At 70.7% G+C, this 55,638-nt stretch carries 55 protein-coding genes (1 of these 55 only partly in view); 21 read left to right on the top strand and 34 right to left on the bottom strand.

Annotated features, from left to right (window positions below; translation table 11 throughout):
* Together FJ108_03940 and FJ108_03935 are read right to left on the bottom strand one after the other, a co-directional pair.
* Window positions 1-900 carry the 5' portion of a hypothetical protein gene (locus FJ108_03940; protein MBM4335050.1) on the bottom strand. 66 nt of this gene lie to the left of the window's left edge, so the window shows 900 of its 966 coding nt (coding positions 1-900); it begins with the start codon at window positions 898-900; its stop codon lies beyond the left edge, outside the window.
* The gene (locus FJ108_03935) at window positions 890-1,783 is read right to left on the bottom strand and encodes a hypothetical protein (GenBank protein MBM4335049.1); all 894 of its coding nucleotides are present in this window, start codon (window positions 1,781-1,783) and stop codon (window positions 890-892) included. The genes FJ108_03940 and FJ108_03935 overlap by 11 nt, the downstream gene beginning before the upstream one ends.
* Between FJ108_03935 and FJ108_03930 the strand changes: the two genes are divergently transcribed.
* Window positions 1,782-2,984, top strand: coding sequence for a formylglycine-generating enzyme family protein (locus FJ108_03930; GenBank protein ID MBM4335048.1), 1,203 nt, complete (start codon window positions 1,782-1,784; stop codon window positions 2,982-2,984). The two genes, FJ108_03935 and FJ108_03930, sit on opposite strands and share 2 nt — an antisense overlap.
* 18 nt (window positions 2,985-3,002) lie before the next feature.
* Here FJ108_03930 and FJ108_03925 read toward each other — a convergent pair whose 3' ends face one another.
* Genes FJ108_03925 through FJ108_03915 form a run of 3 tightly spaced genes read right to left on the bottom strand, consistent with a single transcriptional unit; the run spans window position 3,003 to window position 5,769 of the window.
* A complete protein-coding gene (locus tag FJ108_03925; protein ID MBM4335047.1) occupies window positions 3,003-3,842 on the bottom strand; it encodes a hypothetical protein in 840 nt (279 codons plus the stop codon).
* Window positions 3,839-4,669 (bottom strand): hypothetical protein, encoded by an 831-nt coding sequence (locus FJ108_03920; protein ID MBM4335046.1) that lies wholly within the window; start codon window positions 4,667-4,669, stop codon window positions 3,839-3,841. The genes FJ108_03925 and FJ108_03920 overlap by 4 nt, the downstream gene beginning before the upstream one ends.
* 47 nt (window positions 4,670-4,716) lie before the next feature.
* Entirely contained in the window at window positions 4,717-5,769 is a 1,053-nt protein-coding gene (locus FJ108_03915; GenBank protein MBM4335045.1) for a hypothetical protein, read from the bottom strand.
* Window positions 5,770-5,904: 135 nt separating this feature from the next.
* On the opposite strand from FJ108_03915, the gene FJ108_03910 reads away from it, so the two are divergent.
* Window positions 5,905-6,225: a hypothetical protein gene (locus tag FJ108_03910; protein ID MBM4335044.1), complete on the top strand. Its 321-nt coding sequence runs from the start codon at window positions 5,905-5,907 to the stop codon at window positions 6,223-6,225.
* 83 nt (window positions 6,226-6,308) lie between these two features.
* Here the strand turns inward: FJ108_03910 and FJ108_03905 are convergent, their stop codons facing one another.
* Window positions 6,309-7,181 (bottom strand): PKD domain-containing protein, encoded by an 873-nt coding sequence (locus FJ108_03905; GenBank protein MBM4335043.1) that lies wholly within the window; start codon window positions 7,179-7,181, stop codon window positions 6,309-6,311.
* Between the two features lie 260 nt (window positions 7,182-7,441).
* On the opposite strand from FJ108_03905, the gene FJ108_03900 reads away from it, so the two are divergent.
* The 5 genes from FJ108_03900 to FJ108_03880 all read left to right on the top strand — a co-directional run bounded on the left by FJ108_03900 (window position 7,442) and on the right by FJ108_03880 (window position 12,484).
* The gene (locus FJ108_03900) at window positions 7,442-7,852 is read left to right on the top strand and encodes a hypothetical protein (GenBank protein ID MBM4335042.1); all 411 of its coding nucleotides are present in this window, start codon (window positions 7,442-7,444) and stop codon (window positions 7,850-7,852) included.
* Window positions 7,853-7,999: 147 nt separating this feature from the next.
* Window positions 8,000-9,046 carry a zinc-binding dehydrogenase gene (locus FJ108_03895; protein MBM4335041.1) on the top strand — a complete coding sequence of 349 codons (1,047 nt, stop codon included), beginning with the start codon at window positions 8,000-8,002 and terminating at the stop codon, window positions 9,044-9,046.
* A gap of 15 nt (window positions 9,047-9,061) precedes the next feature.
* On the top strand, window positions 9,062-10,609 hold the full coding sequence (locus tag FJ108_03890; protein ID MBM4335040.1) for a carboxylesterase/lipase family protein: 1,548 nt from the start codon (window positions 9,062-9,064) through the stop codon (window positions 10,607-10,609).
* A 7-nt stretch (window positions 10,610-10,616) separates the two neighbouring features.
* Window positions 10,617-11,423 carry a hydratase gene (locus FJ108_03885; GenBank protein ID MBM4335039.1) on the top strand — a complete coding sequence of 269 codons (807 nt, stop codon included), beginning with the start codon at window positions 10,617-10,619 and terminating at the stop codon, window positions 11,421-11,423.
* Window positions 11,420-12,484 (top strand): phosphotransferase family protein, encoded by a 1,065-nt coding sequence (locus FJ108_03880; protein ID MBM4335038.1) that lies wholly within the window; start codon window positions 11,420-11,422, stop codon window positions 12,482-12,484. The genes FJ108_03885 and FJ108_03880 overlap by 4 nt, the downstream gene beginning before the upstream one ends.
* A gap of 36 nt (window positions 12,485-12,520) precedes the next feature.
* On the opposite strand, the gene FJ108_03875 is transcribed toward FJ108_03880, so the two are convergent.
* From FJ108_03875 to FJ108_03865, 3 genes are read right to left on the bottom strand one after another with little or no spacing between them, the layout of a single operon-like run.
* Window positions 12,521-13,072 carry a protein phosphatase gene (locus FJ108_03875; GenBank protein MBM4335037.1) on the bottom strand — a complete coding sequence of 184 codons (552 nt, stop codon included), beginning with the start codon at window positions 13,070-13,072 and terminating at the stop codon, window positions 12,521-12,523.
* On the bottom strand, window positions 13,044-13,964 hold the full coding sequence (locus FJ108_03870) for an ADP-ribosylglycohydrolase family protein (GenBank protein MBM4335036.1): 921 nt from the start codon (window positions 13,962-13,964) through the stop codon (window positions 13,044-13,046). Before FJ108_03870 ends, FJ108_03875 begins: the two co-directional genes overlap by 29 nt.
* Window positions 13,961-14,686: a DUF3293 domain-containing protein gene (locus tag FJ108_03865; protein ID MBM4335035.1), complete on the bottom strand. Its 726-nt coding sequence runs from the start codon at window positions 14,684-14,686 to the stop codon at window positions 13,961-13,963. Before FJ108_03865 ends, FJ108_03870 begins: the two co-directional genes overlap by 4 nt.
* A gap of 210 nt (window positions 14,687-14,896) precedes the next feature.
* Between FJ108_03865 and FJ108_03860 the strand changes: the two genes are divergently transcribed.
* Both FJ108_03860 and FJ108_03855 read left to right on the top strand, forming a co-directional pair.
* On the top strand, window positions 14,897-15,442 hold the full coding sequence (locus FJ108_03860; protein ID MBM4335034.1) for a cupin domain-containing protein: 546 nt from the start codon (window positions 14,897-14,899) through the stop codon (window positions 15,440-15,442).
* An 11-nt stretch (window positions 15,443-15,453) separates the two neighbouring features.
* A complete protein-coding gene (locus tag FJ108_03855) occupies window positions 15,454-16,356 on the top strand; it encodes a TIGR03560 family F420-dependent LLM class oxidoreductase (GenBank protein MBM4335033.1) in 903 nt (300 codons plus the stop codon).
* Here the strand turns inward: FJ108_03855 and FJ108_03850 are convergent.
* The 4 genes from FJ108_03850 to FJ108_03835 all read right to left on the bottom strand — a co-directional run bounded on the left by FJ108_03850 (window position 16,325) and on the right by FJ108_03835 (window position 19,237).
* Window positions 16,325-16,642 (bottom strand): hypothetical protein, encoded by a 318-nt coding sequence (locus FJ108_03850; protein MBM4335032.1) that lies wholly within the window; start codon window positions 16,640-16,642, stop codon window positions 16,325-16,327. The two genes, FJ108_03855 and FJ108_03850, sit on opposite strands and share 32 nt — an antisense overlap.
* A gap of 83 nt (window positions 16,643-16,725) precedes the next feature.
* Window positions 16,726-17,547 carry an alpha/beta hydrolase gene (locus FJ108_03845; GenBank protein MBM4335031.1) on the bottom strand — a complete coding sequence of 274 codons (822 nt, stop codon included), beginning with the start codon at window positions 17,545-17,547 and terminating at the stop codon, window positions 16,726-16,728.
* A gap of 55 nt (window positions 17,548-17,602) precedes the next feature.
* Window positions 17,603-18,580, bottom strand: coding sequence for a hypothetical protein (locus tag FJ108_03840; protein ID MBM4335030.1), 978 nt, complete (start codon window positions 18,578-18,580; stop codon window positions 17,603-17,605).
* A 192-nt stretch (window positions 18,581-18,772) separates the two neighbouring features.
* A complete protein-coding gene (locus FJ108_03835) occupies window positions 18,773-19,237 on the bottom strand; it encodes a MerR family transcriptional regulator (protein MBM4335029.1) in 465 nt (154 codons plus the stop codon).
* A 28-nt stretch (window positions 19,238-19,265) separates the two neighbouring features.
* On the opposite strand from FJ108_03835, the gene FJ108_03830 reads away from it, so the two are divergent.
* On the top strand, window positions 19,266-20,069 hold the full coding sequence (locus FJ108_03830) for a class I SAM-dependent methyltransferase (protein MBM4335028.1): 804 nt from the start codon (window positions 19,266-19,268) through the stop codon (window positions 20,067-20,069).
* Here the strand turns inward: FJ108_03830 and FJ108_03825 are convergent.
* From FJ108_03825 to truD, 5 genes are all read right to left on the bottom strand, one after another.
* On the bottom strand, window positions 20,054-21,211 hold the full coding sequence (locus FJ108_03825; protein MBM4335027.1) for a beta-lactamase family protein: 1,158 nt from the start codon (window positions 21,209-21,211) through the stop codon (window positions 20,054-20,056). The two genes, FJ108_03830 and FJ108_03825, sit on opposite strands and share 16 nt — an antisense overlap.
* Window positions 21,212-21,259: 48 nt before the next feature.
* Window positions 21,260-22,933 (bottom strand): acyl--CoA ligase, encoded by a 1,674-nt coding sequence (locus tag FJ108_03820; GenBank protein MBM4335026.1) that lies wholly within the window; start codon window positions 22,931-22,933, stop codon window positions 21,260-21,262.
* The gene (locus FJ108_03815; GenBank protein ID MBM4335025.1) at window positions 22,933-24,408 is read right to left on the bottom strand and encodes an LLM class F420-dependent oxidoreductase; all 1,476 of its coding nucleotides are present in this window, start codon (window positions 24,406-24,408) and stop codon (window positions 22,933-22,935) included. Before FJ108_03815 ends, FJ108_03820 begins: the two co-directional genes overlap by 1 nt.
* 165 nt (window positions 24,409-24,573) lie before the next feature.
* Window positions 24,574-25,401 (bottom strand): GNAT family N-acetyltransferase, encoded by an 828-nt coding sequence (locus FJ108_03810; protein MBM4335024.1) that lies wholly within the window; start codon window positions 25,399-25,401, stop codon window positions 24,574-24,576.
* A gap of 106 nt (window positions 25,402-25,507) precedes the next feature.
* Complete coding sequence (gene truD / locus FJ108_03805; protein ID MBM4335023.1) at window positions 25,508-26,821, bottom strand: tRNA pseudouridine(13) synthase TruD; 1,314 nt, start codon at window positions 26,819-26,821, stop codon at window positions 25,508-25,510.
* On the opposite strand from truD, the gene ppk1 reads away from it, so the two are divergent.
* Genes ppk1 through FJ108_03785 form a run of 4 tightly spaced genes read left to right on the top strand, consistent with a single transcriptional unit; the run spans window position 26,815 to window position 32,821 of the window.
* The gene (gene ppk1, locus FJ108_03800; protein MBM4335022.1) at window positions 26,815-28,956 is read left to right on the top strand and encodes a polyphosphate kinase 1; all 2,142 of its coding nucleotides are present in this window, start codon (window positions 26,815-26,817) and stop codon (window positions 28,954-28,956) included. The two genes, truD and ppk1, sit on opposite strands and share 7 nt — an antisense overlap.
* Before the next feature lie 47 nt (window positions 28,957-29,003).
* The gene (locus FJ108_03795) at window positions 29,004-30,467 is read left to right on the top strand and encodes a hypothetical protein (GenBank protein ID MBM4335021.1); all 1,464 of its coding nucleotides are present in this window, start codon (window positions 29,004-29,006) and stop codon (window positions 30,465-30,467) included.
* A gap of 52 nt (window positions 30,468-30,519) precedes the next feature.
* Window positions 30,520-31,698: an acyl-CoA dehydrogenase gene (locus FJ108_03790; protein MBM4335020.1), complete on the top strand. Its 1,179-nt coding sequence runs from the start codon at window positions 30,520-30,522 to the stop codon at window positions 31,696-31,698.
* A 7-nt stretch (window positions 31,699-31,705) separates the two neighbouring features.
* Window positions 31,706-32,821, top strand: a complete 1,116-nt coding sequence (locus FJ108_03785) for an acyl-CoA dehydrogenase (GenBank protein ID MBM4335019.1) — start codon at window positions 31,706-31,708, stop codon at window positions 32,819-32,821.
* A gap of 162 nt (window positions 32,822-32,983) precedes the next feature.
* Here the strand turns inward: FJ108_03785 and FJ108_03780 are convergent, their stop codons facing one another.
* Complete coding sequence (locus tag FJ108_03780) at window positions 32,984-33,781, bottom strand: crotonase/enoyl-CoA hydratase family protein (protein ID MBM4335018.1); 798 nt, start codon at window positions 33,779-33,781, stop codon at window positions 32,984-32,986.
* 75 nt (window positions 33,782-33,856) lie between these two features.
* On the opposite strand from FJ108_03780, the gene FJ108_03775 reads away from it, so the two are divergent.
* Window positions 33,857-35,068 (top strand): cytochrome P450, encoded by a 1,212-nt coding sequence (locus FJ108_03775; GenBank protein MBM4335017.1) that lies wholly within the window; start codon window positions 33,857-33,859, stop codon window positions 35,066-35,068.
* A 10-nt stretch (window positions 35,069-35,078) separates the two neighbouring features.
* On the opposite strand, the gene FJ108_03770 is transcribed toward FJ108_03775, so the two are convergent.
* The 7 genes from FJ108_03770 to FJ108_03740 form a co-directional block, all read right to left on the bottom strand.
* Complete coding sequence (locus tag FJ108_03770; protein MBM4335016.1) at window positions 35,079-35,714, bottom strand: leucyl/phenylalanyl-tRNA--protein transferase; 636 nt, start codon at window positions 35,712-35,714, stop codon at window positions 35,079-35,081.
* Window positions 35,711-36,649 (bottom strand): metal ABC transporter permease, encoded by a 939-nt coding sequence (locus tag FJ108_03765; protein MBM4335015.1) that lies wholly within the window; start codon window positions 36,647-36,649, stop codon window positions 35,711-35,713. The genes FJ108_03770 and FJ108_03765 overlap by 4 nt, the downstream gene beginning before the upstream one ends.
* A complete protein-coding gene (locus FJ108_03760) occupies window positions 36,553-37,206 on the bottom strand; it encodes a metal ABC transporter ATP-binding protein (protein MBM4335014.1) in 654 nt (217 codons plus the stop codon). Before FJ108_03760 ends, FJ108_03765 begins: the two co-directional genes overlap by 97 nt.
* Window positions 37,207-37,223: 17 nt before the next feature.
* A complete protein-coding gene (locus FJ108_03755; GenBank protein ID MBM4335013.1) occupies window positions 37,224-38,294 on the bottom strand; it encodes a zinc ABC transporter substrate-binding protein in 1,071 nt (356 codons plus the stop codon).
* A 1,145-nt stretch (window positions 38,295-39,439) separates the two neighbouring features.
* Window positions 39,440-39,763, bottom strand: coding sequence for a hypothetical protein (locus FJ108_03750; GenBank protein MBM4335012.1), 324 nt, complete (start codon window positions 39,761-39,763; stop codon window positions 39,440-39,442).
* 88 nt (window positions 39,764-39,851) lie between these two features.
* Window positions 39,852-41,210 carry a glutathione-disulfide reductase gene (gene gor, locus FJ108_03745; protein ID MBM4335011.1) on the bottom strand — a complete coding sequence of 453 codons (1,359 nt, stop codon included), beginning with the start codon at window positions 41,208-41,210 and terminating at the stop codon, window positions 39,852-39,854.
* Window positions 41,211-41,220: 10 nt separating this feature from the next.
* On the bottom strand, window positions 41,221-41,796 hold the full coding sequence (locus tag FJ108_03740; GenBank protein ID MBM4335010.1) for a dihydroneopterin aldolase: 576 nt from the start codon (window positions 41,794-41,796) through the stop codon (window positions 41,221-41,223).
* Here FJ108_03740 and FJ108_03735 point away from each other — a divergent pair.
* Together FJ108_03735 and FJ108_03730 are read left to right on the top strand one after the other, a co-directional pair.
* A complete protein-coding gene (locus FJ108_03735; protein MBM4335009.1) occupies window positions 41,656-42,588 on the top strand; it encodes a LysR family transcriptional regulator in 933 nt (310 codons plus the stop codon). The two genes, FJ108_03740 and FJ108_03735, sit on opposite strands and share 141 nt — an antisense overlap.
* A complete protein-coding gene (locus FJ108_03730; protein MBM4335008.1) occupies window positions 42,498-43,382 on the top strand; it encodes a hypothetical protein in 885 nt (294 codons plus the stop codon). Before FJ108_03735 ends, FJ108_03730 begins: the two co-directional genes overlap by 91 nt.
* A gap of 18 nt (window positions 43,383-43,400) precedes the next feature.
* Here FJ108_03730 and FJ108_03725 read toward each other — a convergent pair whose 3' ends face one another.
* Genes FJ108_03725 through FJ108_03715 form a run of 3 tightly spaced genes read right to left on the bottom strand, consistent with a single transcriptional unit; the run spans window position 43,401 to window position 45,272 of the window.
* Window positions 43,401-43,679: a hypothetical protein gene (locus FJ108_03725; GenBank protein MBM4335007.1), complete on the bottom strand. Its 279-nt coding sequence runs from the start codon at window positions 43,677-43,679 to the stop codon at window positions 43,401-43,403.
* Window positions 43,676-44,527, bottom strand: coding sequence for an alpha/beta hydrolase (locus FJ108_03720; protein MBM4335006.1), 852 nt, complete (start codon window positions 44,525-44,527; stop codon window positions 43,676-43,678). Before FJ108_03720 ends, FJ108_03725 begins: the two co-directional genes overlap by 4 nt.
* Before the next feature lie 49 nt (window positions 44,528-44,576).
* On the bottom strand, window positions 44,577-45,272 hold the full coding sequence (locus tag FJ108_03715) for a PEP-CTERM sorting domain-containing protein (GenBank protein ID MBM4335005.1): 696 nt from the start codon (window positions 45,270-45,272) through the stop codon (window positions 44,577-44,579).
* A gap of 322 nt (window positions 45,273-45,594) precedes the next feature.
* Between FJ108_03715 and FJ108_03710 the strand changes: the two genes are divergently transcribed.
* The 3 genes from FJ108_03710 (at window position 45,595) to FJ108_03700 (ending at window position 48,810) form a co-directional block, all read left to right on the top strand.
* Entirely contained in the window at window positions 45,595-47,094 is a 1,500-nt protein-coding gene (locus FJ108_03710; GenBank protein ID MBM4335004.1) for a PilT/PilU family type 4a pilus ATPase, read from the top strand.
* A 15-nt stretch (window positions 47,095-47,109) separates the two neighbouring features.
* Window positions 47,110-48,174, top strand: a complete 1,065-nt coding sequence (locus tag FJ108_03705; GenBank protein ID MBM4335003.1) for a type IV pilus twitching motility protein PilT — start codon at window positions 47,110-47,112, stop codon at window positions 48,172-48,174.
* 93 nt (window positions 48,175-48,267) lie between these two features.
* A complete protein-coding gene (locus FJ108_03700) occupies window positions 48,268-48,810 on the top strand; it encodes a hypothetical protein (protein MBM4335002.1) in 543 nt (180 codons plus the stop codon).
* Here the strand turns inward: FJ108_03700 and mgtE are convergent.
* From mgtE to FJ108_03685, 3 genes are read right to left on the bottom strand one after another with little or no spacing between them, the layout of a single operon-like run.
* Window positions 48,805-50,133 carry a magnesium transporter gene (gene mgtE, locus FJ108_03695; GenBank protein MBM4335001.1) on the bottom strand — a complete coding sequence of 443 codons (1,329 nt, stop codon included), beginning with the start codon at window positions 50,131-50,133 and terminating at the stop codon, window positions 48,805-48,807. The genes FJ108_03700 and mgtE overlap by 6 nt on opposite strands.
* A 23-nt stretch (window positions 50,134-50,156) precedes the next feature.
* Complete coding sequence (locus FJ108_03690) at window positions 50,157-50,597, bottom strand: hypothetical protein (GenBank protein MBM4335000.1); 441 nt, start codon at window positions 50,595-50,597, stop codon at window positions 50,157-50,159.
* 7 nt (window positions 50,598-50,604) lie between these two features.
* Window positions 50,605-51,279, bottom strand: a complete 675-nt coding sequence (locus FJ108_03685; GenBank protein ID MBM4334999.1) for a TetR/AcrR family transcriptional regulator — start codon at window positions 51,277-51,279, stop codon at window positions 50,605-50,607.
* Between the two features lie 147 nt (window positions 51,280-51,426).
* Between FJ108_03685 and FJ108_03680 the strand changes: the two genes are divergently transcribed.
* Window positions 51,427-53,787, top strand: a complete 2,361-nt coding sequence (locus FJ108_03680; GenBank protein ID MBM4334998.1) for a DEAD/DEAH box helicase — start codon at window positions 51,427-51,429, stop codon at window positions 53,785-53,787.
* A gap of 5 nt (window positions 53,788-53,792) precedes the next feature.
* On the opposite strand, the gene FJ108_03675 is transcribed toward FJ108_03680, so the two are convergent.
* Together FJ108_03675 and FJ108_03670 are read right to left on the bottom strand one after the other, a co-directional pair.
* Entirely contained in the window at window positions 53,793-54,524 is a 732-nt protein-coding gene (locus tag FJ108_03675) for a hypothetical protein (GenBank protein ID MBM4334997.1), read from the bottom strand.
* Window positions 54,525-54,536: 12 nt separating this feature from the next.
* Window positions 54,537-54,998, bottom strand: coding sequence for a hypothetical protein (locus FJ108_03670; GenBank protein ID MBM4334996.1), 462 nt, complete (start codon window positions 54,996-54,998; stop codon window positions 54,537-54,539).
* Window positions 54,999-55,638 lie beyond the last annotated feature (640 nt).

Raw genomic sequence — 55,638 nt, 5'->3', positions numbered from 1 at the left:
CTCCAGCACGACCTCGCTCTCGGGGCCCGCCCGGAGCTCGAAGCGACGCTCCGCTCCCGCGGGAATCGCCTGGTCCAGCGCCGCGCGGAGCCGGATCACATCGTCGCCGGCGCTAAGCCGCACCTCGCGCGGACCGAAATTGCCGGTCGGAAGCGCGTGCGGCAGGCCGTTTCTCACGTCGACGATCCAGCGCTCGCCCTCGCGGCGCGCGACGAGCTCGATGTCCTCCCAGGGCTCGAGCGGAACGCCGAAGCGATGGCGGCGTCCGTCGATCGGGCTGCCCAGCGCGACGAGCACGCGCGAGTACGGCCGGGACGCGTCGTAGCTCTCGATCGTGCGGTGCACCGACGGCATGTGGCAGCCCTGACAGGTCTCCTTCTCCGAGCCGTCGCGCCTGGCCGGCGACTCGCGGTACTGCTCGAGCGCCGCCTCGTGGCAGGTGCCGCAGAGCTCGGGCTTGGCGAAGAGCTCGTCGACCGCGATCGGGTGCACCTCGACCGGAGAGGTTCGCGCGTGCGGGCCGCGCATGGTGAGCGGGGCCGCGTCCGGCATCAGGTGACAGCTCACGCAGGTCACTCCCTCCTCGCGGTGATCCGCGCGAAGCGCGATCTCACCCTTGGGCCCGAGCGGAGCGGGCGCGTGACAGCCGACGCACGCCTCGGCCGAGTGATCCGCCGTGAGCGCGGCGAACTGCTTCGAGGTCCAGGCGACCGCGTGCGGCGAGTCGGACCACTCCTCGACCACCTCGGAGTGACAGCGGCGGCAGTCCTCGGCGACGGGGAGCTGCTGCTTGTCCAGGCTGAACAGCAGGTCGTCCGCGAACGGAACCGAGAGGCTGCAGCCGGCGACGAGCGCAAGCGGCGCGACGAGCCAGCGGCGGCTTCGCGACTCACGCGCCACGCGGCACCTCGAGCGCGTTCCTTCCCCAGACCGCGAATCCGATCGGCAGCCGCAGCAGCACCAGAGTCAGTCCGTAGACGAGCGAGTACGCAAGCCAGCTCGACGCGGGGCCGAAGCCAGCGAAGAGCGCGAGCATGGCGGCCTGGGCGGTGCCGATCCCGGCGGGCGAGATCGGCAGCGCCGCGACGCTCTGCACCAGCGGCATTCGCGCGAGCACGTCGAGGAACGGCACCTCGAGCGCGAAGCACGGAAGCGTGAGCCAGACGAAGAGCGCGAAGCTCGCGTAGAACAGACCGCGAAGCGCGACCACTCGCAGCAGGTCCCGAGCGCGGAACCCGGCCACCGCTGCGGCGAGCTTGCCTCGGCCGAAGCGCGCGACGCCGAGTCGCGCCGCGATCAGGACCCCGGACGCGACGGCCGCGATCCCGAGCAGGATCGGCCGCAGCAGGATCGCGACGGTCCCGCCTGCGGAGAGCGAGCCGAGCGACGCGACCGTCGCCAGCGCGACCAGATCGCAGGCGTAGTGCGCGAGCATGGCCGCGGAGAGGCTCGACACCGCTGCGCCGGTGCTGCGCCGCAGACCCGCCACGAGCGCGACGTTCGCCAGATCGAACGAGACGACCATCCACGGGTACGTCGCGGCGCGCGCCAGCGCCATCTCCCGGAACGAGAGCGAAGCGCCCACCCGCGCGAACACCCCGCGCAGCACGAACGCGTCGAGCGCGAGCCAGACGGCGGTGAACAGGATCGCGACCGGCGCATAGGCGCCGAGCTTCGCGGCCCCGAGCGCGGCGAGCGTCGCCTCGCGATCGACGCGCGCGAACAGGATCGCGAGGATCGCTGCGGCGGCCAGCCAGGGAAGCGCGGCCCGCGTCCGCTTCATGACGCGAGGAATCCCACGCCGTGCACGTCGAGACAGGCGCCGTTCACGCGCACGCCCGCCTCGCTGGCCAGGTAGACGGCGGCCATCGCGACGTCCCACGGCAGCGCGCGCTGCGGAGCCGGAGCGCCGCGCGGCGCAGCGCCGTCGATCCCGAACCTGCTTCGTGCACGTTCCCCCCTTCGCTCTGCGATGCCATCGCGCCGGGCGCCCGTCAAGGCGAGCGCGCTTGCGCGGCACATGGCGATGGCGGACTTTGCGCGGCGTGGACGCGATCGACCCGGGCCTGCTCTCGAACCGGCTGCCGCAGATCGAAGCCGTGCTCGCGCGCCTCGCGCCGAGTGCCCGCGAGCGGCTGCTCGAGCCGCTGCTCGCGTTCGTCGCAGATGTTTCAGAGCCCCTGCTGGCGCGAATCTCCGCGGGAACCGCGCTCGGCCTGATCGGCGATCCGCGGATCGATCCGCTCCGGCCGCGGATGTGCCGAGTGCCTGCGGGCCGCTTCTGGATGGGCACCGACCTTGCCGAGGTGGCCGAGCTCGCGCGGAGGTGGAACGTTCCGGAGGCGTGGTTCGAGAAGTCGACGCCGCGCCGCCAGGTGGAGCTCGACGCGTTCGAGATCGCCGTCCATCCCGTGACCGAAGCGGAGTGGGCGCGTTTCCTGGCGGAGACGGGCGTCGACGAGATCCCCGCGCACTGGCCGAGCGGCGTGCCCGCGCGCGGCCGCGCGAACCACCCGGTGTTCGGCGTGTCGTGGCAAGCGATCCTGCTCTACGTGGAATGGCTCTCGGAGCAAACCGGAACCACCTTCCGGGTGCCGACCGAGCCCGAGTGGGAGCGGGCCGCGCGGGGCACCGACGCGCGCGCACACCCGTGGGGCGAGGCGTTCTCGGCTTCGCGCTGCAACACGCGCGAGGGCGGGATCGGGGGCACGACACCCGTTGGTGTCTATCCCGACGGCGCCTCGCCCTGCGGCGCGCTCGACATGGCGGGGAACGTCGAGGAGATCGTCGCCGATCTGTACCGACCCTACCCGGGCTCGAAGTTCGCGGACCCGGATTACGGGAGCTACCGGGTGACGCGCGGCGGGGTCTACACGCTCGACGGAGACCTGGCGCGCTGCGACCGACGCCACGGAGCCGCCTTCGCCGGGCCGACCGGCGTCAGACTCGCGCGCAGCGCCGCGCACGGGTGGCAGGGCCGCTGAGGTCTGCGCCTCCGGGCGCTAGCCCGCGAGCGCTCTCGAGAGCGCGCCGACGCTCGAGCGGATCCTGCGGGGACCGCGCGAGCGCAGTGCGGGAACCAGCGAGGTGAGCGCGTCGACCGCCGGAAAGCGCCCGACCAGCGCGGAGTGTCTGACGCGCGCCAGGCGATCGCGGTCCGGGTAGGCCGCGACGAGCACACCGAGCAGGGCCCCTGCCCGCGCGCCGGCCGCGCGCTGAAGCGACGCCACGAAGCCCGCGATCTCGACCGCGATCAGCGTCTCGACCCGCCGTGGGTCGGTGTAGGCGTACTCGAAGTCGAAGCTCACCCACTCGCCGGCGCGATCGATCAGATGTTCGAAGCCGGGATGCGCCTGGATCAAGCCCGGCTCGCGCAGCCTCTCGGCGAGCGCGTGTCGGCGGCACCACTCGGCGCCGAAGCGGGAAAGCCCCGCTTCGAGTCGCTCGATCGAAAAGCGGGCATCGCGAAGCTCCGAGCGAACCGTCTCGCCGTCGATCCGCTCCAGGACGAGATAGGGCCGATCGTCCGATTCGGGAAGCGGAAGATCGAGGATCTCGGGAACGGCGAAACCATGCCACCGCCAGAGTCCGAGAATCCTGGCGTCGGTGTCGCGCCGCGTGCGCGCGGCCAGGCCCGTCTTCGCGACCAGAAAGCGGTGGCCGAACGCGCGCGCCAGCGTCGGGAATCGCGTCCGCTTGCGCCCGTACAACTTGACGATCACGGGTCTGCCTTGAATCTGTGTCGAAACCACCTGGTGTCGGCCGTCGCCTCTTCTGGAGATCGCGAGCAGGGTTCCGTCGAGACCGGCGACGCGGATCGGCATGCCGACGCCCGAAGTCATCCGCGGCCCAGCATGGTGTCCAGGCGCGCGGCGATGCGGTACTTCGACGAGCTCTTCTGGGCGCGTTCGCGGAAGGCCAGGTCGAGCTTGCGGCCGAAGCGCACCAGCGGATTCGGATCGGCGAAGGCGAACTCGCGCGTGTAGGTGAGCAGATCGCGGCCCGGATAGTGCGCGACGGTCTCCTCGAGAAACGTGTCGAACTCGTCGTGGACGGTTCGCGCCATCGACTTCAGGTAGCAGAGGATCTCGCGCGCGACGATCTCCTTCACGCGATCGCGCGAGCGGAAGCAGGTCTCGAAGTCGAAGAACAGGAACTCGTCGCCGACGATCATCACGTGCTTCAGATCGCCGTTCTCGTGCACGAAGCGCGGCTCGCGGCGCTCCACGGCGAATCGATGGCGCCGGTGCCAGACCGGCAGGAAGCGACGCCACGTTTCGAGCCGGGTCGCGATCGGGATGGTCCGGTCGGCGAAGTAGTTGACGAAGCGCGGCGCGTCGACCCATTCGAAGAGCGCGTAGCCGTCCGGCGGCAGGCCCTCTACGCGGTCGTAGTAGACGTTGAAGACGCGAAATCCAGCCTCGCGCCAGAGCCGGATGCAGTCGAGCTCGGTCTTGCGCCTCGACCAGGGCATGACCGCGGTCTGGTTGGCGACCAGCAGGTTCCCCGCGCTCTTCCAGCGGTAGCGCCACATCGGCAGGCTTCCGTAGTAGACCTTCAGCACCGCGAAGCCGCCCTGGTAGGGCACCTTGTAGAGGAAATTCCCGTTCTTCAGCAGCAGGTACTGCTCGAGGTTCTCGAAGCGAAGCACGGGCGACGACTCCATCATTCGCGGAGTTAAGCAAAACCCGACCGGATCCGCCGCAGTGGCTGTGCTCAGCCAAGACGGCTCGTCGCGATCCAGAGCCGGTCGCCGAGCCAGGCCTCGACATGACACCGGCTCGTGTCCTCGCTGGCTCGGAGCTCCACTTCGAGCCCGACGGCCTCGCTCTCGACGGCTCCGGCGCAGACGAGCAATAGCCGCGCTTCGCGAGGCGCCCGGACTCGGACGGAGCTGCCCTCGCGGGAGACCTCGAAGGAGTCCACCGGCGCGATCCCCTCGAAGGCGACGTAGCTCCGGCCCTCGCGCAGCGCCTCCAGGATCGCGGACGCGCTTCGCTCGCGAACGCGCACGTGGGTGGTGAGCAGGCGGAACGTGTCGCGGTAGCGGTCGATCGTTCCGCCAAGCGGCCCGAGCGCGCGGAACTTCGCGTGCGCGTCGACGCCACCGACGATGCTTCGGGCGCCGGGCAGCTCGGACCAGCGCGCGAGATTCGCGCGCGGAGCGCCGAGCAGCGGGCGCAGCGCCAGCTGCGCGGGGAGCAGCAGGTGTCCGAGTGCGAGCCGGGTCGGCACCTCTGCGGCGCGCGCGTGCAGATTCGCGATCTCGATCCCGTCCGGCTCGGCCGCGGCGAATCGCGCCGGCTCCATCAGCGCCGAGCGCTCGATGTGCCCGACGAACGCCGCGCCGCCGCGCGCGTGGATCTCTTCGACCAGCGCGCGCGGCGCGCGAGGCAGGCGCGCCGCGTCGCTCACGCCGAGCGCGAGCATCGAGCCGCCCAGAACCGAGACTTCCCAGCCGGGGATCAGGATCACGCCGTCGATCACGCCGCTCGCCGGGACGCCCCGGGCGTTTCGCGTGTGCTCCGAGAAGGCGACCCAGGCGACCCCGGCTCCGTTCGCCGCATCGACGACTGCTGCGATGGATCCGTGACTGTCGTGTGACACACGGGTGTGCACGTGCACGACTCCGCGAAGATCGATCCAGCCGTCGCCGGCGGCAGCGCCGGTCTGGCGAGCCGAGCCGCTCGGCCACGGCAGCGAGGCGCACGCGCTGAGCAGCAGCGCCGCGATCACCAGCCCGAGTCGTTCGATCGAGTGCCGGATCACCACCCGGCTCCTATCGGACCGTGTCGGGGATCGTTACAGGACCGACCGGATCAAAGTGTGATCTGCGCACTGACGGTGCAGATTGGCCCGCTGTAGCCTCTGGCCACCCGAAGGATCGGGGGACGAGGAGGGTTCATGCTTCGAGGAGCTCTGATCGCGATCGCGGTTTTCGGACTCGCGGCCTGCGGGCAGCAGGGAGACCGCGGCACGCCCGAGGTGGGCGCCGCCAGAGGGGCGCCGGCCAACGAGTACGCGGCGACGTGTCTCGAGACGGCGGCCGCGCAGAACTGGGCCGAGGCCGCGCGACTCTGCTCGCTGGCTCTCGGAGCCGATCCGAACGACGAATCCCTCGCGCAGGCGCTCGCGGCCGCGAAGGCCGCACTCGCCGGGGATGCCGCCGCAGAGGGTGTGGCCGAGCCGGCCGACGACGCGGCGGAGCAGGCGCTCCCGAACTGAGCTTCCTGCTCCGCGAGAGGCCGGAAGCTCCCTGGGACGCCGCCATGCCCGAGAGCCGGGCGGCATCCCAGGGAATTCTCCGGTTACTGGATGTTGAGCTCGACGCGCCGGTTCTGGGTGCGGCCGTCGTCGGTCGCGTTGTCCGCGACCGGGTTGGTCTCGCCGAAGCCGACCGCGCTGAGCCGCGATCCGTCGATCCCGTGAGTGGACAGGTACTCGAGCACCGCATTCGCGCGCCGCTCCGACAGACCCTGGTTGTAGGCGTCGGTGCCCACGCTGTCGGTGTAGCCGGCCACCTGCACGCGCACGTCCGCGTTCTCCTTCAGAGCTTCCACGCCCGCGTCGAGCACGCCCTCGAACTCCGGCTTGATCGTCGCGCGGTCGAAGTCGAAGTTGATGCCGCGGAGCACGATCGTCTTGCGGGTCGCGGCCGCGACGGAGACCGCCGAGCTGCCCGAGCCCACGGCGTCGTAGCTGTCGGTCGCGCTGCACTTCGCGTTGTAGTTACCCGCTGCGGTGTAGGTGTGCTTCGCGTTCTGCTCGGTCGACTTCCCGCCGTCGCCGAAGTCCCACGCGTAGCCCTTGATCGTGCCGGTCTCGGAGGTCGCGACGCAGCGGCACTCGACGGCGAGCGGAGGCGCGCCCGAGGCCGGCGTGCAGGTGGAGCGAACCGTCGGCGGGTTGCGCACGTCGTCCGGGGCACCCAGGGCGCAGAGCAGCGCGCCCGTCACCGCACCGGCGCCAGCGCCGATCGCGTAGCCGGCCTTCTGGTCGTTCCGGTGATCTTCGTTGTTGCGCCAGTCGGAGGCGATCGCGCCGATGCCTGCACCCGCCACGCCACCGAGTACCCCGCAGACGACGGGAGCCGCGTCTCCGAACGTGTCGTGCATGGTCGCGCAGCCACTCGTTCCGAGCAGCAGAACGCAGGTCAGGGCGAGGGAAATGACTCGATTCATGATTCAGGATCCTCCCGATGGGCTGATGGGGAAGCAGTGACGCCCGCATCCTGCCGCACAGGTGCTCACAGGCGCAAGAGGCACGCAGGTCGCCGCGGCCGACGCGCATGATGATGGGAATTGCGGGATTTGCAAGTACGGGTCCAGAATCACGCAGAAATCGTCCCCGATCCGTCGGGCTTCACTCCGCAGCGCTCGTTTCCGATCGAACGCATTGGCCTCGGAGGGCGGCCCCGAACCCGGGAGGCGATGGAAGACATATGCATCGAGCGACATCGAACAGCTTGCGGGCGCTTCGCGCGCTCGGCGTCGCGGGCGTGATCGCCCTGGCCATGCCCGCGGTAGCGGCGGCGGAGAGCTTCGACAGCTTCTGCGCGCAGTGGATGGGCAAGCTCGCGGCCCGCGAGCAGCAGAACCTGCAGAAGATCCAGTACGTGCCGAACGGCGGTCAGGTCGTCGGCGCCTACACCGGCTACGAGAAGGTGCCGATCCGCTGCCAGACGCGGGCCAAGCCAGGGGCACCGGGAGTCGGCACGCTCGTCTACAACGAGGTCCGCTACCAGAAGGCCGGCCCGACGGTGGAGGGCGCGAAGTCGAGCTCGCCGCAGGTCGTCGAGAAGGTCGAGATCATGGAGATCTTCCGCTTCGACGGCGCGAAGTGGAAATACTGACCGGACGACGAAGCGTTGCAGACCAAGGGGCGGCAGGCGCGACGGCGCAGGCCGCCCCTTTTTCGTCTCACGCGTCCGAGACGCGTTGACGTACTCCGAGGCGGGCGACCACAATCGCGCGAGCCACTCGAATCTCGGGGGTGAGGGATGAATCGCGCGCTGGTCTTCCACGGCAAGGCGGACGTCCGGCTCGAGTCTCTCCCCGACCCGACGCCGCCGGATTCACGCGGCGCGATCGTGCGCGTCGAGCGGACCGCGATCTGCGGCTCGGACCTGCACCTGTATCACGGCACGCTTCCGATTCCGCCCGGATTCACGCTCGGTCACGAGTTCGTGGGTGAGATCGTGGAGACGGGCCGCGACGTGCGTCGCTTCCGCAGCGGCGATCGGGTCATCGTCTCGGGCGTGATCGGCTGCGGTGAGTGCGGCGCCTGCGCCGGCGGACATCCGATCCGCTGTGAGCGCCATCTGACGCGCGTGTTCGGGAACTCGCGCGAGCTTCCCGGCGGACAGGCCGAGGCCGCAGCGGTCCCCGGCGCGGACGCCGCGCTGCTCCGCGTGCCGGACGGAGTCAGCGTGCAGCAGGCGGTGCTGCTCGCCGACATCCTGCCGACCGGCTACTACGGCGCGAGGAACGCGGAGATCCGCCCCGGGCAGACGGTCGCGCTGATCGGGCTCGGCCCGGTGGGCCAGTGCGCGCTCCAGTGCGCGCAGCTCTTCGGCGCGGCGCGGATCTTCGCGATCGACCGCGTGCCCGAGCGTCTCGCGGCGGCGCGCGCGGCGGGCGCGATCCCGATCGACGCGGCGCAGGATCCGCTCGCAGCGATCCTCGACGCGACCGGGGGCCAGGGTCCCGACGCGGTGATCGAGGCGGTGGGCGCCGACGAGACGATCCGGCTCGCGATCCAGCTCGTGCGCGTGGCGGGCGTGGTGTCGGTGATCGGCGTGAACGCGAACATGGCGTTTCCGTTCCCGATGCTGCTGGCGCTGATGAAGGACCTGACCTTCCGCATCGGCATCTGCCCGGTGCCCGAGCTCTGGAGCGATCTCGTGCCGCTGCTGCAATCCGGGCGGCTGCGCCCGGAGTCGGTCTTCAGCCACGAGCTGCCGCTCTCGAAGGGCTCGGAGGCCTACGCGCTCTTCGACGCGCGACGCGACGGCGTGATGAAGGTGATGCTCGATCCGAGCGCGTGATAGGCTCGCGCGCGCGTGAATCCGGTGATCGAGACGACGAGTGGCAAGCTCGCGGGCCGCACCAAGAACGGTGTCACGCGCTTCCTCGGCATTCCGTACGCGCGCGCTCCGGTCGGGGTGCGCCGCTTCCGACCGCCCGAGCCGCCCGAGAGCTGGGTCGGAGTCCGAGACGCCGACGCGTTCGGCGGCTCCGCGCCGCAGACCGCCTTCGGCGCCGGCGCGCTGCCGGGAACCAGCGTCGGAGCGCAGAGCGAGGACTGCCTGTACCTGAACGCCTGGACTCCGTCCCCTGATGGCGCACGCCGCCCGGTTCTGGTCTGGATCCACGGCGGAGGCTTCACGGTCGGGTCGGGCTCGCAGGAGAGCTACGATCCGACCGGGCTCGTCTCGCGCGGCGGAGTCGTCGTGGTGACGATCAACTACCGGCTCGGCGCGCTCGGGTTCCTGTATCTCGGCGCGCGCGGTGCCGCGGGGCTCGGCGCGCAGGCGAATCTCGGACTGCTCGACCAGATCGAGGCGCTCGCGTGGGTGCGCGACAACGCAGCCGCGCTCGGCGGCGATCCCGAGAACGTGACGATCTTCGGGGAGTCGTCGGGCGGGCGCAGCGTGGCCGCCCTGCTCGGCACCCCGGCGGCGCGCGGCCTGTTCCAGCGAGCGATCGCGCAGAGCGGAGCGGCCAGTCACCTGCACGACGAGGCGAGCGCGAGCGCGATCGCGATCGCGGACGAGCTCTTGCGCGAGCTCGGGATCGCGAGGGACGCGACGCGGGCGCTCCGCGACGTGCCCGTGGCAGTGCTGCTCGAGGCGCAGTCCAGAATCGTCGCGCGGCGCGTCGGCACGCCGGGCTGGCTTCCGTTCCAGCCGGTCGTCGACGGGATCGTGCTCCAGGAGCCGCCGCTCGACGCGATCCGGACCGGGCTCTCGCGCGACGTTCCCCTTCTGGTAGGGAGCAATCGCGACGAGTGGAAGCTCTTCGCGGCGATGGATCTGCGGCTGCAGAAGCTGGACGAGGCGGGCCTTCGCGCGCGGGTCGAGCAGCGCGTTCCCGGACGCGACCCGGAGCGCGCACGCGCGCTGATCGAGGGCTACCGCCGCTCGGGCGAGGCGCGCGTGGGAACTACGCCCGTCGACCTGTTCTGCGCGCTCGAGACCGATCGCGTCTACCGGATCCCGACGCTCGATCTGGCCGACGCGCAGCTCGCCGCCGGCGCGAGCGTGCACGCCTACCTGTTCACGCGGCCCGCGGCGCTTCTAGGAGGGGCGCTCGGCGCCTGCCACGCCGCCGAGATTCCGTTCGTGTTCGGCAACGTGCGAAGCGCGGCGGGACGGGCGTTCGCGGGTAGCGGCCCGGACGTCGAGCGACTCGAGGCGCAGCTCGTCGACGCGTGGTCCGGGTTCGCGCGAAGCGGCGCGCCGGGCGCGAGCTCCCTGCCCGATTGGCCTGCCTACACCGTGGAGCGTCGCGAGACGATGACGCTCGACGCGACCTGCGCGCTCGAGCTCGATCCCGGCTCCGCGACCCGGCGCCTCTGGGCGGGATTTCCGGGCAGGGCCACGTCGTGACGGCCCGATGACCCAGGCGGCGCAGCGGATCGAGCTCGCGGCAGTCGCGCTTCGGGACGCGGATTCGTTGCGCCGACCGCTCGCGGCATGGCCCGACGGCGCCGGGCCGCGCGACCTCGCCGAGGCCTACACCGTTCAGGATCGATTCGCCTCTCACCTCGGCCGCACGATCGGCTACAAGATCGCCTACATCAATCCAGCGGTGCAGCGGCAGCTCGGCATTCCGTCGCCGCTCTTCGGCCGGCTGATCGAGGGTCGCGTGGCGAGGAGTCCGGCGCGGCTCGATCCGGCGCGCTTCTCGAACCTGCTGGTCGAGACCGAGTTCTCGTTCCGCATCGCGCGCGCGCTCCCGGGGCGCTCCGCCCCGTTCGAGCTCGACGCCGTCGTCGACGCCGTCGGCGCCGCGATCCCGTCGATCGAGCTGGCCGACACTCGCTTCGCCGACTGGCGCAGCGTCCCGGCGCTGGACGCCGCGGCGGACAACGCGCTCGGATCGCACTGGGTCGGCGGCGAAGAGATCGAGGCGTTTCGCGCGCTCGACCTCGCGCAGCTCGAGGTGACCACGTTCGTGAACGGGCGCGAGGCCTCGCGCGGGCGCGGCGCGAACGTGATCGGATCGCCGCTCCTGGCTCTGCGCTGGCTCGCGAACGAGCTGCCGCGCTGGGGACGCGGACTCCGTCCGGGCGAGATCGTCACCACCGGCTGCTGCATGGACATCCTCGAGCTCGCCCCGGGCGACGCAGCCGAGGCGGACTTCGGCCCGCTCGGGCGCGTCCGCGTCGAGTTCCCGGTATCGGGTACGATGCGGCGATGAGCGAGACCGCGACAGGCACGGGGGACGTCCGGGGCATCCACGAGGCACGCGTCGGCGACTGGCTCGCGAAGCACGTCGAAGGCGCGCGCGCGCCGTTCCGATTCGAGCTGATCGCGGGCGGCCACTCGAACCTGACCTACAAGGTCACGGCCGCCGACGGCGAGCTCTTCGTGCTGCGTCGGCCGCCGCTCGGCGCGGTGCTCGCGACCGCGCACGACATGGGACGCGAGCACAAGATCGTCGCGGCGATCGGCGCGAGGACGGACGTGCCGGTCGCTCCCGCGCTCGGCCTCTGCACCGACGTCGCCGTGAACGACGCGCCGTTCTACGTGATGAAATTCGTGGCGGGCCACGTGATCACCGACGCGACGACCGTCGCCAGGCTGTTCTCGCCCGCGCAGCGGCACGAGATCGGCGAGTCCCTGGTGGGCGTGCTCGCGCGCCTGCACCTGGTCGATCCCGACGCGATCGGCCTCGGCGACCTCGGCCGCAAGGAGGCCTACCTGCCGCGACAGCTCAACCGCTGGCGCACGCAGTGGGAGAAATCGAAGACCCGCGAGCTGCCCGCCATGGACGAGGTGCACGAGGCGCTGGTCGCGCTGATGCCCGAGCAGAAGTACACCGGCATCGTCCACGGCGACTACCGGCTCGGCAACTGCATCACCGGCGCGAACGCGCGCATCGCCGCGGTGCTCGACTGGGAGCTCTGCACGCTCGGAGATGCGCTGGCCGACCTGGGCTACCTGATGAACAACTGGGCCGAGCCCGGCGAGGCCGGCGGCAGCGCCGCAGCAGCCGCCTCGCCGTCGGCCGCGGGCGGCTTCCAGACCCGCGCCGAAGTTCTCGCGCTGTACTCGAGGCTGACGGGCCGCCCGATCACCAACGTCGACTACTACCGCGCGTTCCAGTACTGGCGCCTCGCCGCGATCGTCGAGGGCGTGATGGCCCGCTACCTGAAAGGCGTGATGGGCGCCAACGCCGACACCAACGCGTTTCGCGCCCAGATCGACGGCCTGGCCAGCTCGGCGCTCACGCTCGTGCGCACGCTCGGCGGCGGCTGAGTACCGACCGAAACGCGATCGGATCGCGTCCTGCGTTCAGGCGTCGTCGAACGGATAGCGGCGCACGAAGCCGCGCTGGAGCTCGTTCTCGGGCGCGGAGCCGCGCATCGCGTCCGCGCCGCGAAGCTCGCGGATCGTGGCCTCGAAGCTCTCGCGAGTCGCGCGGCCGATCCGGATCAAGTGGATTCCCGCGACGGTCCCCGTGCGGCCGCGCCCGCCCCAGCAGTGCACGAAGCAGGGGCGGTCGAGCGCGAGCCTCGCGTCGATGAAGGCGAGGATCGCGCGCATCCCGGCGACGCTCGGAATCCGCTGGTCGACGATCGGAAAGCGCGCGCACTCGATCTGGAGCTCTCGCTCGCGCGCGAGCTCCGCTGCGATCGGCGCGTAGGGCGCGAACGCGGCCCCGTCGCGGTTGCTCTCTCGCTCCTCCATCAGGTTCACGAACGCGCGAATCCCCACGTCCAGGAGCGCGGCGACCTTGTCGCGCGCGATCCTCGGATCGAGGTCGCCCGGGTAGGCGCCGCCCATCAGGCGGCCCGGCTCGATCCACCAGGTTCGTTCAGGCAGGGCGCGCGGCGCGGAGCGCATCGGCGGTCTCCTCGATCAGCGCCCGCATCGCGAGCTTCTCGCGCCAGGCCGCGGGGATCGCGGACTCGCCGTAGAACGCGCCCGCGAGCTGACCGCAGATCGCGGCCGTCGTGTCGGCGTCCTCGCCCAGGTTCGCCGCGCGCAAGGTGGCGTCGCGATAGCTCGTCGTCTTGGCGAAGCAGAACAGCGCGGCCTCGAGCGACGCGACGACGTATCCGCTGCCGCGGATCTCGCGCTCGGACTTCGCCGTGTAGTCTCCTCGCGCAATCGCCGCGATCTTCGGCGCGAGCGGCGCGGCATCCCCGGGCAGATCCCTTCCAGCCGCGAGCACGGTCTCGCGATCTGCGCCGGCCAGCGCGCGCGCGAGCATCGCGCCGAAGAGCCGGCAGGCGTCGATGGCCTCGTCACATCCGTGTGTCGTTCGCGAGCTCTGGCCGCTCCAGTGGATCGCGGCGACCGAGTCGGGCGCATAGAACATCGGCACCGGCGCGAGCCGCATCAGCGAGCCGTTGCCGGCGCTGCGGGGATCGGTCGAGCCGCTCCACGGATCGCCACTCTCTCGGAAGCGCGCGAGCGCGTCGGCAACGGTCGTGCCGATGTCGAAGCAGCGACCGTTGCTCGACAGGTACCCGTCTCGCTGCCAGCGCGCGTAGCGCTCGATCTGATCGCGCGCGTCGAAGCCTCCGGTCTCGACCAGGCTGCGCGCGAGGCAGAGCGCCATGGAGGTGTCGTCGGTCCACTCGCCCGGACGAAGACGGAAAGCGCCGCCGCCGATCATGTCGTCGAGCGGGGCGAAGCTTCCGCGCGGCCTGAATTCGACCGACGTGCCCACCGCGTCGCCGCAGGCCAGGCCGAGAAGCGCGCCGCGGAAGCGCTCGCGTTCGCCGGTCAACACGCGCCCGCACAGAAGCGGAGACGCGCGGGCTGGCCCCGCTCTCCCACGACGATCGCCTCCTGCTCGCAGCGCTCTCCCAGCGCGAGCGCCTGCGGCTCGGAGATTCCCAGGATCAGGACGCTCCGCTCGGGCGTCCACTCGGCGCTCTCGCCGACGCCCTCTCCCTCGAAGAAGCGGAAGCCCTCGTGCTCGAGGCGCCGGACCAGCGCGTCGTGCCGCAGCGCGTTCTCGCCCGGGGGAAGCGCTTGCGCGCGCGGATTCCAGGCCGTGACGTACGCCCAGCTCGAGACGCCGCGGGAATCGAGCAGCTCGTCGAGCAGCGCATCGGTCGCGCCGATCCGGATCGCGACGCGACCGCCTCCGATCTCGGCTCGGAACTCGGTGCGTGCGAATGCGTCGTACAGCGCGCCCCGCTCGCTTGCCGCATAGCGCGAGGCCGCGCGCAGGATCGGCCGCCACAGAGGGGCGTCGCGCCGTAGTTCGATCTCGAGCCAGCGCAAGCGCGGATCCACCCCCAGGTACGCGGCCGGCACGCGGCCGCTCGCGACGGCGGCCCTCGCGCGCGCCGAGACTCCGGCCCCGCGGCAGAGCTCGGCGATCTCGCAGCGCAGCGACGTCGGATCGTGAAACGCCTCGTAGCCGAGGCTCGCTTCGGTCGGCGACCCGCTTCGCGGCGAGCCCAGGTCGAGGATCAGCGCGCGGCCGAAGCTGCGCAGCATCTCGGCGACGCGAGGCTCCGCATCGCTCGGATCGCTCGCGAGGCTTGCAGCTGCAAGCGCGGCCGCTGCGACGGGCAGCTCGCGCGCGTCAGCGCTCCGCGCGAGAACGAGAAGCGGGATCGCGGTCGAGTCGGCAGGCGTTGCGGAGTTCGTCAGTTCGGCGCCCCTCTCCTGCGGATCGCGCCATACTACCCGCACAGGAGGTGGAAGATGAAGATCCGCCGCGTCGTCACCGGTCACGATCGCTCGGGCAAAGCCGTGATTGCCTCGGACTCACAGGTCGAGGGAATCACACCGGGGCTTTTGCCCGGCTCGGAGTTCCACCGGCTCTGGGGCGCGAACCGCGCGCCGTCCTTTCCCGACGACGGCTCGCCGCCGGAGCAGAATCCCTACTTCCCGCCCGTCGGCGGCTTCCGCTTCGGAATGTTCACGATCCCGCCCGATTCGCACACACGGCCCGCGGTGGCCGACCTGCCCGCCGCGGTGAAGGAGCTCGAGGCCGCGCTGCCGGGGCTTGCGAGCCACATGGAGGCGGATGCGCCGGGGATGCACACCACCGCGACGATCGACTTCGAAGTGGTCCTCGAGGGCGAGGTCTGGCTCGAGCTCGACGACGGCGTGGTCGCACATCTGCGCGCCGGTGACTGCGTGGTGCAGAACGGCACCCGCCACGCCTGGCACAACCGCGGCCACGTGCCCGCGCGGCTCGCGGTGTTCCTGGTCGGGGCGCACCACGCGAAGTTTCCGGGAACCTGAGGGAGGATCCATTGCGCTTCAGCGTCTGGCCCGCGCCGATGCAGAGCTTCGCCGACGTGCTCGAGATCGCGCGGCATGCGGAGTCGACCGGCTGGGACGGGATCTACTGCGCCGACCACTTCATGCCCGATGGTGCGAACACGCGGGTTCCCTGGCCGGAGTGCTGGACGACGCTGGCCGCGCTCGCCGTCTCGGTGCCGCGGCTCCGACTCGGCCCGCTCGTGACCGGAAACACCTACCGCCATCCGGCCGTGCTCGCGAAGATGGCCGCGACGCTGGATCAGATCTGCGGCGGGCGCTTCGTGCTCGGCCTGGGTGCAGGCTGGCAGGAGAACGAGCACCGCCAGTACGGAATTCCGTTCTACACCGTGAAGCAGCGGCTCGAGCGACTGGCGGAGGCGTGCGAGCTGATCAAGTCGCTCTTCGCCAACGAGACGACGACGTTTCGCGGCGCGCACTACGCGCTGTCGAACGCGGTTCTGGAGCCGAAGCCGGTGCAGAGACCGCTGCCGCTCTTGATCGGAGGCGGCGGCGAGAAGGTCACGCTGCGGATCGCGGCGCGCTTCGCCGACGAGTGGAACGTCTGGGGCGACGTGGCGAGACTGCGCCACAAGATGGCGATCCTGGACGGCTACTGCGCCGAGCTCGGCCGGCCGACGCGCGCGATCCAGCGCTCCGCGGTGGCTCTGCTGTTCCTGACCGACGACCGCGATCTCGCCGAGAAGCTGCGCAGCCGGCCGATCGACCGGCCCTCGATCATCGGCAACGTCGACGAGGTGCGAGACATCGTCCGCGAGTATCGCGAGGCCGGCGTGGACGAGCTGATCGTGCCCGACTTCACGCTCGGCCCTCGCGATCGGAAGCTCGCGACGCTGGACCGGTTCATTCGGGAGGTTGCGGCGCCCCTTCGCTAGCCGGCCCCGTTCCGTGCCGCTCGTGGAAGCGCTCGCGGCGCTTCTTCTTCTTCTTCTTCTGCTCGCACCAGGCGGGATCGGCTTCGCACTTCGCCCTGAACTCGTCCCGGCGCTGCTTCATCCGCGCGCGCTGCTCCTCGCACTTCTGCGGATTCTGCTTGCAGAACTCCTGGCGCTGCGCGCGATCCCGCTTCGGGGAAGGGACGTCGTCTGCGAGCGCGGGTCCTGCGATCAGCAGAACTCCGACGATCGCCACGAACGCCAACGGACTTCGGTCGAGCCTCATGGCCTTGCTCCTCGTCGTCATCGGAACGGGCTCGATCCCGTCCCGATGGTGCAACCGCGGGCCACGCGCCCGGTTGCGAGGGCTCAGGCGTACTTGCGCAGGAACTCCTGCAGCGCCTCGTTCACCGCCTTCGCGTGGGTGAGGTTCGCGGCATGTTCCGCACCGCGCACGACGACGAGTCCCTTGCAGTCCGGAAGGCCGTCTCGCATCGCCTTGGCCGCGTCGAGAGCGAAGGCCGCGTCCTTGCTGCCGTGGACGAGCAACGACGGGCAGCGGACGTCCGCGAGGAAGGGAGTGAAGTCGTCGCGCGCGAGCATCGCCTCCCAGGGATGGGCGAACTCGCAGGGCAGCTTCGCCTGCCACTTGCCGATCCAGGGCTCCGCCTTGTACTTGGGCCCGAAGATCATCGTCGCCATCCGGGTGGCGATCTCGCCCACCGGGCCCTGCGCGAGCCAGCTGTCGGCGATCTCGCGCTGCGCATCCTGGACCTCGTCGTCCGGCAGCGCGGCGACCGTGCCGATCAGCACGAGCGACTTCACGCGCGGCGCGAACTTCGAGGCCGCCCGCAGCGACAGGAATCCCCCCTGCGACATCCCCACGAAGGCCGCCTTCTCGATTCCGAGGTGGTCGAGGATCCCGATCGCGTCGGCCGCGGAGTCGTAGTAGTCGAAGGGCCCGAGGCAGTCGCTCATGCCGTGGCCGCGCTGATCCCAGGTGATGCAGCGGAGCTGGCCCGAGAAGGCCTCGACCTGCGCGCCCCACATCGAGTGATCGAGCAGGAACCCGTGGCTGAAGATCACGGCAGGCCGGTTTCCCCCGGAGTCCTCGAAATAGAGGTCGTGGCGGTTCACGCTCGCGAAGGGCATCGGCAAGGCTCCAGCAGGATGAATCCCGAGGATAGCCATTCGAGACTCCCGCCGCCGTGACACCCCGAAGTGTCGGGTGTCCGCAGTCGGGGAATCAGAGGGACGGGGGCTGACTGTACGTGCCCGTCACGGTCCTCACGACGAGGTCGTCCCAATAGGTGATGCCCGAGCCGGCCTGGTACAGCGCGAACGCTCCGGTGTCGCTCGCCGCCGGCACGTCCGTCCAGCAGTCGGCCTGCCACCGACTCGGCTCGATCTCGGCCGGACGCCAGATCTTCGCGCGAAGCCGCGCGACACCGCCCGGCGCCGTGTGGCGTAGCCGAAAGCGATACCAACGGCCGCGCGAGATCCGCACCCCCGTCGACGGAGAGCCCGCGCAGGTGAGTTCGGGCTTTCCGAGCTGGTCCAGCGCGAACTCGCCAGCGCCGTCTCCACCGAGCAGGAACCCCGCGTTCAGGTAGGCGCTCGCGCGCAAGGCGACGCCCGAGGCCGTCGATCCGAGGAGCACCATGATCCGCCCCTCGAGCTCGTACGGCGCCCAGCCCGAGCTCTGGGCCCCGACGAAGCGAGAGACGCTCAGGCCATCGTTTGCGGGAACCGGCGAGCCGACCACGAGGTTCCCGTCCGAGAGTCCGCGAATCGCGAAGGCGCCGCGGTAATCGAGAAACCCCGGGTAGCGGCTCTCGTCGGCAGAGTCCTCGAAGTCCGCGGACCAGCCCGGCTCCGAGACCGTCTCGCGATCGCCCGTGAGAAGCACCCGATTGGAGCGCGCGGATTCGCGCCCGAGCGAGTCGTAGGACGTCATCTCGATCGAGAGCAACGGCGCGGTGCGATCCACGCCGCGCAGGCGCACGCTCACGACGCCGTCGGAGCCGGCCGCCGGGCGCCCCAAGTCGATGGCCGCGGCCACCAGCGGCCCCGGCCCCGAGCGAGCGATGTACGCCTTGTAGCCGGCGACCGCGCTGCCCGCCGCGGGGTACCAACGAAGCGTCACGTCTTGCGCGGCAGCCGAGCCGGCGAGCGCCATGAAGACGAGTAGATGGATCAGAGGGCGCAGAACCGAGAACGACACGATGAATCCCCCAAGCGATGCAGACCTGATCGCGACGAGCCGCTGATCTCAGGGGCGTGCCGCCCTACGGGGGCGACGTTTGCATCGGGTCGGATCCGGAGCCGTACCCTGGATCACAATCGTGGTTTTTTTCCACCGGGAATTTCCCGCGAACAGGAATCGAAAACGGGCGCTCGCGGCTGTGTGCCGTCGTCAGGGTTTTCCGGGCGGACCGAAGAGCCCCAGGAAGGCGCGCTCCAGCGGCTCCGCGGGTCGGTCGTCCTCGGCCGGCGCGGCGGTGCCCTCGTCGAGCGCGGGCTGATCGGCGTCGAGCTCCTGCAGCGCGCCGTGCAGCCACTCGTCGAGTCGCGCGAGCTGCTGCTCGAGTTCGCCGAGCCGCGAGGCGACGCGCACTCGGTGCGCGCGAAGCGCCTCGAGTGCGGCCGGGCCGTCCGGATCGCGCATCACCGCCACGACGTCGGGCAGCGGCATCTCGAGCGCGCGCAGCAGCCGCACGCGCAGCGCGTCGGGAAGCTGCTCGGGCCGATAGAAGCGGTAGCCGCTGCCGGGATCGACGCGCGCGGGCACGAGCAGCCCGAGGCTCTCGTAGTGGCGAAGCGCTCGGATCGTGAAGCCCGAGACCTGGGCGAAGCGACCGATCGGGATCCACTGGCTCATCCGGTCCCATGGTACAAGAGCGCGCGCGATGAACCGCTTGCATCTGTTCGAGCTCGAGGACCAACCGTGGTTCCCGAACGTGCTTCGCGACGCCGGCACGGCGTACCTCGCGTTCGCCTCGCGCGTCGCCGGACACGGGGCGGCGCTCGCGCCGAAGCTCGAAGCGACGCTCGCGGCGGCCGGCGAGACGCGGATCGTCGATCTCTGCTCCGGCGGCGCGGGCCCGATCGCGGAGATCGTGGCCTCGCTCGCGGACCGGAGCGTCGACGTGAGTGCGCTGCTCACCGACGCCTACCCGAACGAGGGCGCGCTCTCGCGCGTCTGCGCGCGCTCGTCCGGGCGGATCGACTGGCATCGCGAGCCCGTCGACGCGACGCGCGTTCCCCGCGAGCTCGCGGGCGTCCGGACGCTGTTCAACGCCCTGCACCACTTCCGGCCCGAGACCGCGCGCCGGATCCTCGCCGACGCCGCCGCTTCGGGCCGCGCGATCGCGAGCTTCGAGGTGATCGGGCGCGAGCCGCTCGCGCTGCTCGGACTCCTGCTCGCGCCGCTCTCGGTCGCGCTCTCACTCCCCTTCCTGCGCCCGTTCCGCTGCTCGTGGCTGCCGCTCACGTATCTCGTGCCGATCGTGCCGCTCTTCGTGCTCTGGGACGGGATCGTCTCGTGGCTGCGGATCTACTCGGAGCGCGAGCTGCAGGCGCTGGTCGACGCGCTCGAGCCGCGACACCGAGATGCGTACACCTGGGAGATCGGACGGATCCGCCTCGCGGGGCCGCCGATCCACGCGAGCTACCTGATTGGAGTGCCGCGAGCGGGTCAGAGCCCTTCGTAGAGCGCGTCGAGCAGGGCGCGCGGCCGCGGGTCCGCGAGCCAGGCGCCGGTGTGCATCAGGTTCATCACGTAGCCGAAGCCGACCTTCGTCTCCGGATCCGCGAGGCCGAGCGATCCGCCCGCCCCGCCGTGCCCGAACGTGCGCGGGTTGGGACCGAGCGGCTCGTTTTCCGGCGGAAGCATGAAGCCGAGACCGAAGCGGGAGACGAGCGCGAGCACGCGGTCCGGGCCGTACGACTCCTCTTCGCGAGCGCGCTCGATCGTGTCGCGCCGAAGAATGCGCACGCCGTCGAGCTCGCCTCCGCTGGCGAGCGCGGCGTAGATGCGCGCGAGCGCCGGAGCGGTCGTGTGTCCGTTCGCGGCGGGCAGCTCCGCCGCACGCCAGGCTCGGGTGTTCGGGCTCATCAGCAGGAGCGGCGGATTGCCGAAGGCCTTCGCGAGCACGCCGTTCGGCTCGGCCGCCATCCGCTGCATCAGGTTCGGCCCGTCGGTCGAGATCGGACCCTGGTGCAGCTCCGCGGTGCGCGCGTCGAGCTCTTCGGGAAGCCCGATCCAGAACTCCGCGCCGAGCGGCGCGGCGACGTGCTCGCGCACGTAGCGCCCGACGCTCATGCCGCTCACGCGCCGGATCAGCTCGCCGACGAGCCAGCCGTAGGTGAGCGCGTGATAGCCGTGGTCGGCTCCCGGCTTCCACCACGGCTCCTGCTCTTCGAGCGCGCGCGTCATGGTCGCCCAGTCGAAGAGATCCGCGGGCGCGAGCGGCCGGGTCACGGCCGCGAGTCCGGCCCGATGGTTCAAGAGCATGCGCACCGGAATCGAGGCCTTGCCCTTCTGCGCGAACTCGGGCCAGTAGCGCGCGACCGGCGCGTCGAGCTCCAGCTCGCCGCGCTCGACGAGCTGGTGCGCCGCGATCGCGGTGATGCCCTTCGTCGTCGAGTACACGTTCGCGAGCGTGTCCCGTCGCCAGGGACGCGTTCGCTCCCGGTCCGCGAATCCGCCCCAGAGGTCGATCAGCTCGCGCCCGTCGACGACGACGTTCAGACCGGCGCCGAGCTCGGCGCCGCTCTCGAACCCCGCCTCGAAGAGCTCGCGCACGCGCTTGAAGCGCGGGTCACAACGGCCCTGGATCTCGAGCTTCGCCATCTCGTCGTCCTCCCGGTGTCTCGCTTCGGCCAGACGACCTCGAGTGTACTACTCGGCGACGAAGGCGTTTCCGGCTGCTCCGACGAGGACGTTCTTCAGCACCTTTCCGGTCGCGTTTCGCGGCAGCGGCTCCGCGCGCAGCTGCCAGTGCGCGGGGACCTTGAAGGCCGCCAGCGCCTCGGCCACCCAGGCCGCGAGCTGCGCCGCGCTCACCCGGGCGCCCGGACGGGGCACGACGATCGCCTTCACTTCCTGGCCGAGCTCCTCGTGGTCGACGCCGACCACCGCCGCCTCGAGCACGTCGGGGTGCGCTTCGAGACGCTGCTCGATCTCGACCGGGTAGATGTTCTCGGCTCCGCGCAGGATCAGGTCGCGCGCGCGCGAATCGACGTAGAGCCGGCCCTGCTCGATCCGCCCGACGTCGCCGGTGCGAAGCCAGCGGTCCGCCGCGATCGATTCCGCGCTGGCCTGCGGGTTGCGCCAGTATCCGGCCATCACGAGCGGGCTTCGCACGCAGATCTCGCCGGTCTCGCCCTCGGCGAGCGCGCGCCCGTCGGCGCCGCGGATCTCGAGCTGCACGGTCGGCAAGGGTCGTCCCGCCGTGGTCGGGTGGCGCGCGAGCTCCTCGCCGAACGCGAGCGTCGCCAGCGCCGTGCATTCCGTCAGGCCGTAGCCGAGCCCGAGGCTCGCCTGCGCGGTCGGAAACACGGCTCGGATCTTCTGCTGCAGCTCCGGGCTCATCGGCGCGCCGCCGGAGCCGATGCTCGCGACGCTCGAGAGATCGTACTTGGCGACGTCCGGATGATGGACGACGCGATGGACCATCGTTCCCATCGGCCCCCAGGACGTGACCCGCTCGCGCTCGATCAGTCGCATCACGTCCACGGGATCGAAGCGTCCCGAGCGCCAGACCGTCTTCGCGCCGCTGGCGAGCATCACGATCGCGCCGGTGTACAGACCCGAGACGTGGAAGAGCGGCGTCGTCACGAGCGCGCAGGGCGGCCGTGCGGGACCGGTGGGAGCCCGCCCGTCGGCGGCCGCGGCCAGCATCATCCGCGCGCCGTGGAAGAACTGCAGGCCGAGCAGCGCGAGGATGTTGCGCTGCGTGTTCGTCGCGCCCTTCGGCCGGCCGGTGGTTCCGCTCGTGTAGAGGATCGCCGCGGGATCGTCCTCGCAGATCTCGACCTCGGCGAGCGGAGCGTCGTCGGCTCGCGCGAGGAGCCGCTCGAAGTCGCTCTCGATCTCGAGCACCGGCACGCGGAGCTCGGACGCGGACACTCGCTCGAGCCTGCGGCGATCCGCGATCAAGAGCTTCGGATCGCAGTCGCGAACGCCGTAGCGGATCTCGTCGCCGACCCACCAGCCGTTCAGGCCCACGGCGACCGCGCCGAGCGCCTGCGCGGCCCAGAACGAGAGGATCCACTCGGGGCCGTTCTCGGCCAGGATCGCGACGCGATCCCCCTTCCGGACTCCGAAGCGGTCGCGCAGCACGCCCGCCAGCTTCGCGACCAGACGCAGGTGCTCGTCGTACGAGATGCGCCGGTCGCGATGGACGAGATACTCCTTCTCTCCCTGCGCCGACGAGAGCTCGAGCAGACTGCGCAGCGAGCGCAGCCGGTTCTTGAACACCGGCATTCGCGCGCCGAGCACGTCTTCGACCGCGATCTCGAACGGGCCGCCCGGGCCGGTGAGGCGCGCCTCGATCGCCGCGAGATCCGCCATCAGCCCCGCGCCTTGCGGATCACGTTCGCAGCGAAGCCTTCGAGGTAGCTGCGTTTCTGCTCGAGCGTCGAATTCGGCCCGAGTGCGAACGTGAACGGGTAGCTCACCGTGCCGTGCGCACCCTGGTCCTCGAGCCGGCGAAGCACGTCGGGGTCGGGCGGCGTGGTGAGCGGCACGACGGCCTCGAACGGCAGCTTCTCGCGGCCGGCCTCGCGGCGCAGCCGCGCGAGCTCGGCGAGGATCCGCGCAGCCTCTTCGGGGTCGGAGCCGTTGCCGAGCCAGCCGTCGCCGCGCTGCGCGGTGCGGCGCAGCGCCGCGTCGCTCGCGCCGCCGACGTAGATCGGCACGCTCCGCTTCGGCTTCGGGCTCATCTGCAGGCGCGCGAAGTCGAAGAAGCGCCCGTGGTGCTCGACCATCCCGCCGGACCAGAGCGTGCGCAGCACGTCGATCGACTCGTCGAAGCGCGCGCCGCGGGTGCGGAAGTCGACGCCGAGCTGGTCGAACTCCTCCTTCATCCAGCCCGCGCCGACGCCGAGGACGAAGCGCCCGTCGGAGAGCAGGTCGAGCGTGGCGGTCGACTTCGCGACTTCGAGCGGATTTCGCAGCGGCAGGATGTAGACCAGCGTCGCGAAGCGCAGCCGACGCGTGACCGCCGCCATCGCGGCGATCGCGGCGAACGGCTCGGGCCACGGCGTCTCGGGCGTGAACCCCGGGTCTCCGTCGGGCGAGTAGGGGTACTTCGATTCGAGCCTGCCGGGAAAGAAGAGATGATCGGACAAGAGGAGTCCGTCGAAGCCGACCTGCTCCGCGAGCTTCGCGATCTCGATCAGCTGCTCCGGCTCACTGAACGATGCGGACTGCCAGAACTTCAACGGCGTTGCTCCTTCTCCGCGCTCGAGCCCGGATCGCTCGTCGCCAGCGGCCTCGGCGCGGGCCCGTAGATGCGATCGCCTTCCTTCGAGCCGTCGGCATCGGCGGCGCTGCCGACGCCGTAGAACGCGACGCGTCCGACCTCGCGCGCGGGCGCGATCCAGTCGAAGCTCCAGCTGCGTCCGCCCGCGTCGCCGACGCCGGTCCCGAAGTAGGAGTGGCTCATGTACTGGCGATCTCCGAACGTACCCGCGATCCGCTGCGTGTTCGCAGCGTCGGTCACCGCGAACGACCCCGCGCCCGTGAGCTTCGTCGCGCTCACGGCCGTCAGCTGGAAGCCCCAGCGTCTGCGCTCCTCGTCGGGGTGGCGCAGGTCGAGAACGAGCCGGTAGCGCTGGCCGGGGACGTAGCGCGCAGGAACTCCCGCGAGTGTGAGCCGGTCGCGGCCGTCGGAGTTCAGCGGAAAGCCGCCCTGGCACGAGATGCAGGTCGGCTCCGCCTCGAAGCCCGCGCCCGCCGGCACGCCCGTCGAGCCCGGCTGCGGACCGCTCGATTCGGAAGACGCGGGTGCCGCCAGAGCCAGGGAGATCGCCACCATCCCCGATGCGATCCGCGCGCTACGCAGCGAGAGAGAAACCCTCATGGAGAAGCTCCCTCTCGCAGCGGCTCTGCGAACCGACCCGGCGCCCTCCTCGACTCCGCCCTTCCCGTGCGACACCCGCGCCTTCTCGAGGCGGATTGGAACACGTTCCATTCCGGGCGACAAGCGCCTAGAGCGCCATTCCGTAGTCGAGCCAGATGCAGATGGAATGAGCGCTGCGCATTCCCGCGCGCTCCATGTTCGCCTGGCTGGTCCCACCGAACGGGGTCGTGCTGACGACGTAGCGGCAGCCGGCCGCAGCCGCGTCGCGCCAGCGGCGCGCGATCAGCGCGGCCTGGGCGCCGCGCCCCCGCGCTTCGGGAAGCGTTGCCGATACGCAGAGATAGCCCACGTCCCCGCGCACGTAGAGAGCGCCGCACGCGATCGGCTCGCCGTCGAGAATGGCAAGGTACCGCTCGAGTCCCGGCACGCTGAACCAGGCCTCGCGAAGCCGCTTCACGTCGGTCCAGAGGAATCCGGGCAGCGCGAATCCGCGCGCCCAGAGGTCGAGGAACAGGTCGATCTCCTCGAACGGCGAGGGTCGGATCGAGACGGACGACGCGCGCGGCGCGACCAACGCGTCGATCGGCGCGTACACCACCGTCTCGATGCGCTCGACGCCGACGCGCTCGATCGCGAGCTGCAGCGCGAGCGCGTTCGTGAGCTCCGCCGGGCCGATCTCGAAGCGCGCGCGAATTCCCCGCGCGCGGAAGAACGCGAGCATCTCTGGAATCGCGGCTGCGTCCTGGAGCTCGAGGCCGACCACGCGGTTGTACCACTCGACGATGGCGAGCTTGGCCGAGAGCGTCGCGGTCGCGTGCCCGAAACGGCGAACCTCGACCTCGAACGGGTTTCCCTCGAGCGCGGCCACGGCGCGCATGCCCTCGACGTGCAGGGCCTCGTGCGCGGCAGCGAGCTTTCGCGCCAGCGCGATCGAGATCGTGGGGGTGTCGGGCATTGCGGTCCTCGGCTCGGCGGGCAGATCCGGACTTCCGAGGTATCGGTGCCAGAAGCGCCTCTCTTGCTGCGACGCTGGTGTACAACGTCGCCGCTGCGCGAAATGACTAGGGGCGGCGCTCGGGAACCTCTACACCGATCTCTGTCAGGACTTCGGTCGCGTAGCTTCCCGCGGGGAGCGCGAAGCCGAGCCGGACGACATCGGCGTCGACCGCGAGCTGGGGCGGCTCCAGGAACGGAACGATCAGCGCGCGGCGATCGCCCGGGCTCGATAGTGCTCGGCCGCGCTCGAAGGAGCTCCAGTCCACGCCGGTCGACGCGCTCCAGGCGCGCTCCTCCGCGGCGATCGCCGGGCTCGGCGCGTACGCGTCGAAGCCCGGCAGCGGACCGGTCGCCGAGATCTCGAGCCTTCCCGGCGCCGCGCGCGCGGTGATCTCGGCCGCGTCGCCGGGAAGGCAGCGAAACAGCCCGCCCTCGCGGCGGCGGGCGACGTCGCCCGCGCGCAGCGTGTGCAGCAGCCCCGCCGAGCGACGCGCCTCGAGCACGGAGTTGAACACCGCGCTCTGAGCCGCCGACGCTATCAGCTGCGCGAAGCGCCGTCCCGCCTCGCGAAGCGCGAGCTCGGCATTTGCGGGTGCGCGGCGCAGCGCGCCGAGCACGCGCCCGGAGGGGCCGGGTCGAAAGCCGGAGGGCAGCGGGTCGCCGAGCTTCCAGCCGCCGGTCGGATCGATGCACAGCTCCACGGCGCGCGCGGTGTCTCCGCGCGCCCAGGCGATCGCGATCGCGACGTTCGCCGCGCCGGCGCCGAAGCGCTGCGCGCCGAACCGGTTCGCGACGCCGAGCTCCGTCGCGCGCGCGAGCGCCGCGCGAAGCTCCGCGAGACCCGCGTCCGGCGCGCCGCCGTCCGCGCCCAGACCGAGTCGGAATCGATTGCCGCGCAGCTGCCCGAGCCGGAGCTTGCTGCGGTCGCGCGAGGTCGCGAGCAGCGAGATTCGCGCGCCCGCGGGCGCCTCGATCCGCAATAGCGCCGCCTCGTCCGCGAGCCGGATGCTGAACCACTGCCGCGCGATCGCCACGCGATCCTTGCGGCCCGCGTAGCCGATGTCGCGCGCGGGCCGTCCCGTCGCACGGCTCAGCGCGTCGACGACCCGATCCGAATCGACGCCCTCCTTCTCGATCCACGCGTACAGGTGCTCGCCCGAGCCGGAGGGCTCGTAGATCGGCAGCTCGGTGACTTCGAAGTTCCTCGCCCCGGCCAGGAGTCGCATTCCCGGCCACGGTAGGTCAGCCGGGAACTCGCTGCGAACCTGGTCCCAGCAAATCGTCCGCCGCGTCGGCCACCGGCCGGCCGGCCTGCGCCAGAACGATCCCAAGCTTTGCCGGCAGCTTCGGCGAGACGTGCTGCCACACGCGTATGTCATCGAAATGTAATATGATTCCGGCTTCCACCCGTTACCGTCTGGAAGCCGAGATGGATGCCGCCGAGGGCTCGACAGCAGTCCGATTTCTCAATCGCGAGCTCTCGTGGCTCGACTGGAACTGGCGCGTGCTCGCGCTGGCCGAGGACCCACGGCAGAGACTTCTCGAGCGCGTGAAGTACGTCGCGATCGTCGGCTCCAACCTCGACGAGTTCTTCCAGGTTCGGGTGGCCGGGCTCCGCGCGCAGGTCGACGCCGGCGTGACCAAGCCCGCATCGGACGGGCGAACCCCGCGCGAGCAGCTGGCCGAGATCCGCTTGCAGGTGCTCGAGCAACTGCGCGTGCAGGAGGGAATTCTGCACAAGGAGATCCTGCCCGCGCTCGCCGAGCAGCGGATCCGCCTGGCCGCGTGGGCGGAGCTCGACGCGACCGACCGCAAGCTGCTGCAGACGGTCTTCGAGGAGCAGATCCTGCCGGTGCTCACGCCGCAGGCCGTCGACCGAGCGCACCCGTTTCCGTACGTCTCGAACCTGTCGCTGAACCTGGCCGTGGTGGTGCGCGACCCGGGCAGCGGCGACAGCCGCTTCGCGCGCGTGAAGGTTCCCGGGCTGCTGCCGCGCTTCCACGCGCTGCCCGACGGCGAGCGCTTCCTTCCGATCGAGCAGCTGATCGCGGCCCATCTCGACGCGCTCTTCCCCGGCATGGAGATCGTCTCGAATCATCCGTTCCGCCTCACGCTCGACGCGGAGCTCGCGCTCGACGAGGACGACGCGGACGACCTGCTCGAGGCGATCCAGTCCGGCCTGCAGCGCCGGCTGCGCATGAACGACGCCGTGCAGCTCGAGATCGACCGGAGCATGTCGACGCGCGTGCGCGACCTGCTCGTGGCCGAGCTCGAGCTCGAGCACGACGAGGTCTACGTGCTCGACGGGCCGCTGGGGCTCAACAGTCTCTGGGCGTTCTACGCGCTCGACCGCCCCGACCTGAAGGATCCGGCCTGGCTGCCGCAGACGCCGCCGCGGCTGGTCCCCAGCACCACGGCACCGGATCTGTTCACGGTGATCCGCGAAGCCGACGTGCTCGTCCACCACCCCTACGACTCGTTCCGAAGCTCGGTCGAGGCGTTCCTCACGCAGGCCGCGACCGACCCGGACGTGCTCGCGATCAAGCACACGCTGTACCGGACCTCGGGGCGCGACAATCCGATCGTGCGCGCGCTGATGCGCGCCGCGCAGACCGGCAAAGAGGTCGTCGCGCTGATCGAGCTGAAGGCGCGCTTCGACGAGAGCTCGAACATCGAGTGGGCGCGGCGGCTCGAGCAGGCCGGTGTGCATGTCGTCTACGGCATCGTCGGGCTGAAGACCCACGCGAAGATCGCGCTGGTCGTGCGCCGCGAGGGCAGTTCGATCCGGCGCTACTGCCACATCGGCACCGGGAACTACAACCCGACCACCGCCGACACCTACGAGGACGTGGGCCTGCTCTCGGCACGGCCGGAGCTCGGCGCCGACATCTCCGAGGTCTTCAACTTCCTGACGGGCTGCGCCCGGCCGAGCGGCTACCGGCGCCTGCTGGTCGCGCCCGCGACCCTGCGCTCGCGACTGCTCGACGAGATCCGCCGCGAGGCGGAGTCCGGGGACGGCCGGATCGCGATCAAGGTGAACAACCTGTCCGACGACGGGATCATCGACGCTCTGTACGCCGCGGCCCGAGCCGGAACCGAGATCGACCTGATCGTGCGCAGCATCTGCTGCCTGCGTCCGGGAATCGCCGGTCTCTCCGAGCGCATTCGCGTCCGCTCGACGCTGGGGCGCTTCCTCGAGCACTCGCGCATCCTGCGCTTCGGCCATCCCGATCGCACGCCGCGCTACTTCATCGGCTCCGCCGATCTGATGACGAGGAACCTCGACCGTCGCGTCGAGACGCTGGTGCAGATCGACGACCCGACGCTGCAAGCGAGGTTGGAGGAGATTCTCGCGGTGAACCTGGCGCCGAACCCGCTCTCCTGGTCGCTCGGTTCCGACGGGGTCTGGCGGCGCGACCCGCAGGCCGCGGTGCCGACCTCGCACGATCGCTTCCAGGACCTCGCGCGACAGCGAGCGATGGCCGACGATAAGGGCCGGTCGCGCGCGCCATAGCAGGGCCCGGCGCGCGCGCGTCGGGCGCACTACTCTAGTCACCGAGGGTGGGAGTGAAGATCTATCTGGTTCGCCACGCGAAGGCGCAGCGTCGCCTCGGCTGGGAGAATGCCGACGGCATGCGGCCGCTCTCGCCCGCGGGTCACGACCAGGCGCTGGGTCTGGTCGAGCGGTTCGAAGGCGTCGCGCTCGCGCGCGTGATCTCGAGCCCCGCGCTTCGCTGCCGGCAGACCGCGGAGCCGATCGCCGCGCGGTTCGGGCTCGGCGTCGAGATCGACGCGCGAATCGCGGAGGGAGCGAGCACCAGCGGCGCGCTCTCGCTCGTGCGGTCGCTCGGCGGCGAGACGGCGCTGCTCGCGTGCCACGGCGATCTGATTCCCGCGCTGGTCGAGAAGCTCGTTCCCGGCGCGCTCGAGATGGAGGGCGGAGCGGGCTGCCCCAAGGGCTCCACCTGGCTGCTGCAGGACGGCGCGGGAGGGCGCGCGAGAGCGTCGTACCTGCCGCCGCCCCGCGCCGGAGCCGCGCGGCCCGACGTCGACGCCCGGCGGCGGATCGCCGTCGTGGATCTGGGCAGCACCTCGTTCACGCTGCTGGTCGCCGACGTGACCGCAGACGGTCACATCGTGCGCGTCGCGCGCGAGCGCGAGATGCTCCGGCTCGGCGCCGCGCTCGCGCAGGAATCGAAGCTCTCCGACGAGCTCTGCGAGCGCGCGGTCGACGGCGCGCGCAGGCTGCGGCGCCTCGCGGACCGCGCGGGCGCGCAGGAGCTGGTCGCGGTGGCGACGTCGGCGATTCGCGACGCGAAGAACGGCCGCAAGCTCGCCGAGCGTATCACCCGCGCGCTCGGCAGCGAGGTGCGCACCCTCTCCGGCGAGGAAGAGGCACGCCTGATCTTCTCGGCGTTCCGGCGCCGCGTCGGCCTGGGCGACGAGAACGCGCTGGGGCTCGATCTGGGCGGAGGCAGCCTCGAGCTCGCGGTCGGCAACGCGTCCGGGCTGCGCTTCGAGACGACGCTTCGCCTCGGGGTCACGCGGCTGCACGGCGAGCTGGTGCGCTCGGATCCACTCTCCGCCGCCGAGGTGCGCGCCGTGCGCGCGCGCGTCGAGGATTCGCTCGATCCGATCGCCGGCCGGATCCGCGCGCTCGGGTCGGTGCGCTGCATCGCGGCGGGGGGAACCGTGCGCGCGCTCGCACGGCTCCTGCTCGGCGTCCCCGACGACGCGCCGAGCGCGGATCTGCGCGGCCTGCTGGTCAGCGCGGAGGACTTCGACGGTCTCGCGCGCAGGCTCGCGCGCTCGAGTCATGCCGAGCGCCTCGCGCTGCCTGGAATCGACGAGAAGCGCGCGGACCTGCTACCGACCGGAGCGGTGATCATGTCGGCCGTGCTCGCGCGGCTGGCGCTGTCGGGGCTGATGATCTGCGACTGGGGTCTGCGCGAAGGGGTGATCCTCGACGCGCTCGCCGCGCGCGCGTTCGAGCAGCCGCACGCCGGAGTGTTCCAGGCGGGTTGACCGGCTCGATTGGAACCCGTTCTAATGCGGGTCTTCTCGAGGAGAAGCCCGCATGTACATCGACCTCTCGCCCGAACTCGCGCTCCTGCGCGACCAGCTTCGCGGCTACTTCGCGAAGCTCATGACGAAGCAGCTCGTGGCGGAGCTCTCGGCGGGCGGAGAGGGCGGCGGCCCCGAATACCGCAAGGCGCTCGCGAAGATGGGCCGCGACGGCTGGCTGGGGATCGGCTGGCCCAAGGAATACGGCGGCCAGGACCGCACGCCGCTCGAGCAGTTCCTGTTCGCGGACGAGGTGCAGCGCGCGGGCTTCCCCCTGCCCTTCCTCACGCTCGGCACGGTCGGACCGACGCTGATGGCGTACGGCAGTCCCGAAGTGAAAGCGGAGATCCTGCCGCGAATCCTCGCCGGCGACCTGCACTTCGCGATCGGCTACTCCGAGCCTGGGGCCGGAACCGACCTTGCGTCGCTTTCGACCAGCGCCGTGCGCGACGGCGACGAGTGGGTGATCAACGGGCAGAAGACCTTCACGAGCCTGGCGGATTTCGCCGACTACATCTGGCTCGCCGCGCGCACCGACCCGACCTCGAAGAAGCACCGCGGGATCTCGATCTTCATCGTTCCGACCACCGCGCCTGGATTCAAGCTGACGCCGATCTGGACCATGGCCGACGTGCGCACGAACGCGACCTTCTTCGACGGCGTGCGCGTGCCGGCGCGCTACCTGATCGGCGGCGAGAACAACGGCTGGGGCCTGATCACGAACCAGCTGAACCACGAGCGCGTCTCGCTGTTTCCGATCGGCCCGTTCGAGAAGCTCCAGGACGAGGTCCGGGCCTGGGCGAGGAAGACGCGGCTCGCCGACGGCGGGCGCGTGATCGACCAGCCCTTCGTGCGCCGCAACCTGGCGAAGTGTCAGGCGGGCGGCGAGGCGCTGAAGCTCATGCTCTGGAAGCAGGCCTGGACGCTGACCCACTCGCGCCTGCACCCGGCCGAGGCCTCGACGGTCAAGGTCTACGCGTCGGAGTTCTTCGTCGAGGCGTACCGCGCGATGATGGAGATCTTCGGCGCCGCGGGAAAGCTCAAGGCCCGCTCGCCCGGTGCGATCCTGGCGGGGCGCGTCGAGCGAATGTACCGCTCGGCGCTGATCCTCACGTTCGGCGGCGGTACCAACGAAGTCCAACGCGACATCATCGCGATGGCCGGCCTGCAGATGCCGCACTACAAGGCATAGTGTAGAGATGAACTTCGCCTACAGCGACGACCAGAAGGCCCTCTCCGAGCTCGCGCGGAAGATCCTCGGCGACCGAGCTTCCCACGAGCGCATCGGGGAGATCGAGCGGAGCGGAAGCGGACACGACGCCGAGCTCTGGAGCGAGCTCGCGAAGGCGAATCTTCTCGGCGCGTGTCTTCCCGAGGCCTACGGCGGCAGCGGGCTCGGCGTGATCGAGCTCTGCTGCCTGCTGGAGGAGGTCGGCCGCGCCGTCGCTCCGATCCCGTTCTGGGCCACGCTCGCGCTCGGGGCGCTGCCGATCGCGGAGTTCGGATCCGCCGCACAGAAAGCCGCGTTCCTTCCGGGTGTGATCGCGGGGCAGGTCGTGCTCAGCGGCGCGTTCGAGGAGGCCGACTCGGACGATCCCACGAAGCCCTCCACGCGCGCGACGCGCGACGGCGCGTCGTTCAGGCTCTCGGGCACGAAGGTCTGCGTGCCGGCCGCGAAGCTCGCCGCGCGGATCCTCGTGCCGGCCAGCGTCGGGGGCGGACGCGTGGGTCTGTTCCTGGTCGACCCGAAGGGCCCCGGCGTGAAGCTCGAGATGCAGACGGCGACCAACCGCGAGCCGATCGCGACGCTGCGCCTGCAGCGAGCCAGGGTGAAGGCGCAGGACGTGCTCGGCACGTTCTCGCGCGGCAAGAAGATGATCGAGTGGATCACCGAGCGCGCGATCACCGGCCTGTGCGCGCTGCAGGTCGGCGTGGCCGAGCGCGCGCTGCGCATGACGGCGAGCTACACCAGCGAGCGCAAGCAGTTCGACCGGCCGATCGGCAGCTTCCAGGCCGTGCACCAACGCGCCGCCGACGCCTACATCCAGCTCGAGGCGATGCGGCTCACGATGCAGCAGGCCGCGTTCCTGCTCTCGCAGGGACGGTCTGCGGCGACGGCGGTCTCGGTCGCGAAGATCTGGGCGGCCGACGGCGGCAACCACGCGACCTACGCCGCGCAGCACCTGCACGGCGGGATCGGCATGGACAACGACTACCCGCTGCACCGCTCCTATCTGTGGACGCGCCAGATCGAGCTCACGCTCGGCTCCGCCGCGCGCCACCTCGAGCGCCTCGGCGACGCGCTCGCCGACTAGAAGCGGTCTCGAGAACCCGCTCCCGTCGCCGGGCACGCGTCTTCGCCCCGATCTCGTCGTTGCGAGAGCTCGCCGTATCGACGAGATACGCCTGCGCTCTCGCGCCTCGATCTCGGGCCGAATCCGCGCGCCGGGCTCGGGTCGGGGTCTCTGAGACCGCTTCTAGCGCCCCTTGAAGACCGGCTTGCGCTTCTCGGCGAAGGCGCGCGGGCCCTCCTTCGCGTCCTCGCTGGCGAAGATCGGCCAGCCGAGCTCGAGCTCCAACGCCAGCGCCTCCGACTCGCTCATGCTCTGATCGTACAGGCGCAGCGCCTTCACGATCGCCTGCACCGAGAGCGGGCCGTTCTCGCAGATCGTCTCGGCGATCCTGCGCGCCTCGTCGAGCGCCGACCCGGTCGGCACCACGCGTCCAATCAGCCCGAACTCCTTCGCCTCGCTCGCGCTCACGTGGCGCCCTGTGAGCAGGATCTCCGCCGCGAGCGTGTACGGGATCTGCCGGCGCAGGCGGATCGTCGAGCCGCCGAGCGGGAACAGGCCGCGCCGCGCTTCGGTCACCCCGAACACCGCCGACTCGCCGGCCACGCGGATGTCGGTTCCCTGCAGGATCTCCGTGCCACCCGCGAGCGCGTAGCCCTCGACGGCCGCGATGATCGGCTTCATCGGCCGGTTGTGCCGCAGCAGCGCCTGCCAGTGCAGGTCCGGCACTTCCTTCATGCGCTTCTGCATCTCCTCGTCGGGCTTCTCGCGGCCCATCGTCTTCAGGTCCGCGCCCGCGCAGAACGTTCCGCCCGCGCCGGTCAGGATCGCGCAGCGCAGATCCGCGTCGGCGTCGAGCCGGCGCCAGGCCTCGTACATGCGCCAGAGCATGTCCGGCGACAGCGCGTTCTTCGCCTCGGGGCGGTTCATGGTCACGACCAGAACGTGACCTTCCTTCTCGACCAGGGCGTGGGCTGGGCTCATGGCTCGATTGAAACACGTTCCAATCTGCCCCTCAACCGTCTTGCGAGCCCGGGTAGAACGTGTTCTGATCCGCAGATGAATCTCGAGGACATCGACCTCGCCAACCCGGACCACTTCGTCGCTGGAACGCCGCATCACTGGCTCAAAGAGCTGCGCACCCGCGACCCCGTGCACTGGCATCCCGAGAGGAACGGCCCCGGATTCTGGTGCGTGACCAAGTACGAGGACGTGAAGACCATCTCGCGCGATCCGCTGCTCTACTCGAGCTGGCTCGGCGGCACGAACATCGAGGACCGCGACGAGACGTCGCTCGCGGGCATTCGCCTGCTCATGCTGAACATGGATCCGCCGCAGCACGTGAAGTTCCGGCGCATCGTGCAGCGCGGGTTCACGCCGCAGATGGTCGCGAAGCAGGAAGACTACCTGCGCGGACTCGCCAGGCGCATCGTCGACGGCGTCGCGCACAAAGGAGAGTGCGAGTTCGTCGGCGAGCTCGCCGCGGAGCTCCCGCTGCAGGTCATCTGCGAGCTGATGGGCGTGCCGCAGGAAGACCGCAAGCTGATCTTCGAGCTCTCGAACAAGCTGATCGGCTTCGACGATCCGGAGTTCCAGAACAGCGAGGCGGACGCGCGCGACGCTTCGGCTCAGATGTTCGGCTTCGCGATGAAGCTCGCCGAGAGGTACCGCAAGGATCCGGCCGACAACCTGACCACGGCCCTGCTCTTCCACGAGATCGACGGCGAGAAGCTCTCCGAGCTCGAGTACTGCTCCTTCTTCCTGTTGCTGCTGGTCGCCGGAAGCGAGACGACGCGCACCGTGACGACCAATGGAATGAAGGCGCTTCTCGACCACCCCGACCAGCTGGCGCGGCTGGTCGCGAACCCCGCGCTGGTGCCGCAGGCGGTCGAGGAGTTCGTGCGCTTCGATCCGGCGGTGCACTACTTCCGGCGCACGGCGACCCGCGACACGGAGCTTCGCGGACGCAGGATCGCGAAGGGACAGAAGGTCGTGATGTGGTACCCGGCGGCGAATCGCGACGAAGAGGTCTTCGTCGAGCCGGACCGCTTCGACATCGGGCGCGTCGACAACCCGCACCTCGCGTTCGGGATCGGCGAGCACTTCTGTCTGGGCGCGAACCTGGCGCGGCTCGAGCTGGTGGTGGTCTTCCAGGAGATCCTGAAGCGGCTCCGGAACCCCCGCCTGGTTTCGCCGCCGCGCCGACTGCGTTCGAACTTCGTGAACGGCGCGAAGGAGATGCGGATCGCCTTCGATCCCGAGCGAGCCTGAGCGCGGCGAGCTAACCGCCGCTCGACCATTCTCCCCGGCGCCGGATCGCGATCTCGAGCAGCGCGAGGTAGCGCTCGCGCGGAATCTCGACGCAGCCGAAGCGCGCGAGGTGCGGCGTCGAGAACTGCGTGTCGAGTAGCTCGAATCCGCCTGCGCGAAGTCGCTCGACCAGCTCCACCAGGCAGAGCTTCGAGGCGTCGGTTCCGCCGATCTCCAGCCGGCTGAACATGCTCTCGCCGAAGAACGCCGCGCCGATGTGGACGCCGTACAGCCCGCCGACGAGCCGTCCCTCGCGAAACGCCTCGACGCTGTGCGCGAATCCGTGCGCGTGCAGCTCGACGTACGCGGCGATCAGCCGCTCGTCGAGCCAGGTCTCGGTCCGCCCTGCGCGGGGCTCGGCGCAGGCGCGCATCACGCCCTCGAAGACGGTGTCGCTGCGGATCTCGAAGGGCCGCTTCGCGCGCACGCGCGCGAGGCTTCTCGGCACGTGGAAGCGCTCCAGCGGGATCACGGCGCGCGGATCCGGGCTGAAGTACTCGATCCTGCGCTTGCGCGGATCGACCATCGGAAAGATCCCGCTCGCGTAGGCGCGAAGCAGGAGCTCCGTGTTGGGGCGCTGCGGATCGAGCTCGCCCGAATCGGTCACGGCGATCCGCGCACCCACATGGCGGCGTTCGAGAGCAGCCAGATCGACGCGGCGATCAGGACGTACACCGGGCCGGTCGGGAGGTCCGCTGCGTACGAGAGCTCGAAGCCCCCGAGCGACGAGACCAGGGCGATCGCCGCCGCGACGGCGAACGTCGTCCGCATCGAGCGCCCCAGGCGAAGCGCCGCCAGCGCCGGAAGCACGAGGAAGGCGAACACCCCCATCGGCCCCGCCGTCATCACGCCGATCGAGATGGTCGCCCCGAGCAGCAGATGGAGCACGAGGTCGTAGCGGACCGGGTCGCGGCCGATCGTTCGCGCGAACTCGGGGTCGAACGAGACGAGCAGGAGCTCGCGGCGGAACAGCACGAAGACGAAGGCGATCACCGCTGCGACGGCCACGAGCACGATCAGGTCGCGGTCGGAGATCGAGAGCAGCTCTCCGCGAAGCAGGCTCGTCATCTCGAGATCTCCGGTCGGGGACATCGCGACAAAGAGAAGTGTCGCGGCCGTCGCGATCGCCAGAACGCCGCCGATCCGCCATTCGACCGGCCGGGTCGCATTCCGACCCGCGAGCACGAGCGCGCCCAGCGCCGTGAACGTGGCCAGGAGCGACCCGCCCAGCGCGAGCGCGTGCGCCTGACCCGGATCGCCGTGCGAATGGCCGGTCGCGAAGAAGACCGCGGCAATTCCGGCGGCGCCGGCCTGCGGCAGCGCCACGCCGAGCAGGACCAGGCGCCGGAGCACCACGTAGACCCCGAGCACCGAGCAGAGCACGCACACGATCGTGCCACCCACGATCACGTTCCGGAACAGGAGATCCCCCGAGAGCAGCTCGATCACGCCGGCACCTCGAGCGCCACCGCGCCTTCCGCGACGCGCGCGATCCGGTCGACCCGCCCGCGCAGCGCCTCTTCGTGGTGCGTGACGAGCCAGATCGAGAGCGAGCGCTCCCGTCGCAGAGCCGAGAGCGAATCGAGAATCGCGATCTCGGAGCCGCGGTCGACGCCCGCGGTCGGCTCGTCCAGAAGAAGCAGGTTCGGCGCCGTCGCGAGCGCGCGCGCGATCAGGATCCTCTGCCGCTGTCCACCCGAGAGCTCGGCGTAGCGGCGGCTCGCGAACTCGAGCGCGTCGCAGGCCCCGAGCGCTGCGCGAGCGCGCCGCTTCGCGTCTCGGCCCAGGCGGCGCCAGAACGGCACGTCGCCATACGTGCCGAAGAGCGCGACGTCGGCTCCCGAGAGCGGATAGTGCGAGTCGAGCGTCTCGCGCTGCGGCACGTAGCCGATGCGCGCGCCGCGAGCGCGAACGACGCTTCCCGAGAGCGGCGGGAGGAAGCCGAGCAGGCTGCGCAGCAGGGTGGTCTTCCCCGAGCCGTTCGGGCCGAGCACGGCGACGAACTCCGCCGGGCGGATCTCGAGCGAGACCTGCCGCAGCACCGGCTGTCCGGCGTAGCCGAGGTCCGCGCGCTCGACGACGAGCGCCGGCTCGTCCATTCGCGCCGCTTGCGCGGTTATCGCGGATCTCCGTCGCCAGCCGCCGCGAGCACCGCGCGCAGATTCGCCTCGATGAACTCGACGTAGCTCTCCGCTCCGGGCAGCCCGCCCGTCAGCGTGGCGACCGTCGCCACGCGCCCGCCGGTCCGGCCGGCGATCGTCTCCGCGAGCGGCATCTCGTAGGCGACCTCCCGGATCACGAGCCGGACGTCCTCGACCTTCATCCGCGCGATCAGCTCCTCTACGTGTCTCGGTGTCGCGGGCACGCCCGGCCGGGTCTCGATCGTCCCCTCGAGCACGAGCCCGAAGCGATGGGCGAAGTAGACCAGATCCTGGTGGTAGGAGACCGCCTTGCGTCCGCGCAGCGGCTTGGCGAGCTCGAGCCAGACGGGGATCTTCTCGTCGAGGATCGCCGTGAACCGCGCGAGCCCCTCGCGGTAGACGCTCGCCCCTTCGGGGTCGACGCGCTCCAGCCCCTCGGCGATCGCTCGCGCCATGAGCTTGCCCTGCACCGGGTCCATGTTGAAGTGCGGATTGCCGAGCGGGTGGAGCTCACCCTGGCTGCGATCCTGGCTGCTCGGAACGTCGAGCGTCTCGACGAAGAGCGAGCTGTCGATGTAGGCCTTGGCGCCCGGCGCGATGCGCGGGTTCCGAGCGGCCTCGAGCAGCGCGGGAAGAAACGCGTGCTCGAGTCCCAGGCCCTGCACGACGAGCACGTCGGCGCGGTTCAGCTTCGTGACGAAGCTCGGCTTCACGGGGACCTTGTGGGGATCCTGCGTGCCGGACGCGAGCGTGGTCACCTCGACCCGATCGCCCCCGATCTGACGCGTCATGTCGGCGACGTCCGGAGTGGTGGCGACGACGCGAAGCGCGGTCGCGAGCGCGAGAAGCGAGCTAGCGATTGGCGAAGCCATGACTGTGACTCCCGATGAAGGCGGTCCACTGCAGCCAGACGCGCAGGTCGTTCGGCCCGGACTGGTCGATCTCGCCGAGCTGGAAGCGCAGGCGTTGGAACTCCGACGGCTTCCAGGTGACGAAGCCGGCGTAGGTGTTCTGGCGCGCGGCCTCGTCGGCGATCTCCTCGGCATGGTCGAAGAGGATTCCGCCCGAGAAGCTGCGCCCGAAGAAGCCCTCGAGATACGCGTAGCCGCCGTCGCGATGGAATCGCTCCGAGCCTCCGGCGCCGTCGAGGAAGTCCTGATCGTTCCAGTACCACTCCGAGCCGAGCACGGCGCCCTGGTAGAACGAGTTCGTTCCCGGCTGGTGTCGCAGCGCGAGGTCGACCCCGTAGAGGCGCCGGCGCGTGCCGCTCGGCGCAGCAACGTAGGTTCCGCCGAGCTCCAGATTCAGGACGTCGGAGAGATCGAAGTAGGTATGCGGCCGAAGCAGATAGGTGAGCTCGCTGTAGGACGGCTGGCCGACGAAGCTCTCGAATCCGTCCGGCAGCTCGCCGATCGAGTTGTAGACGCCCGCGGTCAGCTGCACGAACTGGTCGATCGGCGCGAGCCAAGAGGCCTCGACGCCCTCCGCGCGCGTCTCGCCGCCGAAGATGCGGTCGATCGACGCGGGTCGTTCCACGAACGGCAGCGCCTCGTCGTGCCAGTGCGGAAAGCGGCCGACGTCCGCGAAGAGCCGACCCGCCTTGACGGTCAGGTTCAGCGGCAGCGCGGTCGTCACGAGCGCGGCCTCCTCGACGTCGAAGGACTCGTCGCTCGTCGCGTTGATGCTCACGTAGCCGCGCAGGTACGGGTCGATCGGTGCCGAGATGAAGAGCTCCGCGGAGCCGAGCAGGAAGCCGACGCCGTCGTCGCCGTGCGTGTCCGAGCGCGCCTTCGCGTCGACCACGAAGCTGATCGCCGGATTGCTCGCGTCGACCGGCGGCAGGCGCGCGGTCTCGTCGGCGGCCGGCGCTCGCGCCTCCACTCGAGCCGGCTCGCGAGAGCTGACGTCGTCGACCTTTCGCGACAGGTCCTCCACGAGCGTGATCGTCCGCGCGAGCGTCGCTCGGGTCTCGTCGAGCTCGCCCCGGGTGGCGGCGAGCTCGCTGCGCAGGGTCTCTACTTCGTTCTCCGCGCTCGCGGCGCGATCGGGTGCAAGACAAGCCGCGAGTGCGAGCGCGGCGCAAGCCGCGTGAGAGCGCAATGGTGCCATCGATTCCTCCATCGGGCCGTGCAAGGCCCCGAGCACCGTCCGCTCGAAGCGGACGGCACCGAAACGATCGTCGGAACTCGACTCAGATTGCGATGGAGGGCGCGGGCGGGGCGCGCGCGGAACGGCGGTCGAAATCGGCGCGCTTCGGCACGGCTTCGGGCTCGCTCACGACGCTCTCTCGACCGAGGACGACGGGCTCGACGTCCGGCGTCGCGACCAGACCCGCGGCGGCGCCGGCGTCGTGGGCGAACAGGCTGCAGACGCCGCAGTCGCCGGAATGGCTCGCAGCGCCGTGCACCAGCGGGAGCAGCGCGCTCGAGACGATCGCGAGAGCTGCGACGAGTGCGAGACCGCGCAGCGGCGGCGCCCAGCGCCGTGGCTCGTCGGTGCGCCGTTCGCGGGTCATCGGGCGCAAGCTATCCGAGGCTCCGGGACGTGTCAACGAACCAAGCCGCGCGAGCTCCACCGTACCGTGCAGGGTTGCCGGCTGCGCTTCAGCCGCTGGAGACTGGAGTTCGCATCGTCACGAACTCCTCGGCCGCGGTGGGATGGATGCCGATCGTCGCGTCGAAGACGGCCTTGGTCGCCCCGGCCTTCACGGCTATCGCGATCCCCTGGATGATCTCGCCCGCCTCGGGGCCGACCATGTGCGCGCCGAGAACCCGCTGACTCGCGCTCTCGACCACGAGCTTCATCAGCGTCTTCTCCTCGCTGCCTGTGAGCGTGTTTCGCAGCGAGCGGAAGCTGGTGCGGTAGACGTCGATTCTGCCGAAGCGCTCGCGGGCGGCGGATTCCGTGAGCCCGACGGTTCCGATCTGGGGCTGGCTGAAGACCGCCGTCGGCACGTCGCTGTGATTCGGCGCGGTGGGCCGTCCCGCGAAGAGCGTGGCCGCGACCGCCATGCCTTCGTGGATCGCGACCGGCGTCAGGTTCAGCCGGTTCGTCACGTCGCCGATCGCCCAGATGCTCGGCACGGAGCTGCGCATGAACGCGTCGACGATCACGGCTCCCGCAGCGTCGAGCGCGGGGCCCGCCTGCTCGAGCCCGAGCCCGGCCACGTTCGGGGCGCGACCCGTCGCGTAGAGGATCTGCTCGGCCTCGATCTCCGAGCCGTCCTCGAGCTGCGCGCAGAGGCGGCCCGCGCGCTTCTCGATCCGCGCGACGTTCGCGCCGAAGCGGAGATCGACGCCCTTCCCCCTCATCTCGCGCGCGAGCGCGCGGCGCAGATCGTCGTCGAAGCCGCGCAGAAAGAGCTCGCCGCGGTAGAGCTCGGTGGTGCGCGAGCCGAGGCCGTTCCAGATCCCGGCGAACTCGACCGCGATGTAGCCGCCGCCGACCACGACGACGCTTCGCGGCAGCTCCTTCAGGTGGAAGGCCTCGTTCGAGCTGATCGCGTGCTCGATCCCGGGGATCGCGGGGAGCGTCGGCCAGCCGCCGGTCGCCACGAGCAGGTGCTGCGCCGTGATCGTGCGTCCGCCGATCTCGACGCTGTGGGGGTCGACGATCCGCGCACGTCCCGCGAAGCGCGTCACGCCCGCGTCGTCGAGCAGGCGCTCGTAGACGGAGTTCAGTCGCTTGATCTCCCGATCCTTGTTCTCGATCAGCCGGGCCCAGTCGAAGCTTCGCTCGCCGACGCTCCAGCCGAAGCCCGCGGAGTCGGCGAAGTGCTCCGCGTACTCCGATGCGTAGACGAGAAGCTTCTTCGGGATGCAGCCCACGTTCACGCAGGTGCCGCCGAGCTCTCGCTCCTCGGCGATCGCGACGCGCGCGCCATGCGCCGCGGACATCCGGCTCGCGCGCACGCCTCCGGAGCCCGCACCGATCGTGAACAGGTCGAAGTCGTATCGCGCCATGGGCGGAATTCTAACGGTTGGGTCCAGCGAAATCGCCGAGCGAGAAGGCGACGCCGCCCGCGAGTCCGTCGACCGGCGGGTGTAGCTTCGTCGCGCGCAGCCAGAGCTCCGCGCCAGGAGGCAGCAGCGCGCGCAGGTGGACGAAGAGCTCGTGCGCCAGGCGCTCCACCAGGTGGAACTCGCGACCCGCGCAGAGCGCACGCGCGGCGTCGATCAGCTCCGCGTAGCAGACGGTTTCGGCGAGCCGGTCGCTGGTGCAGGCCCCCGGCAGCTCCGCGAAGCGCACGGCCACGTCGAGGTCGACCGGCTGGGGCCGCGCCCGCTCCCCGGCCGTGCAGCCGAGAAGCACGTCGAGTCGTGCCCCGCGAAATTCCAGTACGCCCAAGCGACCTCCGGGATCGCGCCCCGAGGGGATCCTAGCCGGATTCTGGTAGATTAGGCGAGCTTGAGTTTCAGACGAGTTCGTCCAGTGAATCTTGACAAGATCGATCTCAACAAGCTGCGCACCTTTGCCGCGGTCGCGCAGCACGGCGGGGTGAGCCGCGCGGCGCGGCAGCTCTCGCTCACCCGCTCCGCGGTGAGCCAGAGCGTCGCGGCGCTCGAGGCCTCGCTCGGCGTGCGCCTCTTCGACCGGATCGGACGGCGTCTGGCCCCGACCGCCGAGGGCCGCACGCTGGCGCGCCTGTTCGGGCCCGTGCACGAGTCGCTGCGCCTCGCGCTCGCGGAGGTCGCGAACGAGGAGCGCGCGGTGCGCGGCGTGGTCCGGCTCGGGCTCTTCCCGGGCGCCTCGCGAGCCAGGGTCGCGCGGATCGTCGCCGCGTTCGTCGCGCGGCATCCCGATGCGCGCGTGAAGCTGCTCTTCGCGCCCCACGCGGAGCTTCGCGAGCTGCTCGCGCAGAGCCGCCTCGATTTCGCGCTCAGCCTGCGGGGCGGCCGCTCTGCGTCGCCGCGCATCCGCTCGAGTCTGCTGTTCCGGCAGAAGCTCGTTCTCGTCTCGAGCCAACGCCCGCCACGCGGGCGCATCGACGCGGGCGGCCTCTCGGGGCTGGCCGTGATCGACTACTACCCCGCCAGCCCGTTGATCCGTCGCTGGCTCGCGCATCAGTTCCCGCGCCGTCGCATCGCCGTCGACGTCCGCGTCTTTGCTGCGACCACCGACATGGCGCTGGAGCTCGCGCTGCTCGGCGCCGGCGCCGCCGTGCTGCCGCGATCGATCGCGGACCCGCACCTGCGAGAGGGGCGCCTGCACCAGATCCGCGGACCTCGCGCGGACCTCGACGATGCGGTCTGGTTGGAGGAATCGGCGGGTGCCTGGCGCAGCGCGGTGCTCGAGGCGTTCCGAGCGACGCTCGTCTCCGAGCTCGAAGATGCGCAGTGACTGCACTCGGCATCGCGCTGGAGATCACGCCCCCGCGGGAGCGGCGCCCCGAGCTGCTGCTGCGCCGGGCTCGACTGCTGGGCGGATGCGCCTCGTCGGTGCACGTGATCCAGCGACCCGCGCGCCAGACGAGTCTCGAGGCTTCGATCGATCTCGAGCGCGCGGGGATCTCCGCCGTCTGGCACGTCACCAACCGCGGCCGTGGAGCGGCCGAGATCGAGGCCGAGATCGAGCGCGCCGCGCGATCCGGCCTCTCGGCCGCGCTGGTCGTCCGGGGCGAATCCGGCCCCGAGGACCGCAAAGACACCCCGGCGCTGCGGACGCTGGTCGCCAGGATCCGCTCGGCCCTGCCGGGCGCGCGGATCGGCGTGACGATGAACCCCTACCTGGAGCCGGAGCGCGCGCTCCCGAACCTGTGGCCGAAGCTCGAGGCGGGCGCCACGTTCGTGCAGACGCAGCCGGTCTTCGCGGCCTCGACACTCTGCGGTGTCGGCGAGCGGATCCGCCAGCGCGCGCCCGGGGTCTCGATCCTGCCGATGGTGATTCCGATCGTCTCGGCCGTGGCTGCGGAGAGGCTCGCGCTTCGGCTGCGCCTGCCGCTTCCGGGGCGATTCGCCGCCACTCTGGCGAGCGGAGGGGAGCCGGGCGGTTGGACGCTCTTCTCGCAGACGCTTCGCGGGCTCCGGGGGTCCGGCGTGGCGGACGGCCTGGCCGTGATGACGCAGGAGATGGATCCGCCGGCGGCGTTCGCAGAGCGGATCCGACTCGCGCTGCGCGAGAGCGGCTGGGCGTAGCGCTCGGAGCGCCCGCCCTCACCACTCCCCGTTCGAGATCCGCGCGTCGTGCAGGATCGCCCAGACGTACGCCGGCCCCGAGACGAACTTGTTCAGCTTCGCGGCCGGCACGGGCAGCAGCGGGAAGGCCAGCTCGAAATCCGAGCGCGGGATACGCAGATCCGTGTGACTCGGAAGGACGAACGCACCCTCGACCGCGTAGGTGAACCAGCGCCCCGCATCGGTCTGGAAGAAGCTGCCCGAATGCGCCGTGATCCGCGCCCAGACCGGCTCGAAGAGGGCGCCGAGGTCGCTCATGCAGGCGATCCGAGGACGGAGTCGAGGAACGCCCCGACCACCTTCACGAACTCCTCCGGCCGGTCGCCCGCGACCGAGTGGCTCGCGCCCGGGATGCTCACCAGCTCGACGCATTCGACGGCAGAGGCGAAGCGCTCCGCCATCTCGCGGGTCAGCACCGGGCTCGAGCCGCCGTGCACGAGGAGCGTCGGACAGCGCAGCGCCCGCGAGGCCGCGAGCGCGTCGACGCTCGACCTCGCGATGCCCCCGAAGCCGTCTCGGAAGCGCTCGTCGTACTGCTTCGCCAGCTTCCCGTCCGGCGTCTCGCGGAGCGAGACGGCAAGGCGCGCGCGGATCCGCTCCTTCGAGCGCCAAGGGTAGTAGCGGTGGGTGTGCTCGACCCACTCGTCGAGCGAGTCGAGCTGGTAGGGGCCGGCCACGAACGCGCCGACCTCGCGCGCGCCGTCGACGCTCACCTCCGGTCCGACGTCGACGAGCACGAGCGCTCTCACCCGCTCCGGGTGACGCGCCGCGAAATCCAGCGCGTTCATGCCGCCCATGCTGTGGCCGATCACGACCGGCCGCTCGAGGCCGAGCTCCCGGATCACGCAGTCGAGATCCGCGACCATGTTCTCGCGCGTGTAGTCCTCGACCCGCTTGGCGCGATCGGAGAGACCGTGACCCCGCTGGTCGAAGGCCAGAAGCCGCAGGCGAGAGCGGAGTCCCGGCGCAACCTCGTCCCAGGAGTGGCAGTTGAGCGCGAATCCGTGCAGCAGGATCGCCGGCGCGCCCGCCGACCCCGCCCAGTCCATGTAGTGCAGATCCAACCCATTGGCGCGCACGCGCCGATCGATCGGGGCCTGCGTCATCGAAGCTCCTGCGATCGACGCCAACGCCGCGCGCGGAAGGCTCGGGCCCTCAGCCGGTCCTGCGCCGCAGTCCGAGCAGGCCGAGTCCGGCGAGAATCAGCAGGCCGGTTCCCGGCTCGGGGACGCTCGGCCGGACCCACTCGACGATCATGCCGATGATCCGCGCCTTCGGGTTGGCCAGATCCTGCTCGTCGTTCCAGGTGCCGCGCAGGTCCTGACCGTTCTGGTAGTAGTGGACCCACATCGTGAGGAAGCGCTCGTTGATGCCGCCCTCGTCATTCGGCTCGGCGGGAGCCCAGTTCTCGTAGCTCCACGTCTCGGGCGCCACCTCGGTGTTCACCGCCCACTGCCAGCCCTCGGTCGCCGACTGGCCGTCGAGCTGCCGGCCGCCGAGCCAGACCTGGTTCTTGTTGATGCCGATGTTCGCGGCCGGCATGACGGCGCTGAGAATGAACGCCTGCTCCTCGGCGGAGCCGATCGTCGCGAGCTGGCCGACGGTTCCCTCGGGCCCTTGTGCGGCTCGCGCCAGCGCGTCGGCTTCGGTCCAGGTCGTGGTGTAGGCCAGGGACACGAAGCTGTAGCTGTTTCCGGTGGCGCCCACGCCCGAGTCCCAGGTCACGCAATGAGGCGGCTCGCATACGATCGGTATGGCCTGGCTGGGCGACGCCGAGAAACCGATGGCCATCGCGACGAATGCGGCCAACACCGCAGGGCGATTTCCGAGCAGCGTTCGTGCGACGATCACGTGGCGACCCTCCGAGGCGATTTCACCAGTCTACCGCATGAGAGTGGGCAACTACAACGACTCGTGACGCTCCAATCGGCCCTTCTCGAATTCTTCGCCGCTCCGTCAAGAGCCCGTGCGACGGGCACCAAATCCCGCAACGCGGCGTCCCAATTGGGGGAACGGCCACGAGCTGTGCATCCGACACCGGCTCGCTCGAGGCCGGCGCCCCGACGGCGCCCCCGAGATGGAGTCGCGTGTAATTCGCCACACCTCGGAGAAGCCAGGCAGCGACCCCGCACGCTAACGGCGCCCCGGAGCGCTGCCGATAGTTCTGCCGTCGATGGCCAACTCCCCGATCGCCGATGCGTCCGACCAGCTTCTCGGCCGCGTGGCGGTGGCGGCGAAGCTGATCAGCGTCGATCAGCTCGCCCAAGCCACCCGCGAGCAGTCCCGCTCCGGCTCCGAAAAGCGCCTGGGCGAGGTGTTGGTCGAGCTGGGGCTGATCACGCCCGAGAAGCTCCGCCGGGCGCTCGAGCTCCAGAAGGGAGTTCTGGAGCGCGCCCAGAGGAAAGAAGCCCAGCCGGTCGAGCCCCCCGCGGCGAGCCCGCCGAAAGTCGCAGCCGCCCGGCCGACTCCGGCACCGGCGAGCGAGATCGGCGCCGAGACGGACGGCCAGGCGGCGCGCGCGTATGCCCGGACCGCCGTCACGCCGCCGACCACCCCGCGAGAGGTGGCTCCGGTACCCGCGCAGCCCCGGTCGGCGGCCGGTCCGACCGGCTCGATCCCGCTGGACCGCGGCCTCGACACGCTTCTGATCGAAGCCGCCGGTCGCGGCGCGAGCGACGTCCACCTGCACAGCGGTGCGAGCCTGTACGTTCGCGTGCGCGGCAGCCTCTGCGAGGTGCCCGACTCGAAGATCAGCAGGGACGACACGGAGCGGCTGATCCTGCCGATCCTCTCCGCGGACGAGCGCGCGCTGCTCGAGTCGCAGGGCGAGATCGACCTGGCCTACACCGTGAAAGGCCTCGCCCGCTTCCGGCTGAACGTGTACCGGCAGCTGCGCGGCCTGGACGCGGCGATCCGGCGCATCTCGCTCCAGCCGCCGACGCTCGCCGATCTCCGGCTGCCCGCGGCGTTCGCGAAGTTCACGAACTTCCACCAGGGCCTGGTTCTGGTCACGGGCCCGTCGTCGTGCGGGAAGTCGTCGACGATGGCCGCGCTGGTGAACCTGATCAACGAGGAACGCGCCGAGCACATCCTCACGGTCGAGGACCCGATCGAATACCTGCACCCGTCGAAGCGCTGCATCGTGAACCAGCGCCACGTGAAGCGTCACACCGAGTCGTTCGCGCGCGCGCTTCGGGCCGCGCTTCGCGAGGACCCGGACGTGATCGTGGTTGGCGAGCTGCGCGACCGCGAGACGATCGCGCTCGCCATGACCGCCGCCGAGACCGGCCACCTCGTGCTCGCGACGCTGCACACCGACAACGCGCTGCGCACGGTGAACCGGATGATCGGCTCGTTTCCGCCGGACCAGCAGGAGCAGGTCCGCACGATGCTCTCCGAGTCGCTTCGCGCCGTGATCTCGCAGCGCCTGCTCCCGCGCGCCAACGGCAAGGGGATGGTTCCCGCCGTCGAGGTCCTGACCATGAATCGCGCGATCGGAAACCTGATCCGGAAGAACGAGACGATCCAGATCCGATCGATGATGCAGACCGGCAGCGCCCAGGGAATGAACCTGCTCGACACGTCGCTCGCGCAGCTGGTCAAGTCGGGCGAGGTGAAGCGCGAGGACGCGCTGCTCCACGCCGACGAACCGAAGCTGATTCCGAACGCATAGGCACGAGGAAACGCCTTGGCGCAGATCGACGCTCTCCTCCGCTACCTGAAGCAACACGGCGGCTCCGACCTGCATCTGGCCGCCGGGATCGATCCGCGAGTGCGCGTGAACGGCGAGCTGCGCGCGGTGGCAGGAACCTCGCCGCTCGACGACGCTGGCCTGCGCAAGCTGATGCGCGAGATCACCAGCGACACCCAGTGGGCCAGCTACAGCGAATGCCGGGATCTCGACTTCGCCTACAGCCTCGAGGGGGTGGCGCGCTTCCGCGTGAACTTCTTCGTGCAGGAGCGCGGCGCCGGGGCGGTGCTCCGGATGATTCCGGAGAAGATCGTCCCGCTCGAGGAGCTCGCGCTTCCCAAGGCGATCGACTCGCTCGCAGAGCTCGGCAAGGGACTGATCGTCATCACCGGACCGACGGGCTCCGGAAAGTCGACGACGCTCGCGGCGATCATCGACCGGATCAACCGCACTTGCGCGAAGCACGTCCTGACGCTCGAGGAGCCGATCGAGTTCGTGCACCAGAACAAGAAGAGCGTCTTCTCGCACCGCGAGATCGGCCCGCACACCAAGGGCTTCGGCCCCGGGCTTCGCGCCGCGATCCGCCAGGACGCCGACGTGATCCTGGTCGGCGAGATGCGCGACTACGAGACGATCTCGCTGGCACTCACGGCCGCCGAGATGGGGCTTCTCGTCTTCGGAACGCTGCACACGAACAGCGCTCCCAAGACGATCGACCGGATCATCGACACGTTCCCGGCCGACGAGCAGGCGCAGGCGCGGCTCTCGCTCGCCGATTCGCTGGGCGCCGTCGTCGCGCAGCTGCTGCTGCCGACCGCGGACGGAAAGGGCCGCGTGCCCGTGAACGAGATCATGCTGCGGACCAAGGCGCTGCCGAACATCATCCGCGAGGCGAACGTCTCGATGCTCGGCTCGTTCATCCAGCAGGGCAAGCAGGACGGCATGCAGCTGATGGACGACGCGCTCTTCGAGCTGGTGCAGAAGAAGCGCGTCGCGCCCTACGACGCGTACCTGAAGGCGAGCGACAAGGCGCGCTTCGAGGGGCTGCTGCCGAAGGATTGAGCCCGGCGGGAGCGTGCTAGGCTCGGGGCCATGCTCGTCGTGAACGTCTGGTCCGACTACCTCTGACCCTGGTGCAACGTCGCGGCGGTCCGGCTGCGAGCCATCGTTGCGGAGTTCGGGGACTCGATCGAGCTGCGTTGGAAGAGCTTCCTGCTCCGCCCGCAGCCGGAGCCGGGGCGCGACCTGGAGAAGTTCCGGCGCTACACCGAATCGTGGCGGCGAGCGGCGGCCGAGGAGCCGGAAGCCGCCTTCCGGGTCTGGCAGGGCGACGAGGGGCCGCCCTCGCACAGCGTCCCGCCGCACCTCGTCGCGAAGGCGGCGGCCTCGCTCGGTCGAGACGCGTTCGAGCGCGTGCACGAAGCTCTGCTGCGCGCCTACTTCGCGGAGAACCGCGACATCTCCAGCGCCGCGACGCTGCGCGCGATCTGGCTGGGCGCGGGACTCGATGCGCGCGAGCTCGCCCGAGCCGCGGACCCCGCGCTGCTGCGCCAGGTGGCCGAGGAGCACGGTCAGGCGCTGGAGCTCGGTGTGGGCGGGGTTCCGGCGGTCCAGATCGAGGGCGTGGACGCGGCGATCACGGGCGCGCACCCGGTCGAGCTGTACCGGCGCTGGATCCGCAAGCGACTCGAGTCATAGCAGGGTTCCGCCGAGGGTCAGGCTGGCCGTTCCGAAGTAGATCAGCAGACCCGACACGTCGACGAGCGTGGCGACGAACGGCGCCGAGGCGCTCGCCGGATCGAAGCCGAGCCGGCGAAACAGGAACGGCAGCAGCGACCCGGTGATGGTTCCGAACATCACCACGCCGAGCAGGCTGACGCCGACCGTCGCGCCGAGCAGGAGCGCGTGCTCGCCGTAGTCGGGCCAGATCGCCTGCCAGAGGACGACGCGGATGAACCCGAGCGCTCCGAGAAGCGCGCCGAGCGCGAGGCCGGCGCCGATCTCGCGCTGCACCACGCGCCACCAGTCGCGCAGGCGCACCTCGTCGAGCGACATCGCCCGCACCACCAGCGTCGACGCCTGCGAGCCCGAGTTCCCGCCGCTCGAGATGATCAGCGGCACGAAGAGCGAGAGCACGATCGCGCGCATCAGCTCGTCCTCGAAGTACGCCATGGCCGAGGCGGTCAACAGCTCGCCGACGAAGAGCACCGAGAGCCAGCCGCCGCGGCGGCGCAGCATGCGGCCGAAGGCGATCTCGAGGTAGGGCTCCTCCATCGCCTCCATGCCGCCGAGCTTCTGGATGTCCTCGGTGGCCTCGGCCTGCACGACGTCGACGATGTCGTCGACCGTGACGATGCCCTTCATGCGGCCGTCTCGGTCCACGACCGGCAAGGCGATCAGATCGTGCTGCGCCAGGATCTGGCTCACCTCTTCCTGGTCCTGGTCGTCGCGCACGGTCACCAGGTCGCGCCGCATCACCTCGCGGACCGTGCGCTCGGGCCGGGCCGCGAAGAGCTCGCGGAACGAGACCACGCCGAGCAGCCGCTGATCCGCGTCGATCGCGTACAGGTAGGAGAGCAGCTCGAGATTCGTGCGCGCCTGCCTGCGCAGGTAGCCGATCGCCTCGTCGACGGTCATCTCGGGCCGCAGCCGCGCGTAGCGCGGATTCATCAGCCCGCCGGCCGCGTCCTGCGCGTAGGCGAGCAGCGCCGTCACCTCGTGCCGGGTCGCATCGTCGAGGAGCGCGAGCAGCCCCTCGCGCTCGGCGTCTGGAACCTGCTGGATCAGGTCCGCGGAATCATCCGGCGGAAGCAGCCGCATCCAGGCGCGGCGCTCGTTCCTCGGCAGCTCGAGCAGAAGGCTCGCGAGGTCGGCGGAGCCGAGGCCCAGGAAGAACTCCTCCGCGTCGTCGTGCGGCAGCAGTCGAAAGCCCTCGAGCCGCTCGTCGGGCGAGAGGATCCGCCACAGGTTGCGCAGATCCTCCGGCGTGAACTCGGAATCGCGTGCGGCCGGCGTCGTCATGGGTGCTGCCTCGGGCGCGAGTCTCAGTGCATCGCGGAGCCCGCGCGGATCCAGGCCGCGGGGGCGAACTTCTCGTCGCTCAAGCTGCGCCAGAGCTCGCGAAGCTCCTCGAGCTCGCCCCCATCGCGCCCTCTGCTCGTGGTGGCGTCCGCGCGCGCGGACAGGAAGAAGAGCTGCGCGCTCGTCTCCCGCGCGCTCGCGGACTCGTCGTGAAACACGATCTCGTTGTGCAGCTCGAGCAGCGCCTGCGAGAGCTGCTTCCAGCCGTCGTCCGAGAGCGCGTCGGAATCGTAGAGCAGCGCCTCGGCCGCTTCGATCTTCGCGCGGTACGGCGTCGGGTCGAGGCGTCCCAGCGAATCGACGGGCGCGCTCGAGACCTGGCGCGGATCGGGCGCAGGCCTGCCCTCGTCGCGCCCGCAGGCGAGCAGAAGCACGATGCAGGCGGGCAGCAGACGGGCGCGCATCACCGGCTCAGCTCGCGTCGACCGCGTCCTCGGGGAAGACGCCGAGGTAGGCGAGCGCCGCGTGCGTGAGCTCGCCGACCAGAGAGAGCTCGGGGCTCGCGAGGTTGGCGGCGGCGGGAAAGAGCAGCCGCTGCAGCATCGCGCCGCCGATCAGGCGACTCGTGAACGCGGCCGCGGCGATCGGGATCGGGTGCAGGATCTCGTGTCGGCGCGCGACGACCAGCCGCGCGAAGAGACCGTCGATGGACGCGGTCATCCGCAGGCCGCGATCCCTGAACTCCGCGCACTCCGCGGAGCGCAGCACGATGGCCCGCACGAGACCGGCGTGCTGGTCCTGGATGCGGACCTGAAAGGCGACCAGCTCGCGAACGATCTCGCTGATCGACGTCCCCGCCCAGCGCTTCTCGCAGAGCGCGCGCTCCGCGGTCGCGATCGCCTCTTCCACGAAGCGCTCGTGCAGCGCGGAGAGCAGCGCGTCCTTGTCGCGAAATCGCGCGTAGAACGCGCCCACCGACGAGTCGGCGCGCCGGACGATCTCGGCCACGGAGGTGTCCTCCCAGCATTTCTCGCGCAGCAGCGACTCCGCGGCGTCGAGGATCCGGCCGAGGGTCAGCTGGCTTCGCGCCTGGCGGGGCGGGCGCACCCACTCGAGCGCTCCGGGTTGGGTTTGGGGGGCGGTCATCGAGGCTCTCCGTTCGCAGAGGGGTGGGAATGAGAATTCCGATTCTGATCCGCATGAATACGCGCCCGCGCGGTGCCCGGTCAAGATCGCGCGAAAGCGCCGGACGGGCTGGGCAAGCGACGCCGGCTGGGCTACCCAACGCGGCGCATGGCGACCCCAGCCTGGCGGGAAGGCAGCAAGCTCGTCCACCCCTTCAACCCCGAGCTTGGGGTCGGACTCGTGCGCCGAGTCGATGGCCGCTACCTCGTCGTGTACTTCCCGACGGTGGAGCGCGAGGTCACGCTCGCCGCGCAGGGCGCGGGGCTCACGCCGCTCATCATGCCGCCGGGGTCGCTTGCGATCGAGCTCTCGGCCGAGCGCGAGGTGCGCATCGATCGCTGGGACGGCGACGCGTACCTGCTCGCGGACGGGCGGCGCGTCGCGGACGCCGACCTGTGGCCGGTCGAGGGAAGCAAGGGTCCGATCGAACGGCTCGCGCTGTTCAAGCTCGACCGGCTGGGGTCGTTTCGCAATCGCGTCGACGGCATCTCGCTGCGCACGATCCGCGAGGCCGGCGGGCTCGGCAGCTTTCTGGGCGGGCGGATCGCGCTGTTTCCGCACCAGCTGCACACGGCGCTCGCGGCGGTGCGAATGGAGTCGGTCCGCTGGCTGCTCGCGGACGAGGTCGGCCTGGGCAAGACGATCATGGCGTGCCTCGTGCTCTCGGCGCTGGTTCGAACCGGGCGTGCGAAGCGGGCGCTGGTGATCGCGCCCTCGACGCTCACCGTGCAGTGGCTGGGCGAGCTCTACCGAAAGTTCCACCAGGTCTTCGTCCTGCTCGACGAGGCGCGCATCGAGAGCGTCGAGCGCGACTACGGCGAGGGCAACAATCCCTTCGACGTGCATCCGTTCGGCGTGATCTCGATGGAGGACCTGGCCGCCGATCCGTCGCTCGCGCGAATGGCGCGCCACGCGGAGCTCGACCTGGTCGTGGTCGACGAGGCGCACCGGCTCGCGCTCGAGGACGTCGGCGCCGCGCTCGGGCCGATCGTCAGCCAGTCGAAGCACGCGATCCTGCTCTCGGCGACGCCGCTGCAGGCGGACCGGCGCGGCTTCTTCCGCCTGCTGCAGCTGCTGCACCCGGAGCGCTTCGGCGATTTCGACGCCTTCGACGCGTCCGTCTCCGAGGGCCGCGCGGTATTCCCGTGCACCAGCGCCGTTCGGCGCAGCGATCTGGGCGGGCTCCCGCCGCGAGTGCCGGTCCGGATCGACCTGGGGCCGGTGGCGAAGGACCTGAAGAGGGATCCGCGCACCGAGTGGCTCGCGAAGAACGTGCGCGGCTGGCACAAACGCAAGGAGAAGGCGCTCGTCTTCGTGCACGACCTGGAGCGGCTCGAGAAGCTGCGCAAGCACCTCGAGACCACGACGCACACGCACATGGCGATCTTCCACGAGGCGCTCACCCCGGCGCAGCGCGATCTCGAGGTCGCGCGCTTCCGCGAGACCAACCTGCCGGTCCTGCTCTGCACCGAGGCCGCGACGGAGGGCCGCAACTTCCAGTTCTGCGACAGGATGGTGCACTTCGACCTGCCGCTCGATCCGGTCACGCTCGAGCAGCGCATCGGTCGCCTGGACCGGATCGGCCGCACGAAGGACGTCGAGATCGTCTACTTCCGCTGCGAGGGCGCGCGGCCCGACGTCGCGGGACTGTACGAGCGGCTCGACCTGTTCGCGCGCCCGTCCGCGGGGCTCGATCTCGCGCTCTCCGGCGTGCGCGAGGCGCTCGAGCGCGCCGAGCGCGAGGAATCCGAACTCGACCAGGACGCGCTCTGCGCGTCGATCGACGCCGCGCGATCGAAGACGATCGCCGACGTCCCGCGCGTGATCTACCAGGACGCGTACGACGAGTCGCAGTCCGAGAAGCTGCTCGGTCTGGTGCCCCCGGAGCTCGAGACCCTGACGCGCCGCTACACGCTCGGCGCCGCGAACGACCTCGGCCTGAAGATCGTCGACAAGGGGGGCACCGCGCTCTACTACTTGGAGCTCGGCACCTCTCTCACCGTCGAGTCGATTCCCGGCGTGCCCGACGAGAGCCGCTGGCTCGGCACGTTCGATCGCGTCGAAGCGCTGCAGAAGGACGAGTTCGACTTCTTCGCGAGCGGCCACCCGCTGGTCGAAGGCCTGCTGCTCGAGCTCGAAGACGGCGCGCGCGGCCGCACGGCGATGTTCACGGTCCCGTCGCCCGACCTGCGCGGCGCGGGCGTGATCTGCTTCTACAAGGAAGGTGCCGCGGTGCGACCGATCGTCTTCGACACGAAGGGCGAGCAGCGCCCCGAGTGGGCGACGAAGATCGTCGCGTCGCTCGCGAAGGCGCGGCCCGCGAAGCCCGAGGAGCTGAAGCTCGACGCTCGCGCGGCGGACGGAATCCGCGAGCTCGGCTCGATGTGCGAGCTCGAGGTGTCCGAGACGGCGGTGCTCGAGTGCGCCGCGTTCTTCCGCTTCGTGCCCGAGGACGCGGCCGCCGCGTAGCCGGATCAGTCCGCGCGGTCGAGCTGGCGCAGCCGCTCCGTGGCGACGGCCGAGACCGCGGCCTGCAGGTTGTAGCAGGGGATGAAGCCGGCCATCGGCACGCGGATCGCCGCGTCGCAGCGATCGCGCACGTCCCTCGGGATCCCGCCGTTCTCTCCGCCCACCACGAAGACCCTCGGCCCCGAGAGATCGAGCTGCCACGGCGCGCGATCGCCTGACTCGTCGAGCGCGAGCAGCGAGTGCCCGGTCGCGGCAGCTGCGTCGAGAACCGACGCAGCGGAGCGCCAGTACACCGGCATGAACTCCGCGGCGCGCATCGAGGCGCGCAGCGCCGCGCGTTTCGCCTCGTGATCGAACTCGCCGTCGATCGCGATCGCGTCGGCCCCCGAGACCTCGGCGGTGCGGATCACCATGCCGACGTTTCCCGGGTAGACCACGCCGACCAGCAGCCAGAACGCGCCGCGCCGCGCGAGCGACGCCTCGAGGTCCGCCTCCGGGTCGCGGCCGACGAGCGCGAGGACCTCCTCGGCGGGTCGCACCCGGCAGAGCCGCGAGACCACGTTCCGCGTCGCCGTTCGCACGGGGATGCCGAGCTCGCGAGCGCGCAGCACGAGTCGCGCGACGTCTTCATGGCGCGCGTCCTCCTGCACGAGCAGAAGCCGCACGTCCTGGCCGCAGGCGAGCGCCTTCTCGATCTCGCCTGCGCCGGCGATCTGTCGCACGCGGGGGGCCTGCATCGCCGCGAGAGCTTACGGGAGAAAGACCGCGCAGACATGCGCGATCCCGGGCGCTTGCCCTGCGAGTGCGCGGCGCAGCCGCACGACGTCCTCGAGATCACAGCCGGCCGAGCCGCCCACGTCGCACTTCTCCGGCGCGGGAAGCGCGGCGAGCGACCCGGCCAGAAGCGCGCGAAGCGCGCTCACGTCCGCGGCGTCGACGCGTCCGTCTCCGCTCGGGTCGCCGCACTGGCAGACGTCGCCGATCCCGTCGGGGAGAGAGCTCGCCAGGCCGCCCGAGTCCGTCTGCGCGGGATTCGCGGCGACCGGGCAGTCGTCCAACGCGTCCTCGACGCCGTCGCCGTCGTGATCGCCCGTCGCGGCGGCGACGCCCCCCGCCAGGTGTCCGCGCACGACGATGCCGTTCGGGCTCGCGGTCGCAAAGAGCAGATCCGCGCCCGCGAGGCCGCCGGCGCTGTTCGCGTGCAGGATCATCGGGCCCGGGCAACACTCCCCGCCGATCACTCCCGCCGGGCCGGTGGCGGCCAGCGTCTGGGCGACACCGAATCGCGACGGAAGCAGCGGATGGGGCGACGACAGGTTGCGCGCGTCGAAGGCCAGCAGCGCGAGCCCGCCGTCGTTGTACGAGGTCGCGGCGAGGAAGTCGCCCGAAGCTCCGAAGCGCACCTGGGGAACGTAGGAGTACGCGCCGCTCGCGCCGGGCGGCGGAGCGAGCGCGATCGGGTTCGCGCCGCCGCGGATCACGCGCTCGCGCAGGCACGGGACTCCGCCCGCGCTGTCGAACGCGCCGTCGTTGCAGGAAGGCCGCTGCAGGCGCGCGTCGACCGGGGCGGTCGGCAGCGCCGAGATGCCGCGAAGATCGACGGCGACGAGCTGGCGCAGCGTCGCTGAGCCGGCGACGGCGACCGATCCGGTCGGATCGAGCGCGAGCCCGCGCCCGGCGGGATTGCCCGGCCCGAGCGGGATCGAGCCGACCAGCAGCCCGGAGGCCGCGTCGAGCACGTCGATGCTGCCCTGCCCGGTGATCTGAGGCGGAAAACCGGCGTCGTAGATTCCCGCGTTGGTCACCGCGACGCGGCCGCCTTCGAGCGCGGTCAGCGCGACCGGGTTCGGA

It is taken from the genome of Deltaproteobacteria bacterium, assembly GCA_016875225.1.
In the GTDB taxonomy this organism is placed as follows: domain Bacteria; phylum Myxococcota_A; class UBA9160; order SZUA-336; family SZUA-336; genus VGRW01.
This window is presented reverse-complemented; position numbering and strand designations above follow the sequence as displayed.

Coding starts and splice junctions, on each gene's coding strand:
- FJ108_03930 (MBM4335048.1), top strand. CDS start 1,782: ATGACGCGAGGAATCCCACGCCGTGCACGTCGAGACAGGCGCCGTTCA.
- FJ108_03935 (MBM4335049.1), bottom strand. CDS start 1,783: ATGAAGCGGACGCGGGCCGCGCTTCCCTGGCTGGCCGCCGCAGCGATC.
- FJ108_03925 (MBM4335047.1), bottom strand. CDS start 3,842: ATGACTTCGGGCGTCGGCATGCCGATCCGCGTCGCCGGTCTCGACGGA.
- FJ108_03920 (MBM4335046.1), bottom strand. CDS start 4,669: ATGATGGAGTCGTCGCCCGTGCTTCGCTTCGAGAACCTCGAGCAGTAC.
- FJ108_03910 (MBM4335044.1), top strand. CDS start 5,905: ATGCTTCGAGGAGCTCTGATCGCGATCGCGGTTTTCGGACTCGCGGCC.
- FJ108_03905 (MBM4335043.1), bottom strand. CDS start 7,181: ATGAATCGAGTCATTTCCCTCGCCCTGACCTGCGTTCTGCTGCTCGGA.
- FJ108_03900 (MBM4335042.1), top strand. CDS start 7,442: ATGCATCGAGCGACATCGAACAGCTTGCGGGCGCTTCGCGCGCTCGGC.
- FJ108_03895 (MBM4335041.1), top strand. CDS start 8,000: ATGAATCGCGCGCTGGTCTTCCACGGCAAGGCGGACGTCCGGCTCGAG.
- FJ108_03885 (MBM4335039.1), top strand. CDS start 10,617: ATGACCCAGGCGGCGCAGCGGATCGAGCTCGCGGCAGTCGCGCTTCGG.
- FJ108_03880 (MBM4335038.1), top strand. CDS start 11,420: ATGAGCGAGACCGCGACAGGCACGGGGGACGTCCGGGGCATCCACGAG.
- FJ108_03875 (MBM4335037.1), bottom strand. CDS start 13,072: ATGCGCTCCGCGCCGCGCGCCCTGCCTGAACGAACCTGGTGGATCGAG.
- FJ108_03865 (MBM4335035.1), bottom strand. CDS start 14,686: ATGCTGCGCAGCTTCGGCCGCGCGCTGATCCTCGACCTGGGCTCGCCG.
- FJ108_03860 (MBM4335034.1), top strand. CDS start 14,897: ATGAAGATCCGCCGCGTCGTCACCGGTCACGATCGCTCGGGCAAAGCC.
- FJ108_03850 (MBM4335032.1), bottom strand. CDS start 16,642: ATGAGGCTCGACCGAAGTCCGTTGGCGTTCGTGGCGATCGTCGGAGTT.
- FJ108_03845 (MBM4335031.1), bottom strand. CDS start 17,547: ATGGCTATCCTCGGGATTCATCCTGCTGGAGCCTTGCCGATGCCCTTC.
- FJ108_03835 (MBM4335029.1), bottom strand. CDS start 19,237: ATGAGCCAGTGGATCCCGATCGGTCGCTTCGCCCAGGTCTCGGGCTTC.
- FJ108_03830 (MBM4335028.1), top strand. CDS start 19,266: ATGAACCGCTTGCATCTGTTCGAGCTCGAGGACCAACCGTGGTTCCCG.
- FJ108_03825 (MBM4335027.1), bottom strand. CDS start 21,211: ATGGCGAAGCTCGAGATCCAGGGCCGTTGTGACCCGCGCTTCAAGCGC.
- FJ108_03820 (MBM4335026.1), bottom strand. CDS start 22,933: ATGGCGGATCTCGCGGCGATCGAGGCGCGCCTCACCGGCCCGGGCGGC.
- FJ108_03810 (MBM4335024.1), bottom strand. CDS start 25,401: ATGCCCGACACCCCCACGATCTCGATCGCGCTGGCGCGAAAGCTCGCT.
- ppk1 (MBM4335022.1), top strand. CDS start 26,815: ATGTCATCGAAATGTAATATGATTCCGGCTTCCACCCGTTACCGTCTG.
- truD (MBM4335023.1), bottom strand. CDS start 26,821: ATGACATACGCGTGTGGCAGCACGTCTCGCCGAAGCTGCCGGCAAAGC.
- FJ108_03790 (MBM4335020.1), top strand. CDS start 30,520: ATGTACATCGACCTCTCGCCCGAACTCGCGCTCCTGCGCGACCAGCTT.
- FJ108_03785 (MBM4335019.1), top strand. CDS start 31,706: ATGAACTTCGCCTACAGCGACGACCAGAAGGCCCTCTCCGAGCTCGCG.
- FJ108_03780 (MBM4335018.1), bottom strand. CDS start 33,781: ATGAGCCCAGCCCACGCCCTGGTCGAGAAGGAAGGTCACGTTCTGGTC.
- FJ108_03775 (MBM4335017.1), top strand. CDS start 33,857: ATGAATCTCGAGGACATCGACCTCGCCAACCCGGACCACTTCGTCGCT.
- FJ108_03760 (MBM4335014.1), bottom strand. CDS start 37,206: ATGGACGAGCCGGCGCTCGTCGTCGAGCGCGCGGACCTCGGCTACGCC.
- FJ108_03755 (MBM4335013.1), bottom strand. CDS start 38,294: ATGCCGAGGAGATCGCCGACGAGGCCGCGCGCCAGAACACCTACGCCG.
- FJ108_03750 (MBM4335012.1), bottom strand. CDS start 39,763: ATGACCCGCGAACGGCGCACCGACGAGCCACGGCGCTGGGCGCCGCCG.
- gor (MBM4335011.1), bottom strand. CDS start 41,210: ATGGCGCGATACGACTTCGACCTGTTCACGATCGGTGCGGGCTCCGGA.
- FJ108_03725 (MBM4335007.1), bottom strand. CDS start 43,679: ATGAGCGACCTCGGCGCCCTCTTCGAGCCGGTCTGGGCGCGGATCACG.
- FJ108_03720 (MBM4335006.1), bottom strand. CDS start 44,527: ATGACGCAGGCCCCGATCGATCGGCGCGTGCGCGCCAATGGGTTGGAT.
- FJ108_03710 (MBM4335004.1), top strand. CDS start 45,595: ATGGCCAACTCCCCGATCGCCGATGCGTCCGACCAGCTTCTCGGCCGC.
- mgtE (MBM4335001.1), bottom strand. CDS start 50,133: ATGACGACGCCGGCCGCACGCGATTCCGAGTTCACGCCGGAGGATCTG.
- FJ108_03690 (MBM4335000.1), bottom strand. CDS start 50,597: ATGCGCGCCCGTCTGCTGCCCGCCTGCATCGTGCTTCTGCTCGCCTGC.
- FJ108_03685 (MBM4334999.1), bottom strand. CDS start 51,279: ATGACCGCCCCCCAAACCCAACCCGGAGCGCTCGAGTGGGTGCGCCCG.
- FJ108_03680 (MBM4334998.1), top strand. CDS start 51,427: ATGGCGACCCCAGCCTGGCGGGAAGGCAGCAAGCTCGTCCACCCCTTC.
- FJ108_03675 (MBM4334997.1), bottom strand. CDS start 54,524: ATGCAGGCCCCCCGCGTGCGACAGATCGCCGGCGCAGGCGAGATCGAG.
- FJ108_03670 (MBM4334996.1), bottom strand. CDS start 54,998: ATGATCCTGCACGCGAACAGCGCCGGCGGCCTCGCGGGCGCGGATCTG.